48 protein-coding genes (2 of these 48 only partly in view) are annotated in these 57,671 nt (G+C 36.6%); 18 read left to right on the top strand and 30 right to left on the bottom strand.

Translation table 11 applies throughout. The features are described 5' to 3' along the window. On the bottom strand, positions 1-170 hold the 5' end (the start) of the coding sequence (locus tag QP953_RS03955; RefSeq protein WP_052594965.1) for an outer membrane beta-barrel protein. 748 nt of this gene lie to the left of the window's left edge; 170 of the gene's 918 nt are visible here — the first part of the coding sequence; the start codon lies at positions 168-170; its stop codon lies off the left edge, out of view. A gap of 300 nt (positions 171-470) precedes the next feature. On the opposite strand from QP953_RS03955, the gene QP953_RS03950 reads away from it, so the two are divergent. The 3 genes from QP953_RS03950 (at position 471) to recG (ending at position 4,310) form a co-directional block, all read left to right on the top strand. Next, positions 471-1,421 (top strand): SIS domain-containing protein, encoded by a 951-nt coding sequence (locus QP953_RS03950; RefSeq protein ID WP_052594967.1) that lies wholly within the window; start codon positions 471-473, stop codon positions 1,419-1,421. Positions 1,422-1,447: 26 nt separating this feature from the next. Next, positions 1,448-1,906, top strand: coding sequence for a hypothetical protein (locus QP953_RS03945; protein WP_052594969.1), 459 nt, complete (start codon positions 1,448-1,450; stop codon positions 1,904-1,906). A gap of 295 nt (positions 1,907-2,201) precedes the next feature. Beyond that, positions 2,202-4,310: an ATP-dependent DNA helicase RecG gene (gene recG / locus QP953_RS03940; protein WP_052594971.1), complete on the top strand. Its 2,109-nt coding sequence runs from the start codon at positions 2,202-2,204 to the stop codon at positions 4,308-4,310. 47 nt (positions 4,311-4,357) lie between these two features. Here the strand turns inward: recG and QP953_RS03935 are convergent, their stop codons facing one another. The 4 genes from QP953_RS03935 to asnB all read right to left on the bottom strand — a co-directional run bounded on the left by QP953_RS03935 (position 4,358) and on the right by asnB (position 9,147). Then, positions 4,358-4,915, bottom strand: a complete 558-nt coding sequence (locus tag QP953_RS03935) for a chromophore lyase CpcT/CpeT (protein WP_197043799.1) — start codon at positions 4,913-4,915, stop codon at positions 4,358-4,360. Between the two features lie 547 nt (positions 4,916-5,462). Further along, complete coding sequence (locus QP953_RS03930) at positions 5,463-5,861, bottom strand: PepSY-like domain-containing protein (protein ID WP_052594975.1); 399 nt, start codon at positions 5,859-5,861, stop codon at positions 5,463-5,465. Between the two features lie 78 nt (positions 5,862-5,939). Further along, positions 5,940-6,935: an SDR family oxidoreductase gene (locus QP953_RS03925; RefSeq protein ID WP_309554039.1), complete on the bottom strand. Its 996-nt coding sequence runs from the start codon at positions 6,933-6,935 to the stop codon at positions 5,940-5,942. A gap of 283 nt (positions 6,936-7,218) precedes the next feature. Next, a complete protein-coding gene (gene asnB / locus QP953_RS03920; protein WP_309554038.1) occupies positions 7,219-9,147 on the bottom strand; it encodes an asparagine synthase (glutamine-hydrolyzing) in 1,929 nt (642 codons plus the stop codon). 267 nt (positions 9,148-9,414) lie between these two features. On the opposite strand from asnB, the gene odhB reads away from it, so the two are divergent. Then, complete coding sequence (gene odhB / locus QP953_RS03915; RefSeq protein ID WP_309554037.1) at positions 9,415-10,665, top strand: 2-oxoglutarate dehydrogenase complex dihydrolipoyllysine-residue succinyltransferase; 1,251 nt, start codon at positions 9,415-9,417, stop codon at positions 10,663-10,665. A 228-nt stretch (positions 10,666-10,893) separates the two neighbouring features. Here the strand turns inward: odhB and QP953_RS03910 are convergent, their stop codons facing one another. Both QP953_RS03910 and QP953_RS03905 read right to left on the bottom strand, forming a co-directional pair. Then, the gene (locus tag QP953_RS03910; protein ID WP_052594984.1) at positions 10,894-11,391 is read right to left on the bottom strand and encodes a DUF2147 domain-containing protein; all 498 of its coding nucleotides are present in this window, start codon (positions 11,389-11,391) and stop codon (positions 10,894-10,896) included. A 357-nt stretch (positions 11,392-11,748) separates the two neighbouring features. Beyond that, the gene (locus QP953_RS03905) at positions 11,749-12,726 is read right to left on the bottom strand and encodes a UDP-3-O-(3-hydroxymyristoyl)glucosamine N-acyltransferase (protein WP_309554035.1); all 978 of its coding nucleotides are present in this window, start codon (positions 12,724-12,726) and stop codon (positions 11,749-11,751) included. A 395-nt stretch (positions 12,727-13,121) separates the two neighbouring features. Here QP953_RS03905 and fabG point away from each other — a divergent pair, with 395 nt between their 5' ends. Beyond that, positions 13,122-13,862, top strand: a complete 741-nt coding sequence (gene fabG / locus QP953_RS03900; protein WP_052594988.1) for a 3-oxoacyl-[acyl-carrier-protein] reductase — start codon at positions 13,122-13,124, stop codon at positions 13,860-13,862. Between the two features lie 82 nt (positions 13,863-13,944). Here the strand turns inward: fabG and QP953_RS03895 are convergent, their stop codons facing one another. The 5 genes from QP953_RS03895 to QP953_RS03875 form a co-directional block, all read right to left on the bottom strand. Further along, a complete protein-coding gene (locus QP953_RS03895; RefSeq protein WP_052594990.1) occupies positions 13,945-14,406 on the bottom strand; it encodes a low molecular weight protein-tyrosine-phosphatase in 462 nt (153 codons plus the stop codon). Positions 14,407-14,507: 101 nt separating this feature from the next. Further along, on the bottom strand, positions 14,508-15,035 hold the full coding sequence (locus QP953_RS03890; protein WP_309554033.1) for a hypothetical protein: 528 nt from the start codon (positions 15,033-15,035) through the stop codon (positions 14,508-14,510). A 2-nt stretch (positions 15,036-15,037) separates the two neighbouring features. Next, positions 15,038-15,802 (bottom strand): alpha/beta hydrolase, encoded by a 765-nt coding sequence (locus QP953_RS03885; protein ID WP_309554032.1) that lies wholly within the window; start codon positions 15,800-15,802, stop codon positions 15,038-15,040. A gap of 84 nt (positions 15,803-15,886) precedes the next feature. Next, complete coding sequence (locus QP953_RS03880; RefSeq protein ID WP_309554031.1) at positions 15,887-16,609, bottom strand: DUF2306 domain-containing protein; 723 nt, start codon at positions 16,607-16,609, stop codon at positions 15,887-15,889. Positions 16,610-16,742: 133 nt separating this feature from the next. Continuing rightward, positions 16,743-17,927, bottom strand: coding sequence for an endonuclease (locus QP953_RS03875; RefSeq protein WP_309554030.1), 1,185 nt, complete (start codon positions 17,925-17,927; stop codon positions 16,743-16,745). 263 nt (positions 17,928-18,190) lie between these two features. Between QP953_RS03875 and recJ the strand changes: the two genes are divergently transcribed. Further along, entirely contained in the window at positions 18,191-19,894 is a 1,704-nt protein-coding gene (gene recJ, locus QP953_RS03870; protein ID WP_309554028.1) for a single-stranded-DNA-specific exonuclease RecJ, read from the top strand. A gap of 77 nt (positions 19,895-19,971) precedes the next feature. On the opposite strand, the gene QP953_RS03865 is transcribed toward recJ, so the two are convergent. Together QP953_RS03865 and QP953_RS03860 are read right to left on the bottom strand one after the other, a co-directional pair. Then, a complete protein-coding gene (locus QP953_RS03865; RefSeq protein WP_063833048.1) occupies positions 19,972-20,859 on the bottom strand; it encodes an ABC transporter ATP-binding protein in 888 nt (295 codons plus the stop codon). An 87-nt stretch (positions 20,860-20,946) separates the two neighbouring features. Beyond that, positions 20,947-22,611 carry a leucine-rich repeat domain-containing protein gene (locus QP953_RS03860; protein WP_309554027.1) on the bottom strand — a complete coding sequence of 555 codons (1,665 nt, stop codon included), beginning with the start codon at positions 22,609-22,611 and terminating at the stop codon, positions 20,947-20,949. Positions 22,612-22,752: 141 nt separating this feature from the next. Here QP953_RS03860 and QP953_RS03855 point away from each other — a divergent pair, with 141 nt between their 5' ends. Both QP953_RS03855 and QP953_RS03850 read left to right on the top strand, forming a co-directional pair. Next, a complete protein-coding gene (locus QP953_RS03855) occupies positions 22,753-23,568 on the top strand; it encodes a universal stress protein (protein WP_052595005.1) in 816 nt (271 codons plus the stop codon). Between the two features lie 709 nt (positions 23,569-24,277). Next, positions 24,278-24,562: a YiaA/YiaB family inner membrane protein gene (locus QP953_RS03850; protein WP_052595007.1), complete on the top strand. Its 285-nt coding sequence runs from the start codon at positions 24,278-24,280 to the stop codon at positions 24,560-24,562. A 47-nt stretch (positions 24,563-24,609) separates the two neighbouring features. Here the strand turns inward: QP953_RS03850 and QP953_RS03845 are convergent, their stop codons facing one another. The 3 genes from QP953_RS03845 to QP953_RS03835 form a co-directional block, all read right to left on the bottom strand. Next, positions 24,610-25,530 carry a pseudouridine-5'-phosphate glycosidase gene (locus QP953_RS03845; RefSeq protein ID WP_309554026.1) on the bottom strand — a complete coding sequence of 307 codons (921 nt, stop codon included), beginning with the start codon at positions 25,528-25,530 and terminating at the stop codon, positions 24,610-24,612. A gap of 132 nt (positions 25,531-25,662) precedes the next feature. Beyond that, complete coding sequence (locus tag QP953_RS03840) at positions 25,663-26,568, bottom strand: aminotransferase class IV (protein ID WP_309554025.1); 906 nt, start codon at positions 26,566-26,568, stop codon at positions 25,663-25,665. Positions 26,569-26,628: 60 nt separating this feature from the next. After that, positions 26,629-27,357: a hypothetical protein gene (locus QP953_RS03835; protein ID WP_052595013.1), complete on the bottom strand. Its 729-nt coding sequence runs from the start codon at positions 27,355-27,357 to the stop codon at positions 26,629-26,631. 287 nt (positions 27,358-27,644) lie between these two features. Here QP953_RS03835 and QP953_RS03830 point away from each other — a divergent pair, with 287 nt between their 5' ends. The 3 genes from QP953_RS03830 (at position 27,645) to QP953_RS03820 (ending at position 31,021) form a co-directional block, all read left to right on the top strand. Then, positions 27,645-28,313, top strand: a complete 669-nt coding sequence (locus QP953_RS03830) for a hypothetical protein (RefSeq protein WP_309554024.1) — start codon at positions 27,645-27,647, stop codon at positions 28,311-28,313. Positions 28,314-28,588: 275 nt separating this feature from the next. After that, positions 28,589-29,626, top strand: coding sequence for a fatty acid desaturase (locus QP953_RS03825; RefSeq protein ID WP_063833049.1), 1,038 nt, complete (start codon positions 28,589-28,591; stop codon positions 29,624-29,626). Positions 29,627-29,971: 345 nt separating this feature from the next. After that, positions 29,972-31,021: a fatty acid desaturase gene (locus QP953_RS03820; RefSeq protein ID WP_063833050.1), complete on the top strand. Its 1,050-nt coding sequence runs from the start codon at positions 29,972-29,974 to the stop codon at positions 31,019-31,021. Between the two features lie 80 nt (positions 31,022-31,101). On the opposite strand, the gene QP953_RS03815 is transcribed toward QP953_RS03820, so the two are convergent. From QP953_RS03815 to QP953_RS03785, 7 genes are all read right to left on the bottom strand, one after another. Beyond that, positions 31,102-31,761: a hypothetical protein gene (locus tag QP953_RS03815; RefSeq protein WP_309554023.1), complete on the bottom strand. Its 660-nt coding sequence runs from the start codon at positions 31,759-31,761 to the stop codon at positions 31,102-31,104. Between the two features lie 24 nt (positions 31,762-31,785). Further along, complete coding sequence (gene recN / locus QP953_RS03810) at positions 31,786-33,444, bottom strand: DNA repair protein RecN (RefSeq protein ID WP_052595019.1); 1,659 nt, start codon at positions 33,442-33,444, stop codon at positions 31,786-31,788. A gap of 167 nt (positions 33,445-33,611) precedes the next feature. Next, complete coding sequence (locus QP953_RS03805) at positions 33,612-35,180, bottom strand: T9SS type A sorting domain-containing protein (protein WP_309554021.1); 1,569 nt, start codon at positions 35,178-35,180, stop codon at positions 33,612-33,614. Positions 35,181-35,237: 57 nt separating this feature from the next. After that, positions 35,238-35,453, bottom strand: coding sequence for a T9SS type A sorting domain-containing protein (locus QP953_RS03800; RefSeq protein ID WP_309554020.1), 216 nt, complete (start codon positions 35,451-35,453; stop codon positions 35,238-35,240). A 2-nt stretch (positions 35,454-35,455) separates the two neighbouring features. Beyond that, the gene (locus tag QP953_RS03795) at positions 35,456-37,012 is read right to left on the bottom strand and encodes a T9SS type A sorting domain-containing protein (protein ID WP_309554018.1); all 1,557 of its coding nucleotides are present in this window, start codon (positions 37,010-37,012) and stop codon (positions 35,456-35,458) included. A gap of 57 nt (positions 37,013-37,069) precedes the next feature. After that, the gene (locus QP953_RS03790; protein WP_309554017.1) at positions 37,070-42,064 is read right to left on the bottom strand and encodes a hypothetical protein; all 4,995 of its coding nucleotides are present in this window, start codon (positions 42,062-42,064) and stop codon (positions 37,070-37,072) included. Positions 42,065-42,336: 272 nt separating this feature from the next. Beyond that, positions 42,337-43,734 carry a phosphoglucomutase/phosphomannomutase family protein gene (locus QP953_RS03785; protein ID WP_052593456.1) on the bottom strand — a complete coding sequence of 466 codons (1,398 nt, stop codon included), beginning with the start codon at positions 43,732-43,734 and terminating at the stop codon, positions 42,337-42,339. A gap of 513 nt (positions 43,735-44,247) precedes the next feature. Between QP953_RS03785 and QP953_RS03780 the strand changes: the two genes are divergently transcribed. From QP953_RS03780 to QP953_RS03770, 3 genes are all read left to right on the top strand, one after another. Continuing rightward, the gene (locus QP953_RS03780; RefSeq protein ID WP_309554016.1) at positions 44,248-44,901 is read left to right on the top strand and encodes a protein-L-isoaspartate(D-aspartate) O-methyltransferase; all 654 of its coding nucleotides are present in this window, start codon (positions 44,248-44,250) and stop codon (positions 44,899-44,901) included. Positions 44,902-45,453: 552 nt separating this feature from the next. Next, positions 45,454-46,653: a hypothetical protein gene (locus QP953_RS03775; protein WP_309554015.1), complete on the top strand. Its 1,200-nt coding sequence runs from the start codon at positions 45,454-45,456 to the stop codon at positions 46,651-46,653. After that, positions 46,650-46,988 (top strand): nucleotide pyrophosphohydrolase, encoded by a 339-nt coding sequence (locus QP953_RS03770; RefSeq protein ID WP_052593451.1) that lies wholly within the window; start codon positions 46,650-46,652, stop codon positions 46,986-46,988. The genes QP953_RS03775 and QP953_RS03770 overlap by 4 nt, the downstream gene beginning before the upstream one ends. A gap of 3 nt (positions 46,989-46,991) precedes the next feature. Here the strand turns inward: QP953_RS03770 and QP953_RS03765 are convergent, their stop codons facing one another. The 6 genes from QP953_RS03765 to QP953_RS03740 form a co-directional block, all read right to left on the bottom strand. Then, a complete protein-coding gene (locus QP953_RS03765) occupies positions 46,992-47,579 on the bottom strand; it encodes a hypothetical protein (RefSeq protein ID WP_309554013.1) in 588 nt (195 codons plus the stop codon). Positions 47,580-47,609: 30 nt separating this feature from the next. Then, positions 47,610-48,536, bottom strand: a complete 927-nt coding sequence (locus tag QP953_RS03760) for a YHYH protein (RefSeq protein WP_052593446.1) — start codon at positions 48,534-48,536, stop codon at positions 47,610-47,612. Between the two features lie 246 nt (positions 48,537-48,782). After that, positions 48,783-49,913, bottom strand: coding sequence for a DegT/DnrJ/EryC1/StrS family aminotransferase (locus tag QP953_RS03755; RefSeq protein WP_309554012.1), 1,131 nt, complete (start codon positions 49,911-49,913; stop codon positions 48,783-48,785). A 117-nt stretch (positions 49,914-50,030) separates the two neighbouring features. Further along, a complete protein-coding gene (locus tag QP953_RS03750) occupies positions 50,031-50,558 on the bottom strand; it encodes a hypothetical protein (RefSeq protein ID WP_052593442.1) in 528 nt (175 codons plus the stop codon). A gap of 475 nt (positions 50,559-51,033) precedes the next feature. After that, the gene (locus tag QP953_RS03745) at positions 51,034-51,573 is read right to left on the bottom strand and encodes a hypothetical protein (protein ID WP_052593440.1); all 540 of its coding nucleotides are present in this window, start codon (positions 51,571-51,573) and stop codon (positions 51,034-51,036) included. 116 nt (positions 51,574-51,689) lie between these two features. Continuing rightward, on the bottom strand, positions 51,690-52,244 hold the full coding sequence (locus tag QP953_RS03740) for a hypothetical protein (RefSeq protein WP_052593438.1): 555 nt from the start codon (positions 52,242-52,244) through the stop codon (positions 51,690-51,692). A 954-nt stretch (positions 52,245-53,198) separates the two neighbouring features. Between QP953_RS03740 and QP953_RS03735 the strand changes: the two genes are divergently transcribed. The 4 genes from QP953_RS03735 to QP953_RS03720 all read left to right on the top strand — a co-directional run. Continuing rightward, positions 53,199-54,338, top strand: a complete 1,140-nt coding sequence (locus QP953_RS03735; RefSeq protein WP_052593435.1) for a DUF1015 family protein — start codon at positions 53,199-53,201, stop codon at positions 54,336-54,338. Positions 54,339-54,466: 128 nt separating this feature from the next. Beyond that, positions 54,467-55,606, top strand: a complete 1,140-nt coding sequence (locus tag QP953_RS03730; protein WP_309554011.1) for a cystathionine gamma-synthase — start codon at positions 54,467-54,469, stop codon at positions 55,604-55,606. Positions 55,607-55,768: 162 nt separating this feature from the next. Continuing rightward, complete coding sequence (locus QP953_RS03725; protein ID WP_052593431.1) at positions 55,769-56,395, top strand: hypothetical protein; 627 nt, start codon at positions 55,769-55,771, stop codon at positions 56,393-56,395. 11 nt (positions 56,396-56,406) lie between these two features. Beyond that, positions 56,407-57,671 carry the 5' portion of a TIM44-like domain-containing protein gene (locus tag QP953_RS03720; RefSeq protein WP_309554010.1) on the top strand. It continues 286 nt past the right edge of the window, so only the first 1,265 of its 1,551 coding nucleotides appear in the window; the start codon lies at positions 56,407-56,409; its stop codon lies beyond the right edge, outside the window.

The raw sequence follows: 57,671 nt of genomic DNA, 5'->3' as shown, positions 1-57,671 counted from the left end.
GCGGTCACGACATTATTAGAATCTCGTGTTAAGGCAGGTATTGCAAAAGCATCTTGCCCAACATTAAATCCAGCTCCTGCGCCTGCTCGAATATAACCTTGAGCTTGAGTAGAAACAGATGTAAACATTAGAACCAATAAAGCGGTAACAACAAAGAATAATTTTCTCATATTAAGAATTGTTTTTTGGTTGAAAATAAATAGGTAGGCTCTATCTCTGTCTGTCTCTAAATTCTCTTACATACGAATAAAGCCACTAGACAAAATATACAAAATGTTTCTAAAATAGAAGAAAATAGAATCTTGGGAACACAAAAAAGCTCCAACGCCCCCTTCCTATTATTATAATTTAAATACTTAAGCTATTTTGTCAGCCGATACCTCAACAAACACACCTACATTAATTAATATTTTTTTCTTAAAAAACTACTTGTATATTGGAATTCATTAGAAGGATGGTATTTTTAGCCTATGAATGAAATAAGAAAAATAGCTGCCCAAGTTTTTCACATCGAATCCGATTCTGTCAAAAGATTAACAGCGCTGCTCAATCAAGATTTTGACAAAGCAGTTGACATACTTTTTAATTGCAAAGGACGGATTGTAGTTTGTGGAATTGGCAAATCGGGATTGGTAGGCAAGAAAATTGCAGCAACACTAGCGAGCACTGGTTCTCCCAGTTTTTTTTTACACCCATCAGAAGCAATTCATGGAGATTTGGGTATGTTGATGCCCCAAGATTGCTTTCTCAGTATCTCAAATTCTGGTGAGACAGATGAAATTCTACAAATTGTACCTTACGTTAAACAATTAGGGCTTCCACACATTACTTTAGTAGGAAATGTTCATTCAACGTTGGCACAAAATGCCGATGCGGTCTTAAACATTCAAGTACAGCAAGAAGCCTCTCCTATTTCTGTCGTTCCAATGGCATCGACAACAGCAACAATGGCGATGGGAGATGCCATTGCTACCGTTTTAATTCATTTGAGATCATTTGATGAGACCGACTTTGCAAAATTCCACCCTGGTGGTTCTTTAGGACACAAACTGGTTACCAAAGTGGGAACTGAAATGCATCGACACAACTTGCCAACAGCATTATTAGATACTACTGTTAAAGAGGTAATCATGAGTATGTCTAAAGGTATTTTTGGGATGATTGTCATTTTAGATGATACTCAAAAAATTGCGGGTGTCATTACTGATGGCGACTTACGTAGGAGTTTAAATAAATTCCCTAGCAGTTCTTTTTTTGATCTAAAAGCTAAGGAAATGATGACACCAACACCTAAAACAATTCAAGAAGACTGTCCTTTGTGGGAGGCAGATCAATTGATGCTTGCTCATAAAATAACCGCATTACCAGTAGAAAAAGAAGGTCGATTAATTGGCATTCTTGCCAAACATCAGATCAAGTAAGTAGATAAGTAGATAAGTAGAATACTATGGAATTAGAAGAATTATTACAAAAAGAAGACCCCGCTCATTGGGAAGTTGCTTTTAGAGATTATGTTCAGAGTGGAAAAGTAGCTATAGATAATTTTTTATGGCAATGGCTTTGGGAACGTGTGGCATGGTCGGAGGAAGCTTACAGCTTGTTTTACAACAACGCACCATTAGTAAAGGCAAACATCTTTGGAATCACAGTAACTATTACAGTAGGAGACCAAAACAAAAGGCGCTTTGTCAATGTAAGTCTGTTTGAGAGCAACCCATATCATCCCGACTTTGAAGAATTTGTCATTGTCGATGATAAAGAATGGCGCTTTTCATCCATTGGTAATCCTTATATTGATGAACCCAATTATAAATTTTGGGAGAAAGCACTCTTTTGCAAACTCGTCAATGTCGCTTTTGAAGAACGAAAGGGATTAGATTTTTTAATTGAGCGATCTAGACGCTAAAATTCTGGTAGCACCCCATAACTAATTTGCTAATTTTTCTTTTATGAATCGCTAAAATGTTGTTATTTTTAGCCCTTTATTATTTTATAGTAGTTCGTTGATTAGCTCCCTGCGGTCGTGAGATCGCTATCGCTTAGTTGTTTACTTTTTTACCAAAAAGATAAAAAATCACATTTATATTAGCTTGATAATCAAATCTTTAACACAAACGCAACAAATTTACAACTTATTGATTATCAAACTAATAAAGTTTTTCAACGAACTATTGATTTTATTGACGTTTAGTGCATCATTTATGTTAAATACCTCTATCGAATATTTAAAAGGTGTTGGCTCTGCCAAAGCAGATCTACTCAAAAAAGAGTTGGGTATTTTTTCTTATATACAACTCTTACAACACTACCCTTTTCGTTATGTAGACAAAACAAAATTTCATAAAATCAAAGATGTCAAAGAGGAAGGGGACTATGTTCAAATAAAAGGAATACTTAGGCGTATTGATAGTATTGGTGATGGTCGAAAACGTCGTATGAAAGGCGTTTTCAGAGATGAAACGGGGATGCTTGAGCTAACTTGGTTTAAAGGTCTTAATTGGGTTCAAAATTTACAAATAGGCATGGAATATATTGTCTATGGTAAGCCTAGTATTTTTAAAGGAAAGGTTAGTATTGTACACCCCGATATAGTGCTGTTTACAGAAGCAAAAAAAGCAAATCCGTCCACCTTAGAGCCGGTCTACCCGACTACAGACAAATTGCGTAACAAACGTCTTGATAGCAAAGGAATGCTAGTTATCATGAAAAACTTATTCATGAAAATTCATCCCCAACGCCATCTTATTCCAGAATCATTGCCAGATTACTTGCTCGAAAAATTGCGATTTCCTAGTCGTTACGCAACATGGATGGGCATTCATTTTCCTAGAGACAAAGCACAGCGAGACTTGGCTCAAAAGCGCATCAAATTTGAAGAGTTTTTCTTCCTTCAATTGCGAATGCTGCGAACCAAACATCAAAAGAAAGTTGGTATCCGTGGCTTTATTTTTAGCAAGATAGGACATTATTTTAATACCTTTTATCAAAATAACCTAAAGTTCGAGCTTACCAATGCTCAAAAACGAGTCATTAAAGAAATTCGTGCTGATATAGCCACAGGACACCAAATGAACCGCTTGTTACAAGGGGATGTAGGAAGTGGAAAAACAATCGTAGGCTTTATGTGCTTACTCATTGCTATTGATAATGGCTTTCAAACAGCCTTAATGGCGCCTACCGAAATTTTAGCGCAGCAGCATTATCAATCCATTCTAGAAATGGCTGAAGGCTTGAATCTCAATATTGGAATTTTAACGGGTACTGTTAAAGGAAAACGTCGAAAAGCTGTTTTGGAACAACTGGAAGCAGGAGAAATTGATCTGCTGATTGGTACTCATGCTTTAATCGAAGCCCCTGTCAAATTTAAAAATTTGGGTTTTGTTATTGTTGATGAGCAGCATCGCTTTGGTGTTGTTCAACGCTCTAAAATGTGGCGTAAAAACCCAACCAATCCTCCACATATTTTGGTCATGACGGCAACTCCAATTCCTAGAACTTTAGCTATGACGGCCTATGGGGATTTGGATGTATCGGTCATTGATGAAATGCCTCCTGGTCGTAAACCTATTAACACATTCCACAAATTTGAAAGTCAACGATTGTGGACATTTGGGCAAATGAAGCGTGAAATTGCGAAAGGGCATCAAGTATATATTGTTTATCCCTTGATCGAAGAATCTGAATATGAAGGTTTGAGCGAAGTAAAAGACTTAATGGAAGGATACGCTACCATCGAACGAGAGTTCCCTAAACCTCATTACCAAATTTCTATTGTTCATGGTCGCCAAAAACCAGCTGACAAAGAAGCTGAAATGCAACGCTTTGCACGAGGAGAAACTCAAATTTTAATGGCAACAACCGTTATCGAAGTAGGGGTTAATGTTCCGAATGCTAGTATGATGATTATTGAAAATGCAGAGCGCTTTGGACTAGCTCAATTGCACCAATTAAGAGGGCGTGTAGGCCGTGGAGGTGGTGATGCCTATTGTATTTTAATGACAGGATTTAAATTGTCTGCTGACGGTCGTTTTAGAATGCAAACGATGGTTGAAACCACAGATGGGTTTAAGATTTCAGAAGCAGATCTCAAACTCCGAGGTCCTGGTAATATTGAAGGAACGCAACAATCAGGCGTACTCAATTTAAAACTAGCCAATATTGCGCAAGATGGTGCTATTTTAAGAGCAGCTAGAAGTATTGCACAAGAAATTTTGGAAGAAGACCCCTTATTAAAAGATCCTAAAAATGCCCCTTTGCTGCGTCAACTGAAATTATCACAAAGAAAACAAGGCTTTGGGCAAATTAGTTAAGTCGTCTTTCTTGTGAGTATACAAAATTTTGGAAACAGTACTTTTTCTTATTCTTCTATTTCTAAATATTTTGGAAAAATTTTGGGTTGTCGTACAAATTGCAATCCTTTTTTATAAGAAAAAAGGGCTTCTTTATTCTTATCTAACATCTTATTGTACAAAGAAATAGAATCAGGCGTAATTACACCATGCACTTCTACATATTTGATAATATCTGACAAATTTCGACGGCAAGCACCTCCTGTAATTGTAAATTTATTTTGGTTGTTTCTTGTAATTATAGCTGTACATCCTTCGTTATAAATCAAATCATCTACATCCAAATTTGCTAAAGGCTCTTTTTTTCTCCAATCACTAACATATCGATCTTTATTGGGTAGATCATACATTACGATTTCCATTGTCTCACGGTCTTTTTTCTTGAAATTCCAAACCTCTTGTGAGAGCAAATCATCTGGTCGGTCTTCTTGTAGCCAACAAACATACAACCAATATTCATCTCCTCTTTTAGGCCAGATTGGGACAGAAATAATTTCTTGACTTCTATAGAGAGGAGAGCTTTCGCGTCTCGATTGTTTTTTATTAGAAAAAAGTCCCAAGTACATGTTAAAAACTTTTTCCAATCTGTTTTCCGTTTCTCTTATTTCCGTACTATTTTTTGTTCTATCTAAGTAATTATACTGTTCTTTATTACACGAGTCAAACAGTACAACACAACTTAAAATTATTGCTGATACAAAAAATGTAAAATATACTTTCATGAATCTTTTTTAGATAATTAGCTACTATTCATTCCAATGACTTCACTACCCCTCTTTAAAACTCCTAACAAACTAGCTAACAATAAGTTAAACCAAACGGTTGTATTGGAATTTTTTCTATAAAATGATATATACTAAAATTTGGTAGAGGGACAAGGATAAAGATATTATTTTTTGGTAGATAATCTATGATAGTAGTCCGCTGATTTTTTAGTTTTTTACAACGAAGCAAACACCTCTACAAGCCAAGGAAGCCAATCAACACAAAAAATCTACAACTATAAAGCAGCAACATAACTAAGTATTAGTCAGATAGTAGGCATAAAATAAAAGAACGAAGTAATTAGACCAACCTAACTACTTCGCTCTATTCTTAATTCATATCAATGAATTACAAATCGTACCCCTTTGCCAAGAAGGCACCATCCTCTCTAAAATGAGCTTCAAATTCTTCTCCTGTATCAGCAGATTTTAACTCTAATTCGTAAGAAACATCACCATTGCTATACTGCACCATACTCGCTTCCTCTATACTATGGTCTTCAAAAGTAGCATTCGCAGCAGCAATAATTGCTTCAGGAACATCTTCTAAGTCCATAGAGATTTCTGTCAAAAGCAAATGTCCCGTTACTGTAATTTCTACTTCAAATTCCACTTCACCATTATCAAATGAAGCTTCATAAATTTTAGCTGGAACCTCCCATCCCCACTCTACATCACTTAAGCTTACATCAGGATAGTAATCTTTAAATACGCGTAAAATTTCACTAGGTACAAAAAACTCGTCCATTGTTTTATAGTTTATTATTTTATAATCTTATTCGTTTCAAACACATGATCCCCTCAATACAAGGAAGATAGTGCCTTTTTATTGAGTAGCCAACTCTCTAAAATAGTCTACTGTAATAGCCAATCCTTTTTCAAAATCAAACTGAGGGTCGTAATCTAATAATTTTTGAGCCTTCGATATATCTGCCTGAGAATCTCGGATATCTCCTGCCCTAGGGGCACGATGAGTTGGCATTTTTTCAGGAACTCCAGCAGCTTTCCGAACCCCTTTGAACAAATCCAATACCGTGTAACGCCCCCCACAACCAACATTATACACTTGATTTAAAGCCTCTGTATTGGTCGTTAACATAGCCTTGATATTGATTTGCACAACATTTTCAATAAATGTAAAATCCCGTGTTTGTCCTCCATCTCCATTGATAAATACTTCTTTATCATGCATACAAGCATCGGCAAACAAAGGGATAACCGCAGCATACGCCCCTTTAGGACTTTGTCTCGGTCCAAAAACATTAAAATATCGAAAACCAATAAACTCCATATCATACAAGCGCCCAAAGTTCTCTGCAAACAGTTCATTGGATAACTTTGTAATAGCATAAGGGGATAGAGGTTTGCCTATTCGATCCTCTACTTTAGGTAAATTAGGCTCATCGCCATATACGGAAGATGAAGAAGCATACACAAAACGCTTAATCCCTTGCTCGTATGCCGCAAAAGCCATGTTGACAAAGCCATCGACATTATGTGCAGTGGTAGCATAAGGCTCTTGAATAGATCGAGGCACAGATCCCATTGCTGCTTGATGACAAACGATATCCACTCCTTCACAAGCTTTTTTGCAAACCTCCAAATCACGAATATCTCCTTCTATAAATTGATAATTTGGATGTGTCAAAAATGGCTCAACATTCGACTTAAACCCTGTTAAAAAGTTATCTAAAACAATTACCTTTTTTACCTTATATTTTAACAAATACTCAACAAGATTGGATCCAATAAAGCCAGCTGCTCCTGTAATTAAAATGGTTTTATCTTCTAATGATGTTGTATGATAAGGTATCTCGTACATGTTTGATGTTAATAGCTCGAATTATATTCGATGGTTTGATAATTGGTAACGAAAATACAAAGTTCTTATAATTAATTGGCAGCCGATCCCAATAAGTTGCCTATTTTTTTATTGCATACAACCTAAAGCGATTAGAGATACTTTATGGACTCTCTACTTATGTATTTTGTTAAGCAGTGTGAAAACCATTTTTGAATTTTCTCTGCATCAAATACCAAACCCAATAAAAAGGACTGGCTAGCCTCTCCTCTCTCCTAACTTTACTTACTTGACATTAACAGTTTTAAACCTTTTCATTTTTTATCCAACGCAAATACCATTGATGTAGGGTGTATAAAAACCATATAAAATGGGGATTGATATATGTTTTCTGTTGGATAAAGTTATCAATAATCCGCTGTATTTCATTTTTGTTTAATTGAAAAGTAGTCAAAAATGCTTGATCGGATTTAATACTTAACAAAGGCTCCTTTAAAGAACTCAACAGCCATTTTTGGATAGGAATGGAAAATCCTTGTTTAGGACGTTCAATCAACTCCTGAGGCACATGCTTGTATAATATTTTTCGCAATAAATATTTAGTATCCTTTCCTTTAATCTTTAGATTATCAGGCAGCTGCATGGCAAATTCAATGATTTTATGATCCAAAAAAGGGTCTCGCCCCTCCAATGCAACAGCCATGGTTGCACGATCTACTTTGGTCATAATATCGCCTTCTAAGTAGGTATCTATATCTACCATTCCCAAATAGGAAATCAATCGTTGTGCTTCTATTTCCAAGTTGGTTGCATAGCGATTTTGATAAGCACCATGAAGGCGTATCAAATCTTTCTGAGCAATGTACGTCGATGAAATGTTAAAAAAGTCTAAGGTATCTTTGGCTCCCAATGCATTCACTAGTTTGGGAAATTTATTACTTACATTTTTATAATTCTTTAGAATAGGAATTTTCGAACTATTTTGCTCTAGCCAAAGTGGATTAACCCCTGCACTTACCCCTTTTAAGGTCGAACGCAGTAAACTTGGCAAGCGCTGAATTTTGGGGTAGAAATTTTGTGTAATCTCGTACTTTGTATATCCACCAAATATTTCATCTCCTCCATCAGACGATAAGCTGACAGTGACCTGTTCTCTGGCCATTTTTGATACCAAATAGGTTGGAATACTTGAACTATCGCCAAAAGGTTCATCATACATTTCGGGCAATAATGGAATGACTTGTTCAAAGTCTTTTTCGGTACAGTATAGTTCATGATGTTCTGTCCCTAAATGCGTTGCTACTGCTTTTGCATGCTGTGCTTCGTTGTATTCTTTGTCATGAAAACCAATTGTAAAAGTTTTCAATTGCCGCCCTTGTTTCTTTTGAAGTAACGCCGTTACTGTTGAAGAATCAATACCTCCGCTCAAAAAAGCACCAACAGGAACATCTGCGACCATTCTCAACTCAAAGCTTTCTGTTAATAAATGCTCTAATTCCTCTTCGAGTTCAGCTTCTGACGCAGTACTAATCGACGTATTGGCGTAGACTTCCTGTACATTCCAGTATTTTTCTATTTTTATTTGTTGCTGCGTATCTAACTCCAAATAAGCTCCTGCGGGTAGTTTGTGAGCATACTCAAATATACAATGTGGGTAGGGAATGTATCCTTGTTGCAAATATAACGATACTGCTTTTTGATCAATTGTTTTATCAAATTTAGGATGCTGATGAAATGCTTTTAACTCGGAGGCAAACAAAAACAAGCCATCTTTCCAATACCAGAACAAGGGTTTGACTCCAACTCGATCTCTACAAACAGTTAATTGATTTGTTTTCTGATTAAAAAGGGCAAAAGCAAAGAATCCTCTAAATTCATGAACCATTTTTTTTCCCCATGCTTTAAAAGCTTTTAGGATAACTTCTGTATCTGTCCCCGTTTCAAATTGGAAGCCTTCTAACTCCAACTTTTTACGGATTTCCATAAAATTATAGATTTCTCCATTGAATACGATCACCCATTCTTCCCAAAACATGGGCTGTTGACCTGCTGGACTCAAATCTAAAATAGACAGTCGACGGTGTCCAAATCCCAAACCTATATCACCATTAATATACGCTCCTGCACTATCAGGTCCTCCATGTTGCAAGCTATCTCGCATCGAAATTAGGGTATCTTGAAGTGGGTAAGTATGGTCATAATTCAAATCCCAAAAACCTGTTATTCTACACATTTGTCTTTTGTTTGGTGTTTAAAAGCTGGCACACAAAGTTGTTTTATCATCCAAAAATCTTCGTTGAATGCTTCCAAATGAAAAAAGCTTAACACAAAAGTAAAATAATGCCTTGATTCTATTTCTTTTTCTAACTTTTTTTGACAATTTTTGTAGTATAGAGTAATTACAATTACTTTTTGTATTCAAAATATACTTTTTAATAAAATTATTAAATTCATCACCCAAAGGGATTGGGTTTGATAATTACAATTATCATTATACAGCATGAGTATCATAGAACTCGTAGTTCCAGTTATTGGTGAGTCCATCACAGAAGTAACACTTTCTTCTTGGGTCAAAGAAGACGGTGCTTACGTAGAATTAGACGAAATTATTTGTGAATTCGAATCGGATAAAGCAACCGTAGAAGTTCCTGCCGAAAAAGCAGGAAAATTAATTTGGGTTGCTCAAGAAGGTGACGATATCGCTATCGGAGATGTATTTGCAAAGATTGATACCAGTGCTGCTGGTCAAGATACCTCTTCTAACAAAACGGAAGCTCCTGTTGAAACTCCTAAAGAAGAAGCTCCTGCCAAGGAAGAACCTGCCAAAGAGGAATCTACTAATTCTTATGCTAGTGGGCATCCTTCTCCTACTGCTCAAAAACTAATGAATGAGCACAACTTAAAAGCAGCAGATATTACGGCAACAGGCAAAGATGGACGCATTACTCAAGACGACGTTCAAAAGGCAATTAACAATAAGTCGAATGCTCCTGCTAAGAAAGAAGAAAAGGCAGCAACAACACCTACACAAAATGCAGCGTTTAGCCGTGCACAGCGTACCGAAAAAATGAGTCGTATGCGCCGTACAATCGCCAAACGTTTGGTGTCTGCCAAAAACAATACAGCGATGCTAACAACCTTTAACGAGGTTGATCTAACTGAAATCATGGCACTGCGCAAAAAATATCAAGACAAATTTGTAGAACGCTATGGTATCAAATTAGGTTTTATGTCTTTGTTTGCCAAAGCTTGTGCTAAGGTTTTGATGGAAATGCCTGACGTTAATGCTCAAATTGATGCAGATGGTAAATCTATTATTTATCATGACTTTGTTGATATTTCTATTGCTATCTCTACACCAACAGGTTTGGTCGTTCCTCCTGTTAAAAATGTAGAGTCGTTGAATTTTGCAGAAATTGAGGGCGCAATCAAAGGATTGGCTAAAAAAGCTCGTGAAGGTAATTTAACCCTTCAAGAAATGCAAGGTGGTACCTTTACCATTACCAATGGTGGCGTATTTGGTTCCATGATGAGTACACCAATTATCAATGAACCTCAGTCTGCTATTTTGGGTATGCATACTATCCAACAACGTCCAATGGCTATTGATGGGGAGGTAAAAATTCGCCCTATGATGTATTTAGCCTTGTCTTACGATCATAGAATTATTGATGGCAGTACTTCTGTTACGTTCTTAGTAAAAGTAAAACAACTGTTAGAAGATCCAATTACGTTGTTCTTGGATTTATAATCGTTTAGAAAAAATAAAAGATACTTATTTTTTAAAAGCTGCTTGTTGTTTCGTTCTACAAGCAGCTTTTTTTATTTGTCAAAATGGTTCTTAACGTACTCTTAGTTGGTCTCTTTCAAGTTGGCTAGGTTAGCAATAAAAGTAAATAACAATAGGTCTCTTATTTAAACTAAAAATGGAGTCCTACAAAAGTAGAACTCCATCCTTATTCTTTCAATCTGATTGAATTTATTTTACACGATGCCAAGTTTGCGTGCGGTAGAAAAAGCCAACCCAACCACGTACAGATAATTTGTCTCCAGAACTATCTGAATCATCCATCCACATCGTACAGGTATATACTTTTCCTTTTTTAGGATCCATGATGCTTCCTCCTTTCCACTTATCGGATGCTTCTTCCATGTCCCAAATAATTTCCAAACCATACAAAGGTTTTCCTTGACCACGATCAGCAGGACATTTGGTACATTTGATATCTTCAAAGCTTTTTTCCCCACTATCCTTGAGAGTTTGCTCATCCAATAATTTAACTATTTTGGCGTAATATTTACTTCCTTTTTTATAGATTTCTACATGAGATTTCGTTCTCCCTGTTTCATCATCTATTGTTTTCCAAGTACCGATACAATTTTTGCCATTGATAGAGGTTTGAGCCGAAATAGACGTAGACATAAACATTAAACAGCCAACAGCCACTATACTAAAAAGGTGCGCAATACGTTTCATTTAAATTGATTTTTTTAGTAATTAATTAATCGAAGGATTCAAGAATAAATAGGATAATTCAAAATCTTTGCCAGTTTTTATATAGTTCGTATTACCATATACCAAAAATTGAGGGCAAAGAACCTCCCTATACCTTATAAAGTTATAAATTATTCTCCATATAGAGAATAACATTTGTCAGACAATTCCAATATAAGAAAGTTTGTCCCTATTGAATAACACTTCGAGTCTATTTCCATTAAATAAGAACCCTATCAGCTCTGTAAAGTAATTATCTAATGATTTTTAAGTGAGCCTTTTATCTGTTTTGTTTATTTTCTTCTCGTTCTGATAACGCTGCTACTGCGTAATTTACTCTTACTCCTTTTTCTTATTTTTAAATAACGCTTCGTATATTTCATTCACCTTCTTAGCTATTTCAGGCAACTGACGCAAAGCAATTATTTCTCTAAATTTGGTGCGAGACTCTCCTGCGGGAATACCAATATACTCTTTGTTGCTTCCACCTGGAATAGATTTTGACACTCCTGTTTTGGCTAGGATCGTTGCTCCTTCACCAACTACTAAGGACTTAGAAATACCCACTTGACCATAAATAGTAACATGATCTTGGATAATAGTTTTGCCTGCAATTCCAACTTGGGCAGCTAGCAAGCAATGCTTACCAATACGGACACCATGTCCTACATGTACTAAATTGTCAATTTTTGTTCCTTCTCCAATCACTGTATCTCCAGAAACACCTTTGTCAATCGTACACCCTGCACCAATTTCAACATTATCTTCGATAATAACTCGACCAATGGAATGCCAGCGATTATAAGATTTGTCCTTTTGTCTATTCATGTAGAAGGCATCGTTTCCAATAGATGCGTTGGCATGTACAATTACATTATTACCGATCTTAGTATTGTCTAAAAGTACTGTGTTGGCTCGAATTAAGCAATTGTCTCCAATCGTCACATGGTTTCCGACAACAACACCAGGCTCCAAAATAGTATTTTCTCCTATAATAGCCGTTGGGCTAATAAATTGGGAAACAGGCACAAAAGGACTAAAGTGTAGGGCGAGTTGATTATAAGCTTCAAATGGCTTTTCAACAATCAACAAGGCTTTGCCTTCTGGGCACTCTAATTCTTTGTCTATAATAATAGCTGTTGCAGCAGAGTAAATTGCTTGATTATAATACTTCTCATTATCTACAAACATCAAGCTTCCTTTCTCTACCTTATGAATTTCACTCAAAAAAGTAACTTTGATCTTAGGATCTCCGATAACTTTAGCATCTATCAATTCTGCTATATCCGAAATAGATATTGGCATTTTAAATTTCATAACTTCTGATTTTGTGTAAAGATAACAAAACTAGTGGTTCTCTAAGCAATCGTTCGTCTAAATATTTGGCAAATTAGAAGACATTCTCCCCCCATTTTGAGCTTTTATATGATTAGCAAGACCTTAGAAATATGAGCAAATTGATTCAAACCTTTTAAGCATTTGTTAAGAGAGTTCAGCTTTTTTAACTAATATTGCGCTTGTAAAACAATCTACAAGGTAAAGTTGAGATTTTTTTTATATGCGTATGAGGGTTTCAGCCTAAATTAGAATCATACATATAGAAAACCTATGCATCGTACAATTTTGATGCATCCATACCAATACATATTAACACCTTTGTAGGCATCTATTTCTGTCCTACATTTTTTTTAAAATCAATCTTTTTCAAGTTTATGAAACTTTTGGAAAACAAAATAGCCCTCATCACTGGTGGCTCAAGAGGAATTGGCGCAACAATGGTCAAAAAATTTGCAGAACAAGGCGCACACGTAGCTTTTACGTACCGTTCCTCTTCTGAACAAGCCAATCAATTAGTTGAAGAAGCTTCCACATATGGTACGACTATCAAAGCTTTTGCTTCAGATGCTAGTTCTTTTGAGCAAACACAAGGATTGATTGCTGATGTGATAAAAGAATTTGGGACTATTGATATCCTAGTCAATAACGCTGGTGTCACTCGTGACAATTTATTAATGCGTATGACAGAGGATAACTGGGATGACGTTATGAACAACAATCTAAAGTCTATTTATAATTTCACGAAGTGTATCATGCGTCCTATGCTAAAAGCTCGTGGTGGCTCTATCATTAACATATCTTCTATTGTAGGACTAAAGGGGAATGCTGGACAAGCTAACTATGCTGCTTCAAAGGCTGGTATGATAGGTTTTACTAAATCGATTGCCCAAGAAGTAGGCTCTAGAAATATACGATGCAATGCCATTGCTCCTGGGTTTATCGCAACTGATATGACAGATGAGCTAGATGAGAAAGTAAAGGATCATATGATTCAAACAACATCTCTCAAACGTCTTGGAACAACAGAGGAAATTGCCAATGTAGCGATCTTCCTCGCTTCTGATATGTCTAGTTATATTACAGGAGAAACAATTAATACTAGTGGTGGGATGTAACATCGCCTCAGCTATATTTTATGTTGCCAATTGGGAAGACAGCACTTATTAAGTTTAATCTTCCCAATTGGCATTTTTATATTTAGGCTTCTTTTTGGTAACGTTTGACAACTTCAGAACAGGCTTCTTCCAACATTAGGTAAACCTTTTTGAAGCCACTGTCCTCCCAATATGGATCAGGAACGGCTACGTTTCTCTCTGGTAACACCATATTCATAATCAAACTTACTTTTGATTTTTGAATGGTTGTTTGACATAGGTTCATCACATCGTTGTAATTACTACTATCCATGACATAAATTATATCAAAATTCTCCAAGTCTTGAACTGTCAACTTCCTTGATCTTTGATCGGAAATATCCAAACCATGTTCTGCTGCAATTGCAATAGAACGAGCATCGGGCAATTCTCCATTATGATACCCACTTGTTCCTGCCGAGTCTACTTCCCAGTTCAATCCTTCTGCTTCAATCTTCTGCTTTAAAATCCCCTCGGCTAATGGAGAACGGCATATATTTCCTAAGCATACCATTAAAAATTTCATCTATTCTTGTTTTTCTTGTTAAAGAAATAATCTACAAGGCACTTTCAGTGAGATTCGTAGAAGTTTATATTCTAAGCGGCGTACACTATATTACGATCGTATCAACGAGTTGTGTTATTACACAAATAAAACCCCAAACCTATTTTAATGGGCAAATCAACGGTCTGCGTAATCTGTCCATAGTTTTGATAAGTAGGACAATTGGTGTATCGAATTCCCAAGGCTACTGTAGCAAAAAAAGCTTTCTTTGAATGCCATTCTATTTCAGGAATGCATTCTACCCCAAAAACTAGTAGACTTTTTTGATAAAACAATGCCCAGCCAATTTGAGCTTGAATACTTGTCGAAGCTCGCCACGCCCCTTTAGTCCAAAAAGGCAGATTATAGCCTAAATTAAGCCCTATTTGATTTCCCCAATTAATCATTCTATACTCAAGCCCAGTTAAGACTCTCCCCTTCCATACATTATGTTGATAAGCCAATTCTAGACCACCTCCATTATAATAATATTCTCCTCCAACATTGCTTGCAATTCCCAAAAAAGAAAGGGATTTTAAGGACAGCTGTTGAGCTTTGGAGGTAGGGTGCCATAGAAAAAAAAACAGTCCTACTATAACTATATATCGCATGATTACCAATTATTTGCATTTAAAAAAGCTCTTATATACTCTAAGACTTCTTCTTGCTGTTCTTTAGAGCTTATTCTTGCTATCCCGTCTTTATCTTGTTTTCCATAACTTCCAAATTGAGCATGATTACCGCCATCTATTTGATGGTAAATCGTTTGCCCTCTAGTTGAATTTAAAGGCATATCTACCAAACGTTCTATTATATTCCCCGATGGCAATAAATATTCATTCTCTTGAATTGTCTTAGGAGTTGCCAAACCATCGTGTTCTCCAAAAAGTGACAAGACAGCCCCATTCCAATCTGACAAGCTCGCACTTTTGCTAGGATAGGACGCCATTAATACCAGTCCAACATATTCTGAAGGATTATTATTAATATCTATACAAGCAACGGCACCTCCTAGAGAATGTCCGCTCAAAATCCATTGTTCTACGCTAGGAAATACGTTTTTGCAAGCTGCTGCCTTATTTCCATTTAGAATAGCCAAATTTGCAGATGTTTTAACAATAATAATTGGATAACCATCTAGCACCAAATCTTGAAACGTGTTTCTGTAAGCATGAGGATCTACCAATCCTCCTGGATAAAAGAGCACTCCTGTCTTAGATAGAGTTGCATTGGTAGGATATAAACTAATATAATTTGGCGTTTCCTTAATCTGAACACCATCGATTGACACTACTGCTTCAGGCAAATAACTACAAGCTGTTATACTTAGTATTAACAGCACCATCAAACAGTATAAACTAGAACTAGGCTTTTTCATTATTTTATTAATAAGCTACTAAGTAGTCCTTCAGAAAAATTCTATCAATACAACTATGTTGCTATATAACAAGGAAAAACCAGACTAGTTGCGAGAAGCTCTAAAATAATATTTTACAAGCCCTATCCAAATCAAAAATTCTGCGATAACTAGATTCACGACCCAACTTAGCCACGCTACGAGGATATAAAAATCAGGATAACAGAGTAAACTATATGTACTATTTGGGCAAATAATGCCATTCCTCAATTTCCAGTCTGAAACCAAATAAGTTGCAGCTCTTAATGAGATGGCTGAAAGTGTCATCGCATAACTCCGAATCATATATCGTCCGTGAGCTTCTAAGGCTCCTCTTCGTATTGTTTGATAAGCTCTAAAAGTAAGCCACCACCATATGATCGCTTGTAGCACAAATGCGCAACGTGCCCAAAAACCACCATTACCATAAAAAGCCATTACAAAGCCAGATGGTCCAGCAACAAACAATATCAAAAATACGTAGAGTTTTCCTATCAACCGATGCCATTTCGGATATTGAAACATTAATTTTTTTGAAAACTGGGTTAGCCCTGCTGCAATAACCAAAACGGCACTGGTAATATGAATATAAAATGCCGCTAACCAATGCCATTCGTCTACAACCCATTGCTTGGAAGCCAAAAAATCAATGTCTGTTGGAAAAGGTGGTACAATATAAGGAAATGCAATCGAAGCCATCTTGTAAGTCGATAGCCCTATAATTATTAGAAAGACAACTCCCAGAAGAAAGTTTATCCAGTAATTAGCAGGTGTATTTTTATTTATCATGGTTAGGGCGATTGGTCATTAATATACATAGTTATTTGCTCCCTCTCGTTGTGAGCAGTTTCTTTGAGCTACCAATACAAGCTTACTTAACGATCAGTTAGTCGCTACACTGCTACTGCATGGCTGTTGACAATTACTCCTCTACATCCTCTTCTTCTACTGCCTCATCTTCTTCTAATCCAGTTGTATACATTAAATCTATATAGATTGGCAAATGGTCGCTAAAACCACCTATAAAACGAGGACCAGCGTATGTTCTAAAAGGCTGCAAACCTAAATATTTAATATCTTCTTCTAACAAGAACCGAGCAGCAAAAATATGAGCACCACCATCTGATGCCCTCAAAAATCCTCTTCTTTTTTCGTTCAACAAAGGTTCAGACACGATGATGTGGTCCAATGTTCCCCAATGTCCTTGGTATTTGTGAGAGCCCAATTGCCAGTTTTTGCCCAAGCCCTCCATATAATTGAACAAATCGCCCTTTTGAACGGCTTCTTTATCCCCTTTTGCTTTTAAAACTTCTATCAAGCTTTTATTATTCGCATGGTCATTCATATCCCCCATTACCACAACCTTGACATTAGGGTTTGTTTCGTACAAAGCATCTATTTTTTGACGAACCAAAGACGCTACATAAACCCTTTTAGGCTCGCTTTTGGCTTGTCCTCCCCATCTCGATGGCCAGTGATTGACAAACACACTCAAGGTATCTCTGCCTAAGACTTGTCCACGCACGTGCAATACATCCCTTGTTTTTAGATTTTTATCAAAAGGAAAATCGACTCGAATAGCCTCATGATCAAGGTACTTAAATTTGCTTGGGCGGTAAATAAAACCAACATCAATGCCTCTTCGGTCTGGCGATTCTTCGTGAACAATTTCGTAGCCAAACTTTTTGAGAGGCGTTTTATTAATCAAATCCTCTAATACCTTTTTGTGTTCTAATTCACAAAATCCCACCACTGCTGGTGGTTCCCAACCTCCAACTGCCATCATCACCTTATAAATATTATTCAATTTTTGTTGATAGCGATTGTAAGTCCACCTTTTAAGACCACCTTTGGTAAAGTCATCGTCTCTTTTGGTACTATCGTCTTCTGGAAAAAATAAATTCTCTGCATTATAGAAAACGACTCGAATCCCATTGTTATTTCGAGGAGCGCCATCATGATCTTTCAAACCTAGTGTCAAGTTTGCTTCTGCATTTTCCAATCGTTTTTGGCGTTGTTCAGGGCTTGCTTGAACTGCTGCTGTGTCTTCTTGCCCCCAAACATTATTCCCTAGCAAAAGAATAAAAATAAATACTATGATGCGCATTGAGTTATTTTTTATGGTTCTTTATTGTAAATTTGAAGTTACACTTCATGCCACCAACTAAGGACTTTCTCTCAAATATTTTAGTTCCTTTTGGCAACAATCTTATCATGAGATCCGTAAGCTATCAACGGTTAGTCTTTTTTGTCGATTGGCTTTTTTATTTTTTCAATACAAAATAATCGATTCTTAGGACTTCAACTACTTTCTAAGGATTAAATTCTAGTTAACAATCTCCTAATTATACCAAGAACACCTCAAGAACTATGCAAAAACGCTGGGAATTTACAGAATATGATGTTACCGAAGCTACAGAACTACACCAGCAATTAAAAATTCACCCTATCTTTTGTCAATTACTAGTCCAAAGAGGCATCAACAATTTTGATGCCGCCAAGAAATTCTTTCGCCCTCAATTGAGTCATTTACACGATCCTTTTTTAATGAAGGGAATGGAAGACGCAATCCAACGAATAGGACAAGCCATTATCAAAAAAGAACCCATTCTAATTTATGGCGACTACGATGTAGATGGAACTAGTTCCGTTGCTCTGCTGTATCGTTTTTTTTCTAAATATCACCCACACCTACACCGATACCTACCAGACCGTTACAAAGAAGGCTACGGCATTTCTATCAAAGGGATCGAATACGCTGCCACACATCAATGTACCTTGATTATCGCTTTAGATTGTGGTATCAAAGCCCATGAAGCCATTCAGTTTGCCAATCAAAAACAAATTGATGTGATTGTTTGTGATCATCATTTGCCTAGCGAAGAATTGCCTCAGGCCTATGCCATTCTCAATCCCAAACAAAAGGACTGCCCGTATCCGTACAAAGAATTGAGTGGTTGTGCCATTGGCTTCAAATTAATTGAAGGGTTTGCACAGCTTTACAATATATCATTTGAGCAAGAAGTAAAGCCTATTCTTGACTTGGTAGCGATCAGCCTAGCCTGTGATTTTGTACCATTAACAGGAGAAAATAGAGTATTAAGTTTTTATGGATTGCAGCAGCTAAACGAAAATCCTAGATTGGGTTTAAAAACATTAATGGATTTATTAGGTAAAACCAATACTTATTCTGTTAGAGATGTTGTTTTTGGATTGGGTCCTTTACTCAATGCAGCAGGTCGGTTAGTGCATGCTAGCAAAGCTGTCGATTTATTGATTGCACAAGAGGAAGAATCAGCAAAAAAACTAGCTAAAGAATTGCTAGCGATCAACCAAGAACGTAGGGATATTGAATGGAATATGGTGGTAGAAGCCAAGCAAACTGTACAAGATGACATTATTTTTGCAGAGAAAAAAGCAATTGTTTTATTCAAAGAAAACTGGCACAAAGGCGTTGTTGGGATTGTTGCTTCCAAAATGGTAGATCAGTTTCACAAACCAACGATTGTTTTCACCGCCTCCAACGGTCGCATTGTTGGTTCTGCCCGTTCTATACAAGGATTTGACATTTATCAAGCTATTGCTCAATGCGAAGATTTATTGGTCAACTATGGTGGTCATCAATATGCTGCGGGACTTAGTTTAAAACCCTCTAACTTAGAAGAGTTCACGCAACGTTTTCAACGGATTGTTGCTCAAAATATCCATCCCTTACAAGAACAAGCTACTCAATACATTGATGCTACCTTGTCCTTCTCTGCTATTAATGATAAATTTTGGCAACTACTGCAACAATTTGCTCCTTTTGGTCCGCAAAATATGCGTCCTGTATTTTCTTCGAAACATCTCAAAGATACAGGTTATTCCAAATTATTAAAAAACCGTCATCTCAAATTAGTTGTTCAAGAAGAAAAAGGAACAACAATGGAAGGAATTGCCTTTGGTTTGGGAGAATATATTCACGACCTTCAAGCCAAAAAACCATTTGAAATGTGTTATGTTATTGAGGAAAATAGCTTTAAAGGGAAATCCAAATTGCAACTGAATGTCAAAGATTTGCGTTTTAGATCCTAATATAATGTATTTATTGCCCTTTAATCAGCTAGCCATCAAAAACTATAAAGAGTTAACACAATGCTCCTAATGTAACGTTAAGAAGTACGTTCCAAAAACTCTGCTTCTAAGCTTTTTTTGCGTACATGTAGATGACTTAACACAACTCCTTTGTTAAACAGAGCCGTATTGAGATCTGTTGCTGTTGTCTCTGAAGACATTTTCAACGCTAAGATAGGACCGTCTTCTTTTATATCTGTTACAAAGTTAAACTCTGACAGCGTGTTTTTTAGTTGTTCCAAATCAGGGGCACTTACTTCAATAATCGGTTCGCCTCCCAAAATCTCTGACACACTCCCCGCAGCGATAAGGTCGCCATATTTTAGGATAGCAACATGATTACAAACTTTTTCTACTTCATCAATAATATGACTTGCCAATAAAATGGTCTTGCCCCTTGTTCCTATTTCAATCAACAAGTTACGTACTTCGACAATTCCTTGTGGATCTAAGCCATTCGTTGGCTCATCAAAAATTAAGACCTCTGGATCGCCAATTAGTGCCCCAGCAATGGCCAAACGCTGTTTCATTCCCAAAGAATAAGCCGTAAATGGAGAATCGACACGTCCTTGTAGTCCCACCAATTCTATTAAAGCAGGAATTTGCTTTGGATCAGCATGTTTGATGTGCGCTACAATTTCTAAATTTTTCTGCGCATTCATATAAGGATAAAAATTAGGCGTTTCTAATATAGCGCCTATCCGCTGACGAGTTTTGGCAGAAGGTGCTTCATCAAACCAAGTATATTGACCGTTTGTAGGATGAATAATTCCTAGCACCATTCCCAATGTTGTTGTTTTTCCACTACCATTAGGACCTAAAATTCCATAAATGTTGCCTTTTTCTATGGTAAGGTTTAAGTTATCAACAGCACGTAGGGTTTTGTTGTAAATTTTAGTCAGTCCGTTGGTTTGTAAAACACTCATTATTTCTAATTTTTACTGTTTTTTATCTGTAGTAGTTAGAGCATCATTATAATAATCCATACCACGCAATAGTGCTACTTTGTATGTTTATTTTGACAGAAATATTCTATAATCTGATATTAATTCGAATAAATCTCTTGGCACAAAGGAAATTGGATTGTCACGCAAGTCTATTTCCTCTAAGTTAGGCAATTGCAACAATAAATCAACGTCAGGAAATTGCCGAAAGTTGCAAGATCGTAAATTAAGTCGACGAATGGTCTTAAAATAACGAATAGATTTAGGCAGTCGATTTAATTTCGGCAAGATACTCAATGTAATCGTATCTTCTTTTAAAAATTGCTCCAACCATTTTTTTTCATCTTCTTCGTTACTATATTCTAAAATATAAGTATAAGCCACTCCATACTGCTGAAACAAACGATGCGCTATCTTCAAACCATCCCACGCCTCTGTTTGATTGGTAATATTTTTGATCCCTTGAAAAATAACATGCTCTGTTTTACTGGGTGTATAAAACTGAAATGAAGCACTAGGCAGCGTCAGCTGTTCAAAATTAGGAATTCTACGATAAAAAGCCTCTTTAATAGCATTTCTGAGGCGACTATTGCCCGCATCAACAGCAGTATAAGCCATTAATAAATCGGTCAGCATATTGTCTAACAAAGCGTTGTCTTTAGATAATTGGAGTGCCAAAGCAATATTCTCATTTTGATTGCTCTGCAATAATTCCAGTAATTTTTGACGATGTTCTGCCAACCAATCGGCAGGCTGCTTCGGAGATAAAAAGGCTAATGCTTCTTTTTCTGATACAAAAAATAAATCGTCGTGCAAGAGTTCTAAGAGTTGTTTGGTGATCGTCCTTCCTAAGACCACATGTGTTGTCGTAGGTGCTATTTGATTGAACAAGATGTTTGGATTATCTAAACTCTCTATATCCATCCATTCTGTTGTTCCTAAAATGCTAATGTTACTTTCTTCTTTTAATGGTTTGGAATACGTTGTAGTGATGTATGTTCTTACGACTTGAGAAAAGGTAACGTAATTGACTAATAATAGAGGGAGTACATCTGCCCGACTTTGCAAACAAGTTTCTGTAAACAATATTTCAAAAGCAGCTTTTTTAGTTTTCAAGGTTGCTTTTTGCTTCGTTAGATGCCTCAATACTTTAAAAAATAAATCTAAGCGACGGGTGGGTAGTTTTAAGCGGAACTCCAAATCCAATTGCTTCACTTTTTGTAGTTGTTCCATTTCTAACAATACTTCGGGGAAAGTCTCAAAACGATTATTGGTACAACTCAAATTTTTTAGTTTTTTGAGCTTAGCGAATGTAGAGGGCAGTTTTTCTAAAGGATTGAAGCCCAACTCTAACTGTTCTAAGTTTTGTAATTGCTCTATTTCTATTGGCAATGTTTGTAAGCCATTGCCTTTTAAATTAAGTGTTTTAAGTTGGGGCAACTGAGTCAAAACGATTGGAAATGAGTTGAGTTGATTATTGGCAAGATTGAGTGTTTCTAAATTTTGTAATGCTTTAAAGTTGGAAGGCAACTGTTGTAACTTGTTGTGCGATAGATCTAAATGCCGCAATTTGTTAAATTGAGTGATACACTCGCCTAAATCTTCTATCTTGTTATAACTTAAATCCAAGTTACAAACCCAAGCTGCGTTTTCCTGGATATAGTCAGGAATTTTATCTACATTTTGATTAGAATGAACAAATAAAATGTCTTTGTTAGAATACTCGTCTGCCATAATGTGTACAAGATTGGAAATAGCGGATGCTGATGATTAAAAATACCTATTTTTATGAGAATAATCATTTTTATTCGTCTACATTTATTTTATATTTGCTTAAACAACTTCCACATATCCAATCTTTAAAAATTCTATTTTATGAAAAAAATTCTTGTCCCCACTGACTTTTCTGAAAATGCAGACAAAGCATTAGACTTTGCCTTGGCTCTAGCAAACAAATTCAATGCAAAATTGCGTCTGGTACATACTTACAACACAAGTGCCCCTGCTGGTCATTTGGGCAGCATTAATCGTGTCGTCAAGGAGGACAGAGAAAAAGAAATGGCAGCTTTTGTTAAAGCAACCCAAGAAAGTATTTCTTTTGATTTGGATATAAAAGGACGTTGTAAAAAAGGGTATCCAGTAGAAATGATTGAAAGCGAAGCGGAAAGAATTGATGCCGACTTAATTATTATGGGTACCTTAGGTGCATCAAACCTTAGCAAACAGGTCATGGGAAGTACAGCGAGTAAGCTAATCAAACATACCCAATTCCCTGTTTTGGCAATTCCTAGAGATACGCACTATTCTGATATTAAGAATATTGTTGTTGCTGTTGATGCCTTGACTATGTCTGTCCTAAATACGTTGAATCCAATGATTGACATTGCTCAAAAATCTAACCTCAATATAGAGTTGGTGCATGTGTCTAATCAACAAATTCATACTGACATTGATCCAACCATCAAAGAATATTTAAATGGCTTGGCTGTTCCTTTTAATTACACAAAAATTCAATCTGACCAAATTTTGGAAAGTATTCTCACATTTGCACATGAAAAAGGAAATAGTGTCCTGTGCTTAGTCTCTAGACAGCGTGGCTGGTTTGAGAACTTGTTCCATAGTAGCGTCAGTCAACAAGTTGCTTTGAAGTCTGATTTGCCTTTGTTGATTTTGCAAGATCAGAATGCTTAGATAGCAATTTTCAACTCTAATAATAACTCTACAAATGGTGATTTTCGTCTATGAAAATCGCCATTTTTTTATAGTAACGTCATTAGCTTAAATTATATTTTGTACTAGATTTGACAGTTATTCTCGGTTTGTAAAAAGTTTAATATGATAGCTAAAAATGCTGTTTTTTTGTTCTTTTACTGCGTGAGCCTTCGGGTTTTCTATTTTTTATAATGCCAGAGGTCCTTCGGGTTGCTTCCCTTCGGTCGCAACTATAAAAAATCACGAAAACTTAGCCATATGTCATAACAACGGCAAAGCCCTCATGCAATAATTTTCCATAACACCCAACAAGCAAATAAATTGTAAACAAATGATAGTTAGCCTATTATTAATTTCATCACAAAAAACATATTAAAAAATAAACAAACCGAGAATTGCTGTAGATTTGATGAATCTAAATTCAAAAGATTGACAAAATGCTGAGTAATAGTGCGGAATTCTTACTTAACACTTTGATTGTTTATATGTTAAGAAATGCTAAAGTTTTGACACCTAGGAACAAATTGGGCTCTTTCTGTAGTTTGTATAGTGGTTTAGAAAACGAGCATAGGCTCTAATCTTGACTCTATGGTTAAATACAAATTTATATTGTTCATTTACAATAACTAACACCCCACACACTAGAGTCGTGTATCACAAACGTTGGTTATACAAAACAACTCAAATTATGTCAACCAAGTATCAAAATTCAAATACACAAGCATTCTCAACCTTAGCCTGGATTTCTTTTGGCGTTTCTTTCATTGGAATGGTCATTGGGCTAATTTATCTACAAATGGATATCTATCAAAAAGCCTTTATTGGAATGACCTATCTATTCAGTATTTCATCTTGTTTTGTATTGGCAAAAGTGGTTAGAGACAAGCAAGAGAGTGAAGATTATGTCAAAAAAATAGAAAATGCTAAGACCGAGCAGATGCTCAGCAAATACATTGGCACAGAAGAAAGTTAAATCAAAATATCATTTTCAGACGCTCCTAAACTTTGCTCTTAGGGGCGTCATTTTTTTTTATGACATAAAGCCACAGCTATCTGAGCTGCCAACTGAGCATTGTTATAAACCAACTCTATATTCGACGCTAAACTTCTCCCTTCGGTCAATGCTTTCACCTTTGCTAGTAGAAATGGGGTATTCTCTTTTCCTTTAATTCCCAACTGCTTGGCTTCTTCTATTGCTAATTCAATATTTTGCATCATATAATCGTAGTCTAGCTCTTTTTCTTTGGGAATAGGATTGGCAATAACGACACCTCCATCTAGCCCCATGCGCCACTTTGTTTCTAAAAAATCAGCTATAGTAGTCGGGTGATCCAGTTGATAGTCCACAGCAAAGCCACTTTTTTGAGTATAAAAAGCAGGCAATTCTTGGGTTCGATACCCCACAACAGGCACTCCATGCGTCTCCAAATATTCTAACGTCAATCCTAAATCCAAAATAGCCTTGATTCCAGCGCAAACTACTGCTACATTTGTTTTTGCTAGTTCTTGCAAATCAGCAGAAACATCAAAAGAAGTGGCGGCACCACGATGCACACCTCCTATACCACCAGTGGCAAAAACCTCAATACCAGCCATTTTTGCCGCTATCATCGTCGACGCAACTGTTGTTGCTCCATCTATTCCTTGAGAGATCAAATAAGGAATATCTCTTCGACTAGCCTTAACAACAGCTTGCCCTTTTTGTCCCAAATATTCAATTTCGGATTTTGTCAACCCTACTTTGAACATGCCATCCATAATGGCAACGGTAGCAGGAACAGCTCCATTCTTTCGAACCAAACGCTCTACTTCCATAGCCGTTTCTAGGTTCTGAGGAAAAGGCATTCCATGCGAAATAATGGTAGACTCTAATGCTACTACAGGTTGATTTTTTTGAATAGCATTGCTTACTTCTTCATTAATTTCTAAATACGGTTTCATTGATAAGAAATTGTAAAAAATTCTATAGAATAAACTGTCGTAACAATCAAATAGTAGTTTTTCGTGAGCGCTGCGCTTTTAGTTAGTTTTGTTACTCCCTGCGAACCGAGCTATTGATCCAATAGTTATATACTAAAAAGGGAGTTTTTCACTATACACAGGTATTTTTGCTTCAAATAGCCTTTTCAATTTTTCTAAAATCTGATTGTCGCTTTTATTTTCAATTACTCTCCCATCAATCACCACAATCGGAGTCAACTCTCCCATAGTTCCAGTACAAAAAACTTCATCAGCACCATAAAATTCTGTCAGAGAAAGATTTTTCTCTACAATTGGTATCCCCGCTTCATGCGCAATTTCAATAATTAGTCCTCTTGTTATTCCATGCAAACAGGCATCTGCGTGAGGCGTATAAAGACATCCATTTTTAACCATAAAAATATTGGTACCATTTAATTCTGCCACAAATCCATAAGCATCTAACATTAGAGCGGCATCTGCTCCAGCTACATTCGCTTGTATTTTTGCTAGGATATTGTTCAATAAATTGGCATGATGAATTTTAGAGTCCAAATGACGTGGAGAGTTACGTTGTATGTGTGCTGTGATAATTTTAATTCCATTCTTATTATCATAAACCAGTGGCTTCCATTCAGCTAATACAATCAAACAAGAACCATATTGATTCAATCGAGGATCCATTCCAGAAGTAATTTTTTCCCCTCTTGTCAAAGTTAAACGAATATGCACATCATCCTTCATTCCATTGGCTTCTAAGGTATCAAAGATGGCTTTCTTAATAACAGCTTTGGACGGAATATCTACAAATGCCAATGTTTTGGCAGAAGTATGCAACCGATCTAAATGCCGATCCAAACAAAAAATCCCCCCTTGATAAACTCTCAAACCTTCCCAGACCGCATCTCCTCCTTGTACAGAGCTATCAAAAACAGAAACTTTAGCATCTGCTCTAGGATACAAGCCATCTTTTACATAAACTTGAATGTCTTTATTTTTGGGATTGAGTTTTTGTAACATATATTTCTTGTTTTAGAAGTGAATAGAATACTCTTTTAGGAACTATTTACAAGGTTATTATCACTCTACACGAATAGCATGTGCATACATTTTGTCGTAGTAAGGTTTTAATTCTTCGTATAAGGGAATTAGATGAGGAGGCAATACTCGGTCGCTTGTTTTTTGCTTTTTAAATCCTGTTGTTTGATGTACGTTAGCATACCAATATTTTGCCCAGACACCATCTTCGGGAATCGGTCCCGCATCCCAAGTTAACATCTCTTCATAAAAAGGAATTTCACAAGCAGTACAAAGCTTCTGCAATGCCAGTCTAGGATTCACCAATAAAGCACTAGAATCTAGTACAATAGGTTGTTTCCCTTTTGATCTGAGTTGCTCAAAAAGCTCATATTGTCGAATGGTTGCTATTTCTGATGCTTGTGGCATTTCAACTACCTGTGCATAAGAAGCTATAATTTGCTTAGGATTTCGAATGTAAATTATATTCCACAGTTGCTCTAAAAATCCTTCGTCCATCTCCTTAATATGACTTGTCATATTTTTTATAAACAAAATGGGTTCTACATAATTTCCAAAAATAATTTTTTGAACAACTTCTTGAGAGTTTTGACTTTGGCTACTTAATACAGCTGCTCGACCAGGATGGTCAATGTCCGTACAAGAAAGATAATAGGCATATAATGGCTCATCAACAACTTTGGTATCTGCTCGTTGTGCAAAAGAATACATGAGTGCTGTTGATAAGTTTCGAGGACTTGATATCAAATTAATTCTCTTTGTGGTAGCCATAAACCAGTATTTTTATTTCATGAAATGGAATTGCCTCAACACATTTACTTATGGTTACCTCGTAGTTGTTCCTTCGTTTCTACAATTTTTACGCTCCTTTGAGAACATCCAAACAACTCCAACATAGTTTCTTTTCATATTTCATCTCCAAACAGAACTATAAGAACTACAAATCAAAACACTACACTTACCAAAAATAAATCTATGAATTAAAAATAAACTTTTTTGGGGGATATTTTCCACAACTTCGACTTCAAAATAAAAACAAAATACAAATACAAACGATCATGGGTTTCAACAGCTTGCTTTTCTTGTCATTATTTTTGCCTCAATTTATGATCATCTTCTTTTTTAATAAAAAGAACATTCAAAATACTGGCAAAAACAAAGGTTCTTATAATACAGCCAATGCCATTCAAGGACTTATTTTTGCGCTCCTAACAACAATCGTTAGTCCTCTTATATTAACTTCCGAGTACAGTTTGGGAGGCAATAATACTGTTGCTACTGATATTATGATACACATTGCTTTGAGCTTTTTTACTTGCCATATTATCTTTATTATTTTGGCAAAAAACATCACTTCAGAGATTACTCATCACGTAATTTGTATGGGGGCTTTATTGTATTCTTTAGTTACTCAAACCTTTGGACAAGATTTAATTTTGACCATTTTTTTGGGAGAAATAACATTTACTCATTATGCTAAAATAGTTGCCAAAAACATGAATTGGAATACTTTAGAGCATCAATTAAATGAAATTTTCTTCTTTTCATTCTCTTTCATTAGATTGTTTATCTTTCCTGTTTATTTATACACGTTTATTACCTATGCTTCTGCGCCAATTTTACTTAAATTATTTGCCGTCGCTTTTGTTGGATTAGGAATTTATTATAATAACATTATTGCCAAGAACAGAGCATCGTCTCAAAAGAAAAAAATGTCTTTAAACTAGTTTTTTACCAAAACAAATGTTCTTAAAAAATTGCCAATGATACTCAAAAACAGAATTCCTTTTATGATAAGTTATAGATTTGCTTTTGTTGTATAAATACTAGCTATTCTGATTTTTTAGTTTTATTTTTGTTGCCTAGATTAAGCACACTAGTATTGTTTGCTAGCTAGTTATTAACAATCATAGTCCGCTAATAGCTCCCTTATGTTACTTGCTACACTGCGTGAGCTTAGTTTTTTAGCGAACTAATGTAACAAACAAAAATCAATTATGTTATGAGTAGTTCATCTATTTTGCGTTACAAGGCAGACTACCGAACTTTAGTATTTGTTGCCCTTTATTATATAATCGCTTATGCAGGTTTTTGGGTTTACTGGCAATATCCTGAATTTCGTACATGGGGTGTTGTAGTACCTTGGGTAATCCTTACAGCTTTCCTGTCTTTTACCTGTGCCGTTATTGTCCACAATACCATCCATGCTCCTATTTTTCATAAGAAATCGCATAACAAACTCTTTCAGTTTGTATTGAGTTTAGCGTATGGATATTCTGTAAGTGCCTATGTTCCTGGCCACAACTTTAGTCATCACAAAGAAACACAAACTGCCAAAGATAATATGCGAACGTCCAAAGCACGTTTCAAATGGCATTTTCTTAATCAATTATTCTTCTTTTTCATAGTAACGCCTGACTTGCTAAAAGCGGAGAAAAAGTTTGTAGCAAAAATGAAAAATGACAAAAGAGAGTGGTACAATCAGTGGTTGGCAGAAATGATTATAGTAAATGTTGTTCGTATTGGGTTATTGTTCGTCAATTTCCCTGCAGCGGTAATCTTCATTTGGGGACCACATATTTATGCTGCTTGGGGTATTGTAGGAACGAATTTATGGCAACACGATGGCTGTGATATGGATGATAAATATAACCATTCCCGCTCTTTTCATGGTGGGTTGCTAAACTTCTTTTTGTTTAACAATGGTTACCACGGCGCTCATCACGACCGTCCATCGTTGCATTGGAGCTTGTTGCCAGCATACCACGAAAAAAATATTGCTCCATATGTACATCCGAACTTGAATCAAAAAAGTATGATTAAATATTTGGTCAAGGCTTATGTTTATCCTGGTAAGCGAGTGAATTACGATGGCAGTGCTTATGTGCTGGAAGAAAAAGTAGAAGATATAGACTGGGTTGCAGAACTTGGTGTCAACGATCAAGCACACAAATATGATTTTGGCGCAGAGGCTAGCTCTATTGATGATATTTTGAGTACAACAGATACAAAAGAGAAAGAGCCCAGCAAAGTGCTCTAAACTAAAGAGTAGTAAAATGACACAGGGAGTATAATCTTTAATTAGAATTATGCTCCTTTTTTATATCCTTTATCAGACTTGGCAAACAGACTGATGAAAAAATGTTAAAGTCTCTTAGATTTTATTTTTTGGTCTTGAGTTTGTTAATTTTCCCTTCTATTAGAATACGTATTTGCTAATTTTTTTAGCGAATATTATTATTAATAAGGCATAGAGAATTTGGATAAAAAATTTCATTCTTATTTTTTATCTTTATTTTATAACATAATTTCTAAAATTCCCCTTCGATTGCTATTCAACCACCAATAGTAATTAGAAGTGGTCTTTAAAAGTTAAACTATAAATATGAGTACATCTATCTTACGCTATAAAGCCGATACTCGCACACTATTATTTATCTTAGCCTACTACTTGGTAGCTTATGGCGGATTTTTTTCTTTTAACTACTTCTATGAATTTGCTTTCTATAGTGTACTATTACCTTTGTGTATAACAGCCTGTGTACTTTGCTTCTGTACAGCTGTTATTATCCACAATACTGTTCACGCTCCTATATTTGTAAAAAAATCACATAACAAAATCATGCAATATGTCTTGAGTTTTTGTTATGGTTATTCTGTCAGCGCATTCGTACCAGGACACAACTTTAGCCACCACAAGGAATTAGAAACCCCCAAAGATGCTATGCGAACCTCCAAGGCTCGTTTCAAGTGGCATTTATTAAATCAACTTTTTTTCTTTTTTCTAATTACAGGGGGTGCGCTCAAATATGAATTGAAATGGGCTGCCAAAATGAAGAAAGAAAAGCCTCAATGGTACCGACAATGGTTGTTGGAATCCGTTTTGGTTAATGTCCTTAAAATTGCTACCCTATTTATAAACCTACCTGCTGCAATTATGTTCATTTGGATTCCCCATTTTTATGCATTATGGGCCTTAATGGGAGTTAATTTATGGCAACATGATGGCTGTGATCCCAATCACAAGTACAATCACTCTCGCACTTTTACAGGAAAAGTAATGAATTGGTTTTGTTTTAACAACGGCTACCACGGTGCGCACCACGATCGCCCATCGTTACATTGGAGTTTATTACCAGAATATCACAACAGAATGATTGAACCCCATATTCATCCTAACTTGAGTGTTAAAAATATGCCTTTGTACTTTTGGAAGACCTATATTTACCCAGGCAAGCGATTAAACTATGATGGAACGCCTCATGTTCTTGCTCCCAAAGTACCTGATGAAGATTGGACCAAAGATATTTTTGTTAATGATCGCTCCTACAAATACGACTTTGGAGCAGAATCAGCTTCTGTTGATGCCATGCTTGATATAACAGATGGTGCAGAAGAAAAAGAAACAAAAAAAGAATTTGAAAGTATTGCATAAATGCGATAAGCAAAAATTGATTAAAAATGTTGGGCTGTTCGTACAGTTTCAACATTTTTTTTATTTCTAATGCCCTACGCTCAAACATATTGTTCTCGCTGCACAAAATAATGTTCTTTCGCATTATAAAACAAGTACAAGTATTGATCTTCACCTATAAAGTCTAAAACACGTACTTGCCCTACAAATAGCAAGGCATTTCCATCGGCATCTTTAGGTGTTGCGTCTTCTTGAATCCACATGGGGATTTTTCCAAAGCACTTAATCAAAAAATTAATCGGCTGTGCTTTCGGTAATAAATTTTCTAATTGATTCTTTTGATAATCTTGAACAAAATATTGATACTTCGCAGCTGCTTTTTCTTGGTATTTTTGATAAGAGTCTGAAAGCTCTAATAAGTTCATTTTAGATTGTAATGTATACTTATTATCAATAACATCAAAGCCCAAAGAATAGTCGTCGCAGTAAGCGGTATGGAACCTAACAAGACGTATATTTTCTTCTACCTCTCTATAAACATAAATAAAGTGTCCATAAAAATTCCAGTCTGGATTGAGCAAACTCATTTTGATTGAGCAAAGAGGATAAAATACTTGTCGGTGAAGTAAACTTACTTCATGAAAAACGTCTTCTAGTTTTGGGAAAAAAATTACTTGATCAGTATCAATAGCAATCCCATCGTACCGGAACAAGAAACCAGTCTCTTCATTAGGTTTTTTTTTTCTTCTAAACCATTTCATTATACTAGAATGAGATTCTAAAACTTATGAACAACCCAATAATTCTTTTGCATTTTCTTTAGCTACTTCTGAAGGTGGATTTCCGCTCAGCATTTTTGCAATTTCCAAAATACGCTCTTGCTGATTAAGTTCACTAACAAAAGTAGTTGTTTTATTTCCTGATACTTTCTTGCGAACAAAATAGTGTGTATTTGCTTTCGCTGCAATTTGAGGAGAATGTGTGATAGAAATCACCTGATGTTCAGCCGACAGAGCTTGTAAAATAATCCCCATTTGTAAAGCAACTTCACCAGAAACGCCTGAATCTATTTCATCAAAGATGAGCGTTGGCAATGGAATTGCACTAGCTACCAAAGATTTGATACAAAGTGCCAATCGAGACAACTCACCACCTGAAGCAACGCCTTTAATTTCTTCTAAACGGCTACCTTTATTGGCTGCAAATAAGAAACGTAAGCGATCAATCCCCGATGGCATGTATTCTTTGGTTTGAACAATTTCTACCTCCAAGCGAGCATATTGCATGGATAATTGTGCCAAGCGTTTTTGAACAGACTTCTCAAACTTTCCTTTTACTTTTTGACGTTTTTCAGAAAGTTTTTTACCAATTTCAAGTAATTGTTGCTCGTGCTGTCGCACCTTTGCGTTTAGGTTTTCTATGCGATCTGAAATATCCTCAAAGCCTCCTAATTTCTCCGTCAATTCATCTCTAAACGCAATTAACTCTTCGTCGTCTTGTACATGGTATTTGTTAATCAAATTAAACAAAACAGACAAACGCTCATTGACCTCCACCAAGCGTTCCCCATCATGTTCGGTTTCTTCTGCAATGATGTGAAATTGATTCCCTAATTCTTCTATTTCTAACAACACAGAATCAAACTGCTCCAACAATTTCGGTAAATTAGGATGAAACTCTACCAAACTAGAAGCGGCATTAGACAAATCCGTTAATTGGCTACAAATTGAGTTTTCATCTTCATTAATATGCATCGCCGCCCCCCCTAAAATGCGTTGAATATCTTCTGCATTATTCAAACGACGCTGTTCCATTTCCAAAGCCTCCATCTCCCCTGCTTGCAATGCTGCTTCTGTAAGTTCGTTTAATTGATATTTAAGGAAGTCTGTTTCTTTATTAGCATCTTGGCTCTGTTGGATTAATTTAGCTAAGGTACGTTTGGTTTGCTCATAAGCTCCAAATTCCTTTTGATACTTTGCTAACAATTTTTTATTATCAGCAATAGCATCAATTACTTTGACCTGAAAAACAGGGTCATGAATATCTAAGGTATCAAACTGTTGGTGTAAATCAATCAACTTATTGCTCAATTCTTTTAATATCCCCAAACGTACAGGAGTATCGTTGACAAACGCCCTTGATTTTCCAGAAGGTGTAATTTCTCGACGCAAAGAGGTTTCTGCTTCATAATCTAAATCATGTTCTTCAAAAAAACTTTCTAAACCATAAGGAGAAACATCAAATATCCCTTCTACAATACATTTACTATCTTGTTTATAAAGTACTTTTGTATCAGCACGCTTCCCCATAATAAGCCCCAAGCCACCCAACATAATGGATTTTCCTGCGCCCGTTTCTCCTGTAATAATAGTTAGGTTATTTGAGAAATTAATGACCAATTCCTCGATAATAGCATAGTTCTGTATGGTTAATGTCTGTATCATTTCTTTTGAGTGTTTGTACGAAACAATGACTGTAAAACAAAAATACAAAAATGTGCTACAAATGACACAAATTGTTTTAAAATATTTTTCTATAGCAGCTTATTTTCTGTCGGCTATTCTAATTTTTTAGAATTTCGAGAGCACCTCCTTACATCCTTCAAAATACATCACTGCTTCACAAACTGCTCATGACCAATCAATTCTCCCTCTTGTCGAACTTCCAATACATACACCCCCGCCACCAAACCCGACACGGGAACAATATAGGTCTTATCCGACTGATCGTAGGTTGTATAACGCTGCAACACACGCCCTTGCAAATCCACCACACAAAAGGTCAATTCCTCCTTTGTTGTTTTATTATAATAATGTACATTCAAATAATCTGTGGTAGGATTGGGATACAACAACAAAGAAATTGCACCTCCTTGCTCTAGCGGCAGCACGCCTGTTATGGTATGGCAACCTGGCACCAAGCAGCCCTGTTCGTCCAATTTTATCAACCAACCTTGCTGAAAAATAATCGGATTGCTAGGAATCGTATCTACTCCATTTGCTTCTCCACATACTAAAAAACCTCCATCAGGCGTTCGCTCGGCATCATAAACCGTGTGCCGTGCATTCGCTGTGCTTAGATACTCGTAATCTCTGCTCCAAATGCTGTCTCCTTGAGGCGATAGTTTCACAATTCGCCCGTGTATAATATAATGTGTTGGATTGGATGGAGGATATAAACGGACTACCATTCCAATCGCCACTAAACTACTATCTTCTAGTTCTATTATTTTTTGAAAATTAGCCGTCGTCAAAGCATCTGAATGAAATTTAGTTCCCCATAAAAAGTTCTGAGCACTATCTAGTTTATAGGCATAGGCTTCTTGGATAGGAACAGCATATGTTCCCGTTGGATTTAGCCGTTCACTTCCCCATGCACTAGCGACCACCAAGCCGCCATCTTTGGACAGAATCAAGTCATTCACACCATGTATTTGTTGGTTATTGGGGCTTTGGTAAGTCCAAATCGTATTGCCTAGGCTGTCTATTTTTTCTAATTTGCTTCGTACCGTGTAGTTCATTTGTACGCCACTTAGGTTGTCTTGTTGGTAGCCAATTATATAGTGATTGTCGTTCGTGGCGTAAACGCAGGGAGTGTGCTCTACATAATGGGGTACGCCTCTTGTTACATGCCATTCTTTTTGTCCTTGTTGATCTAGTTTTAGAATACTTACATCACTTATCCCAAATGTATCACTAGCTGAATTTACAATTATATATCCACTATCATTGGTTATTTCCATATCGTCTGTGCGAGTAAGAATACCTGACACATATGGGTTATGATAAAATTTACCATCAATAAAATTGCCATTTGTTGTGTATTTTAGAACTCCCCCTGTATATCCTAATGAATCACTATGATGACAAGCAACAACTAGCGTTCCGTCAACATAAGTTTTTAAGGATGGATTCCAAGTTCTATAAGGATTTAAACTGTCGTAAAGAATTTTATACAAAAGTAAATTTCCTATTGTATCATATTTAACAAAGAGAGCTCCTAGACCGCAATTTATACTATCTCTAGCAATTCCTGTGGCATAATAACAAGAGTCGGTCACTTCCAAACTTGTTAAGATAGTATTTCCACAACCCAATGTCATCCGTTTATTAAAGGTAGTTATTTGAGCTATGCTATTATAATATAAAAAACCACATAATACAAGATAAATAATTCGCATAAGAAAAAGATAAAAGCCTATTTCTACACAAGGCAGAAATAGGCTATCAATGATACATTATTTTTGAATAACAATTTTAAAGACTTTAGCTTCTTGCCCCTCACAGAATAGTGTCGTAAAATAAATTCCCGACACCCATTCTTTCGTATTTAACGTAAGCTGACCTACATTGTTGCGCAAGGCTACTTGAGTCATCCTTGCCCCCGTGGTAGACGTAACCACCAATTGCCCCTTTTCAAGCCCTTCTGGAAATTCATAAGACAAGTCCATCATCACTATCGCTTCACAAACTGCTCACGACCAATCAATTCCCCCTCTTGTCGAACTTCCAATACATACACCCCCGCCACCAAACCCGACACGGGAACAATATAGGTCTTATCCGACTGATCGTAGGTTGTATAACGATGCAACACACGCCCTTGCAAATCCACCACACAAAAGGTCAATTCCTCCTTTGTTGTTTTATTATAATAATGCACATTCAAATAATCTGTGGTAGGATTGGGATACAACAACAAAGAAATTGCTCCTCCTTGCTCTAGCGGCAGCACGCCTGTTGTCGTATGGCAACCTGGCACCAAGCAGCCCTGTTCGTCCAATTTTATCAACCAACCTTGCTGAAAAATAATCGGATTGCTAGGAATCGTATCTACTCCATTTGCTTCTCCACATACTAAAAAACCTCCGTCGGGGGTTTGCTCGGCATCATAAACCGTGTGCCGTGCATTCGCTGTGCTTAGATACTCGTAATCTCTGCTCCAAATGCTGTCTCCTTGAGGCGATAGTTTGACAATTCGCCCGTGTACTATATTATAAGTTGGATTGGATGAAGGATATAAACGGACTACCGTTCCAATCGCCACTAAACTACTATCTTCTAGTTCTATTATTTTTTGAAAATTAGCCGTCGTCAAAGCATCTGAATGAAATTTAGTTCCCCATAAAAAGTTCTGAGCACTATCTAGTTTATAGACATAGGCTTCTTGGATAGGAACAGCATATGTTCCCGTTGGATTTAGCCGTTCACTTCCCCATGCACTCGCAACTACCAAGCCGCCATCTTTGGACAAAATCAAGTCATTCACACCATGTATTTGTTGGTTATTAGGGCTTTGGTAAGTCCAAATCGTATTACCTAGGCTGTCTATTTTTTCTAATTTGCTCCGTACCGTGTAGTTCATTTGTACGCCACTTAGGTTGTCTTGTTGATAGCCAATTATGTAGTGATTGTCATTCGTGGCGTAAACGCAGGGAGTGTGCTCTACATAATGGGGTACGCCTCTTGTTACATGCCATTCTTTTTGTCTTTGTTGATCTAGTTTTAGAATTCCTACATCACTTACTCCTGTTGTATCATTAATGGAGCTTGTTATTATATAACCGCTATCATTACTTATTCGCATATCGTCTGGGCGGATGAATGTCCCCTCGATATAAGGGTTAGAAAAAGGTGTAACTGTTCCCCCTCCCATATTATCATAGATAAAAATGCCTCCATACATTCCTGTAGAGTCATAAAAATAAGGGGCTGTTACTAACTCATTTTGAAAATTTGTCCTTAGATAAGGAAACCACGTTTCAACCCCCCTAGTTATTCTATAAAATAATAAATTACCAAGAGTATCGTATTTCGTAAACACCGTACCAAAATCGCAATTATTGTTACTATCTAAAGCCCCCCCTGTAACATAGTAGCAAGAATCCGTCACTTCCAAACCTGTAAGTATCGTATTTCCACAACCCAATGTCATCCGTTTATTAAAGGTAGTTATTTGAGCTATATTATTATAATATAAAAAACAACATAATACAAGATAAATAATTCGCATAAGAAAAAGATAAAAGCCTATTTCTACACAAGGCAGAAGTAGGCTATCAATGATACATTATTTTTGAATAACAATTTTAAAGACTTTAGCTTCTTGCCCTTCACAGAATAGTGTCGCAAAATAAATTCCCGACACCCATTCTTTCGTATTTAACGTAAGCTGACCTACATTGTTGCGCAAGGCTACTTGAGTCATCGTTGCTCCCGTGGTAGACGTAACCACCAACTGCCCCTTTTCAAGCCCTTCTGGCAATTCATAAGACCAATCTACCCAATTAATAGCAGGGTTCGGCGTGCCCGCCAAGGTAGGTTCTTTAGCAAATGACGCAAGACGACTCCCTTGGGCAGGAACAAACTTACCTTCTATGGGGTTTAGGTTCGGCAAACTCGGCGCATACAAAGTACCTTTGCGATAAAAGAACTTTAAAATATCCGACGCTTGTACCGCTGCAAAACCCCATTGGGCATTGGCAATCGCTTCCAACACCTCTACTTCTGATTTCTCCAAATTTGCTTCCATGCGCCCATTGACATAAGCCGCTTGCAACAATTCTTTCAAATCTTTGTAATGACTGTGGTTTTTTGATACTCTAAAGTCCATGCTAAACGTAGCAGCAATGTAATCTATTTGATCCAAGGCATCGGCATAACGCCCTTGTCTCCAATAATGCTCTACCAATTCGTATTGTGCGACTATGCCAGGTTTCTTTTTAATCCAAGTTTCTAAGCTATCGTTTTGAGGAATGCTGTCGTTGGCATAGTGCTGAATCACTTGATTTACCCCAAAGAATAGCTTTTGATAGGCACCCGCTAGTTCACTTTCTTTGTTAGAACGAGCCACGCTGTCTTCTGCTGGTAGTTCGTCGTATTCTAATTTTAATTGTTGATAGTTGTCCCAATCAGTGGCGTAGCCTTCTTTTAGGGCTTCTAAGGAAATTATTTCCCCTTCTCCATTGCTTACTTTAAAGGTTCCTGTACCAGTATAGTTTGCTGCGCAGAAACTCAATATACCTTGTGATGCAACCTGTCTATTGGTATTAAAAAGTAATGCTGCATCTGGTATTTCATTTGTATTATTAGAAGTATAATAATACTGAACAGGTGCCCCTAACTGTGCCGAAGCAGCATCGTAATTGTAATTGTAAAAATGCGCTTGAGTGGGCAAGCTCTGTACAGCAGCCGAAAAGGTATTGCGACTGGCTTGCGTGATACTACCTTGTTGACCACTAATGCTGGCTGTTGTATTATCGGTTGCGATATTGGCAAAGACCATAAAGTCGTAATCATTTCCTGTATTTTGGTTACAGTGATATTGTAAGCCATCATCTGGTAAAGCTCCATCATTCCGTCCATGTGCCAAATTCCCACTCGTCAAATTATGATAGTGGTTGTTTTTGAGCGCATTTCCTGCCGCTCCCGTTGCTTCTACCCAAGAACCAACCGTAGCGCTAGCATTATTGGTCGTACTGGCAAAATAGTTCTGTTCTGCATTAAAAGCAGTCGTATGAATCAGCCCTAGACCATAGTGATCCACAATATAGCTGTTGGGCGAGGTACTTGCAAAGTTGCCTATTTCAAAACTATCCCGAATCACTACCGCCTGATTGTGCGCTCGGATAATAACGGCTTGCTCGTTATCCACGAAGGTACATTCGTCAATAGCGGTGGTATAGTTGGTGCCTCTTGGACCGCCCATCTCAACAGCACGCTCCAAGCCCTCAAAGCGGTTGCGTTTGGAAGGGAACAACAGGCGAGAGACTTTGGGGCTGGCTCCCAAGCCTCCCAAACCAAAGCTACCACCAGTAACTGGGTCTCCTATTTTGTTGCTGCGTTCGTCCTTAAACGTACATCCCTGTATTTCGGTTCCACCAACCGACCACATGGATACGTGTCCCAAAAAGTTAGGAAGGCTATCGCCGTCAAAAGGACGATAATCGTCGTTGACCGTAAAGGTACAATTGTGTAAGGTACTCCCTTCTTTACCTCCTGTTGGAGATATATAACGCATAAAATCAATGGAACGCCAATTGTTAATAAATTGACTATTCATCGCCGTAATAATTCCGCCTGTTCCACCTGTATTGTTGGTTGGATTGGGGAAATTGCCTACTTCCCATGGACTAATGGCATTTTTGGCATATTCCAAGGTAGCAGCACTCAAAATAATTTGTCCCTGATTGGTCGGGACTTGAGACAGGTGAGAATTTCCCCATACTTGGATGCCTTGCCATGTCTGACCACATTGATTGGTGATTGTAGAAGAATCAACCACCAATAAGCCACCTGGTTCTACCACAATCAAACCATCTTTGGGCATATTCAGCGTCATGCTATTTAAAATTAAGGTAGCACCTGCTTTGACCTTGATGTCTCGAACCATATTTTTGCTCGTAGTCCATGTTTCCGTTCCTGTAATTGTTCGGAAACTACGGTAATCAATGGACGTCTCTGGCGGTAGCAAGTCGGCTTCCCATACGCCTCGTCCAAAAGTTGCTGCTCGTAGCTTGCCCGAACAGTAGTTGATTTTGAGTTCTGTTGTTCGCACATTGGGAAATTCATCTCCATAGCGCAACCAATTTCCATTGCCTTCTCGAACATAAATACCGACATCTGTAGCAATATACAGCCGATCGTTGGTACCTCGCTGGTAGACGATGTTGTTGATGGGCATATTTAGGTTGGCTAAGGTTCCAATATTATCATCGTAACTTGTCCAAGAATTACCTCTATCATCAGAGTAAAGTACTTTTATATTGGGATCAAATCCTGTGGTACTAATCCAGACCCTTTCACCATTGGAGGGCGCTATTGCTATTCCTGTTATCGGATTAGGATCTACATTCGTTGCGGGAGGATTGGTGGTGATTGGCAATGAATCTGTTTTCTTTACAAAACAGGGCGCTGGATTACAGATTAAATTTGTATTATCATCAGAAACATAAAAATCACTACGTCTTGGAGATCCCCATGGATACAAATCATTTAAGGTTGAAACATACGTAATATTAGTTTGTTCATCTTCACTCATTGCAATATCCATGATTCGTCTATTCCAATCATCATGGTGATAATGAGTCAAATCTGAAACTCGTTGCCAGACACTTGTGCTCGAATCCGTAGTATTGGGATCGAGTATCAATCTTTTATGCAGCCCATTTACACCAAAATACATTTCATCTGTTTTCGGATGATTGATCATAGCAAAAGCATTATGCACTCGTTCCCCACAAGGAGCGCAAGAATTAGGGTGGTTTTGGGGTAGAAAACAACAAGGTCCCCATACTGTATCCGTTGGCGGTAGATATAAGTTTTCTTGAACCATTGCACCAGATAGTTTTATTCGCCAAAAATCTTCATCACTATTGCCTTTAATAAAAGCCCATCCGCTTTGATCATCTATTCTAGCACCATAACCATCTCCACCTAATACACGATTCCATGTCTGCCCTCTATCATTAGACACAAGAGACCCTACACATTGGTGAGCAGAAACAATTCTATTATCGTCTCCTTCCCAATCATCAAAAGCCCAAATATTTCCAACACCTAAACCATTGTACAACCTAGTCCATCCTCCACTATTGTTGCTTGTTGTTTCCTTTACACTTACCCCTCCATGTGTAACAGCAAATAAAGAATCTTTAGAATTGGGAGGGAATTCAACATCATGCACATCTGCATGAAACGTAGCGTTCAGATAAACAGATTGATATTTCCAGCCTCCACCAGTTATAGCTGTTCTAGACCCCCATACTTTTGTATTAGTCGTATAGACATAATTAGAGTCTATTGGTGATACTGCGATGCCCGTCCATGAAGGTTGATAAGTTTCGTAACCATTACTTGTATTGTTTTTATTTAATAACTTCCAAGTTAAAGTTTGGCGATTGTAAAGCATTACTGTTCCACTTCTTGCATTACCACTAGAATTTTTTCCCACACAGTAAACATATAATAAGTGTGCAGCAGCAGGTGTTACTGCCACATTCGTTCGTTCTATATCTATACTAGGAAATGGTAAAGGTAGGTTATTAGCATCAGCTAATATTGTCCAAGAACTGCCTCCATTTATGGATTCAAAAACACTCCTGCCACTAGCATAAACTATGTTGGGGTCAGTTGGGTGAAACTCTAAACCTCTCCAATCAGTTGCATGGGGAAAACTAAGAACTTGTTTCCAAGTATTTCCACCATCCATGGTTCTAAAAATTCCCAAACTTGTTGCAATAAAGAGAATATTATCATTTGTTGGGTGTACTATAATATTTCTCATTGTTCCTCCTTCAGCAAAGACATCTCTTAAATCATCTTTTTGTCCACCCCCTATCATTGTTACAGCATTAGCGCCATTTCCATTAATAGAAACCCACTTTAAAGGTTGAGTAGGGTCATATTTATAAACCCCTTGTGTATGTATAGGATTTGCATTGTTGATTGTTCCAGGACCTAAAGTAGAGTAATTGGCATTATAACCAAATTGACTATAGCCTTGATCTCCATTTCCTGTACAGACAAATAAATTATTGTTAGAAACTGCTATACCAGAGACAGAAGTGATGGGTAGTCCTCTATCAGTGTACCAGTTCACCCAATTTTGACCACCATCATCCGTACGAAAAAGACCTCCGTAATGAGATCCTGCATAAATAATTCGGTTGGTCGTACCATTGTATTGAGGATGAAACGCAATCCGATGTATTTGCCCAATACCAACAGAAATGTTTGTTGGACCTAGTTCTGTCCATTTTGTATTGGCTGCTACGGAAGGAGTTATTAAAGCATTAGTGGGGAGTGGTGTGCTATATATTTTGGCATAATTGGTCATAGCCGTAGCTGCTGGACCTATTTTACCCGTTGGCGATAACCGAGTCCCCCACACTCCTTTATCTCTACGCACTTGATTATAAATTCCTCCTTCGGCACTATCCTCTTGATAATAAGTATAAAAGGAATCTAAGAAGGTATAAAAAGAAGAATCGGGATGAATTTGGAATTGTCCAAATCCTTGGGAATAGCAACAGAGCAGTGCTGTTACTAGAAAGAATTGTTTCATAAAATTGGGTTTATTTTAAATGTAAAAAATATAGTATATTAAAATACATTAAAAATCTAGACAGATAGACTTCATCAGTATTCCTTCATTTTTTTAACATTCACTTTTCAGGGCAATACAAATATATGTTAAAAGACTCAACATTGCAAGTCAAATAAATCTTTATTAAATAATTTTGCAGTTCATTATCTGTATCTTACACCCCAAAACAACAAAAGAGCCAACTCAATGAGCCAGCTCTTTTTCCCTAAATTTTATGGTTCTTATAGCCTCTATCCTAAGGTCGCGTGTGTAGCGCTTAAGATGTTTCTTACTTCCTCATGAGTAGGTCCCTGTGCATAAACTCTCAACACAGGTTCCGTTCCTGAAGGGCGAATCATCACCCATTTATCATCTGACAAGTAGAACTTATACCCATCAATTGTTTCAACACGTTGTACCGTATAATCTCCAAAACTCGTGTACTCGTTGTTTTTACATTTCTCAATAATTGCCCATTTTTTGTCGTTGGCGATGTGCAAATCATCTCTATCAAAAGCAAAGTGTCCTACCAAAGCATATACTTCTTCCATCAATTCTTTGATAGACTTGCCTGTTTTAGCCATAAATTCCAAGACCAATAAGCCAATCCAAGCGCCATCACGTTCTGGAATATGACCAGCTGCTGCAATACCGCCCGACTCTTCTCCACCAACCAAAACATCTTCTGTAATCATAATTTCGGCAATGTGCTTGAATCCAATTTTAACCACTTGATATTCCAAGTTATACAATTCACATAGCTTTTTTAGTTTATCCGTTACCGAAAAAGAAACCACTACTTTGCCTCTCATACCTTTGTACTTGTACAAGTAATGCACGATCAACAATAGAATTTGATGAGAATTAACAAACGTCCCATCTTCATCATACATTCCAATACGGTCGGCATCGCCATCGTTTGCCAATCCACAAGTAATGTTTTTATTGTCTTTAATTAATTGCGACAACTCTTGCAAATTTTTGTCAATAGGCTCTGGCGCCTGTCCATTAAAACTTGGATTAATTTCGCAATGCAATGGTACCGCATTCGGCAAGATTCTACGCACAATATTTTGTCCAGCACCATACATAGCATCGTAAGCACAAATAACACCAGATTCACGAATCGTTTTTAAATCAAATTTAGACTCAACTTCTGCCATGTACAAATCCTCTAAATTGATATATTCTAACAATCCATCCTTTTCCATTTGTTCAATAGATGGCAATTCGTCCGTACTATTTTCGGCAGGAATCAATGCTTCTACGGCATCTATATCTTTAGGTATAGAAGGTCCTCCTAATTCTGATTTCAATTTAAAACCATTATAAGTTGGAGGATTATGACTCGCCGTGATAACAACCCCCATTTTTGCTTGCTTCTTGACGACACCTAAAGAAACCATAGGAGTTGTTGAAATATTTTTATCAAAATAAGTCTTAATTCCATGATGTGCCATAACTTGAGCCGTTGTTTGAGCAAACATCAATCCTCCAAAACGACAATCATACCCTAATACCAAACTATTTCCTCCGTTTTGCTTAATCCACAAAGCTGTTCCTGTAGCAATCCGCTTTACATTCTCAACGGTATATTCCTTTGCTATAATAGCTCTCCATCCGTCTGTTCCAAATTTAATTTTTGTCATAGCTTCTTAATCCATTTTGAGCACCTTTGTGCTACTTTTCTTTTTATTATTAATATAATAGTAAGTAATCGTTCAAAAAAATAACAAGTACCACGCAGTAGCAGCGTAGCTAAAACAGCCTTTTTTTGCACTACTCTTCATCAGAAAAACTTGTCTTAGCTCGCTAAGCCTTCCTTTTTCTTCTTTAATTAGCAAAAAAATAATCCCATTCTTTGTTCTTATTTTTTCTGACCTCTTACTTATTTTTATTTATTGAGTACACACTATTTGATGGGTTTGCTTGCCTCAAAATTAGGAGACCTCAAAAGTTAAAGCAACTTAAAATAGTTAGTCTATTGTACACGTACCTTTTGTTAAGTCAAAGCAAAACAACCTTTATAAAGTGTATTTAGGGTTTATTCTTTCAAATTTTTCAGCAAATTAGGAAAAAAATAGTATCTATTCTAGTCATTTGTTAGTTAAGCGTCTATGAAATTTGTGTTATTTTGTATTTTAGCGACTTAAATTCAACAAATGGAAGACAGCAATAGACATAAGGGCATGCGCAAACGTTTGGCTGAAAAGCTTTATCAAAAAGGTATTCGAGATGAAAACGTCTTGAGCGCCATTCAAGCCATTCCTAGACATTTCTTTTTGGATAAAGCATTCGAAGAACACGCCTACGAAGATAAAGCATTCCCTATCGACGAGCATCAAACGATTTCTCAACCTTATACCGTTGCTTATCAGACAGAATTGCTACAAGTCAAAAAGCGAGAAAAAATTCTTGAAATTGGTACAGGTTCGGGATATCAATCTGCTGTTTTAGCCCTATTAGGTGCTCGTTTATATACCATCGAACGACACGAGTTATTATATTCCAAAGCTAAGAAAATGTTTGAGACACTTGGCTTACTAGGCATTAGAAGTTACTTTAGAGATGGCTACAAAGGTCTAGGCGAATTTGCACCTTTTGACAAAATACTAGTAACAGCGGGAGCTACAGAAGTACCACCTGCCTTAAAAAAACAGCTAAAGATTGGTGGTATTCTAGTCATTCCTGTTGGTAATCAAGCACATCAAAAAATGCTAAAAATAACTCGTCTAGGTAAGTTTGATTATCAAGAAGAAACTTTGAGCAACTTTAAATTTGTACCTTTACTAAAAGGGAAAAATCCACAAAAGTAAATATAAGAAAGCCCATTTTCATCGTTATACTATTCATGCTTGTTCTTTTAAAATCAACCTATCTCAACAATCTTTTTGAGATATTAATTTGTTTTGAGTTGATAACTTCGTATTTTGCAGCCTTAATTATTCCATTTTTTTCACTATATAATAAGCCTATACGTTAAAACTTTACACAAATTTTACCACTTTTTTTTAATATCTTGCGATTTAACCAAAGGAGCATTGAACACTATAGTATAAACTTATACTTATTTTTATTATTTCTTAAAAATAAGTATTAATTTAAAAATAGAGTTCACAAAAATAAGTTATGTCTGTTTTTCACCATAAACATTTAATCAATTGTCCCTGTTTAATACCAATTCACTTATCCAATAAATCGCAGTTGATATTAGTCTATTAACCCCAATGGTAAATATGAGTTATTTGTTGCTTGTTATTTATATCGTGGCTTTCAGTTGGTGGATAAAATCTACAAAGACCCTCAACACACCTGGCCTATCACGCAATTTTGTATGCTTTATTTTTCTTTCAAAAATAATAGTAGGGTTGCTCTATGGTATCATCCACTATACCTATTTTAAGGGAGGAGACACATTTATTTATCTGAGCGAAAGTACATTATTAGGGCGGACATTTTTGTCGCATCCCAATTATTATATTGGATCTATATTAGGTTGGGACGTATCTGTGCCCAATGCCATTGTTTTCACTTACCCTGATGCTACCATTTTTTGGAAAGATTTGGGAACCTATATGTTGGTACATTTCCATGCTCTACTATATCCATTTACGTTAGGTCATTACCATTTGCACATTTTTTTCATTGCTACCATTGGCTTGTTTGCCAGTTTGAATTTTTACAATATATTCCGACAAATTTTAGAATTACCCAAGTTTACCTTAATTGTTTGCTGTTTTTTCTTGCCATCTCTGACTTTTTGGACAGCTGGTTTACACAAAGATGTCTATATTTATTTTGGTCTAAGTTTATTTCTATTAAGTCTCTTAGAGTTTCAACAAAAAACACGATTATCCAAAGCTATTGCAAAACTTTGTGTATCTATTTTTATTATAGGCATGATCCGTCATTATTTGCTAGTTCTATTACTTCCTGCTACAATAGCCTATATCTGTACATTATATGCTCCTAAGCGAATTTGGCGTACTTACCTAATTGTTTATAGCATCTTTATTGGAGGAACTCTTGGTCTTGCTAAGTTTATCTTTGGCATTGAACTATTAGAAATTCTAGCCAATCAACAAACCGCCTTTTTAGCTGAAGTTGGAGGTTCGTCTATAAAAGATGTTGCTCCACTAAGTCCAACACTTGGCAGTATTTTCAGTACCATTCCCATTGCATTTGTCAATGTGCTAGGAAGACCATTTTTATGGGAATGCAAAGATTTTTTACAGCTAATAGCTAGTTTAGAAATTCTATCTTTCCTAGTATTGTTTGCCGTTTCCTTGGCACTAAGAAAACAGTCTATAAAGTCCCCTAACCCCCTAATACACTTCATTGTTGCTTATGCGATCACTAACCTTCTCTTAGTCGGTTTATTGGTCTCTAATATCGGTACTATTGCTCGATATAGAGCGATTGCATTGGGGATTTTATCTGCATTATTGACACATATTCTTGATTTTTATCACATTTACCCCAAGAAATCAAACCAAAAGAATACTTCCATTTCCAATATAGATCCAACCTCTTTTTCAAAAAAAAACAAAGCTAAATTATTACAATGACATTACAAGAAGCACAAGCAAAAGTAGACCACTGGGTCAAGACCATTGGCGTTCGTTACTACGGAGAACTAACTAATACAGCCATTCTGATGGAAGAAGTTGGCGAAGTAGCTCGCCTAATGGCTCGAATTTATGGCGAACAATCTTTTAAAACAAAAGAACAAGAAGCCTCTGCCAAAGATGATCTAGCCGAAGAAATGGGAGATGTTTTATTCGTCTTGCTTTGTCTGGCAAATCAAGCAGAAGTGGATTTAGGTGCTTCGTTGCAGAAAATAATGGACAAACGAACCATTAGAGACAAAGATCGTCATGCCAATAACCCAAAGTTAAAATAACCATTAAATACGGATGACTTTGCTTCTTCTTGTCAGTATTAGTAGTAATAAAGCACCAACTGTTCCTATCGAAATCATCAAAAAATTACGATTAGCAGCCTTCGGCTTAGGGATGGTATATATAGATTGTTGAGAATGTGTTACAAACTTTAATGTATCCATATTCCTTAGCTTAATACTGTGATAATTCACTTGATTAGTATATGCTTCAAACATACAGGTATTGTTAACAGAACGAACTCCTTCATTCTTTCCCAATCTTAGTATATAAACACTGCCATGACCATGGCCATTTACAACAGGAGCCACTTGAATGGTTTGCATTTTGACAATTTGATTTTTTTCATTTTTAATAGACAAACGTTCTTGGATGTAGGCTAATAATCCTGCTTCCATTTGTGTGGTTGTTTGTGCTATTTTTAGCTCTGGTTTAGCTGTCAATAAAACTTCTCTAATTGTCCATGGAAACTCAGCTTTTAGCAAAAGTTGGTCATCCGATTCAAAAATTTCAAAGAAAGCTTCATTCGGAGCATGAGCTATACAATAGTTCTGCACCAAACAGAAGCTAACCCAAAACAATAAATACTTCATCTCAAGTAGGAGGTTGTTATTAAGAAATGTTTATCGCAGTTTAAAGTCATTAGAGGGTATTCCCATCAAACACCTAGGAACAGAAGGAAATTCGTCTGTTATAACATAGTAATATGTTCCTCCAGGAAATTCTGGTGTTACCCCTGTTCGACCATTACACTCATCGAGCATTCCTAGGCTAGGAATATATTCATAATCATTAGAATAAATGCCATTGTACGCCCCACAAGGTCCATCTGAACCATTCCCTGGTCGTTCTCCTGTTTTAAGTTGGTAGCTAGCAGTCAAGGCAACAACAGCAGAAGTGTTATCTAGCGGATCTGAATAACCATACTTATAATAAATAGGAAAACCATCTGCCGCCCACCCTATTTGAGTCATTGTTGTGGTATTGATGTTCAATGATTGAAGATATAGAGTTGGCGAAGCATGATAATGATACTTGCCTGTTGGCTGCACGTGAGCATTGTTACAATCTAACCCCAATTGTACATTCGTAGCTTCCAAATTCCACGTCCAATTCACATTTGCTGCCATCATTCCTTGATGGGGCCAAGGTTCTGCAGCAATAGGATCCAATTCCACTCCATTCATTAAAATGCCAAAAGCACCAACAGGTCCTACACTACTTAGTAGCTCTGTTTTCGAAGCCGCTTTAGTAGGAGTTGTTGTAATTCGATAAACTGCATTTTGCGGGCTAATAGCATTCGGATTTAAAGAACCTTGACCTCCGCCAAATAAACCAACTTTATGTTCTGGTATATTATTAGCCGTAATAACTCTTGTATGACCATTAATAGATTCAGAGTAAGCAGACGAAGGAGTTAAGTTTTGGTTGCAGGCTCCTCTAGAAGTATTTAGAGGCACGGTAGGAGTGCAATCTACCATTGGTTGTTCACGGCAAGCAAACAATAATAAACTTGTCAAAATAAATAAAATAGGAACTACGCATTTCATAACAAAAGATTTATTCTTAGATATTCTCTCAAGAATAAGTCGTTACACATTTAATACTCCCCTATTTTTTACTCTAGTAGTTCGTTGTTTTTTTACCTTTTCATAAAAGAGCAAAAAAAAACATTTATATCAACCTAATAATCAAATATTAACACAAAAACAACAAACACACAACTTTTTGATTATCAACTACGCAACACTCAAGAAGTAAACTTTTTTGATATTTTTGAGCGTTGCTAACTATTGTTATTCAAAAAATGCGCAAAAAATATTGGTAATAAATGCCAATTGCTCATCGTCCATTTCTGTATGGATCGGTAATGATAAAACTTCCTTGCAAAGCTGTTCTGTCACAGGAAAGCTATTTTCTGAAGCCGATACAATATGTTTAAAAGCCTCCTGTTCATTCAAAGGAACTGGATAGTATATCATAGATGGAATACCATTCTCTTTTAAATGCGCTTGCAAAGCAGCTCGTTTATCTGTTGGAACTTTTAACGTGTATTGATGAAATACATGAGAAGAGTTATGTTGACGCACAGGTATTTGAACACCTTCTATTGCCCCAAATGCCTTATCGTAAGCAGCCGCAACAGCTTGTCTAGCGGTCGCATAGGCATCCAATTGAGCTAATTTAATATCCAGCACGGCTGCTTGAATAGAATCCAAACGAGAATTAACACCAATACATTGATGATAATAACGTTTGTTTTGTCCATGGCTAGCAATCATTTGTAAATGCTTTCCTAAAGCTTCATTTTGAGTAAAAATTGCGCCCCCATCACCATAAGCACCTAAATTTTTGGAAGGATAAAAAGACGTGCAACCAATATCTCCTAAGGTACCTGTTTTTTGAACACGACCATCCGAAAAGGTATAATCTGCCCCGATCGCCTGTGCATTATCCTCTACAACATAAAGCTGGTATTTTTTTGCTAATGCTAAAATAGGCTCCATATCAGCACTTTGCCCAAACAAATGAACAGGTACAATGGCTTTGGTTCTTTCTGTTATCAATGGTTCTATCAAGTCTGCTGTAACATTAAACGTATTGGGATCTACATCAACCATTACAGGTGTTAGTTGCAACAAACCAATCACTTCTGCCGTAGCTACGTAAGTAAAAGTAGGAACAATTACCTCATCTCCTGGCTTGAGTCCCAAGCCCATCAACGCTATCTGCAACGCATCAGTACCATTTGCACAAGGTATGACCGTATTGACTGCAAGGTATTTTTCTAGATGTGCTTTGAAAGATTTGACTTGTGGACCATTGATAAAAGCACCAGATTCTATACAATTCAAAATAGCTGTGTCAACAGCATTTTTAATACCTTGGTATTGTGCTTTCAAATCTACCATTTGAATGGGTCGCATATCGTTATTTTTTGAACCAATGAGAAAGCATATTTTGTGTTAAGTGGATACAAAATTTCTCTCTAAATACATTTTCATTAATTGACGATGAAGGTACATATTTCGTTGGAAAATTACTTAGTCCAAGCGCTCAATTTTTATCAAATCAAAATTATGAGGGTGCAGCAAAAGTTCAAACAATCCTTTTTCGGCTCGAACGACAGGTTCTAAACTCGTTGTTCTTACTCTTAAATCCACATTGAGTCGAATTTTAAAATTCGTATCTTCTGCTATTTGTACAGAATCATAAGCCGTTCCTTCGATGGTATAAATACAACCATCTATTTCATCCAAAAATGCACTGATATATGATATTAGTATCGCTAAAAGGGATTTTTTTTTGTTAACGTCCAAAGCAGCAAAATTTTGCTCAATCGCCTTTTTGCTTGTTTTAAAAAAACAATACTTGTCTAATTTCTCCTGATCCGCTTTTGCCCAATAAACAAAAGTTTCATCAACCCATAGAATTGTCCATTCGCTCAATCGTTTAAAAGTGCTTTTATCGAAAAACGCACCACAATCTGTTTTTTGAGCCTTATCCAAATGCTTTCCTTCTCTAATTTCCTTTGTCAAGTAGGTATTCCAATTCCCAAAAAGTCGAAACATAATGTGTATTTTTTAATTGTCCTTTCGTCGCTCATTCTCTTTAGAGCAACATAGAATTGATTATCAGTAAAATATGCACTAAACAATCAAACTTACTCTCTATCCAGTGAGCACCATACTTATAACGTAAATTAACAACACGGTTCTCTATTTGAGCCTAAAAATAGCTATTTTTTTTGCGGTTTTTAGAATTAATACTCTGTTGATTTTTTAGTTTATTGCATGAGTACTTCGCTGTTGATTATTAGCTTTTTCAATTCAAAGCAAACAAAAACATATACCACTAATAATCAATCTAATAAATTTCCCTAAATAGAGTAAATATAGAATAGGAGTCTGCTGATTTTGTAGTTTTTAATAAAAAGTGAATGCAAACACCTTGCATTGGACCAATGCTGAGCCTATTTTGCAATTAACAACAAACTATTTGACAACGTCCTGCTAAAAAATCACCTATATCATTTACCTTGTTGTTTTAAACCAACCTTTCTATGGAGAGCAAATCTAATGTCGTATGATTTAAAACGATCTTGTATTGTGCTTTTACCTCTGTTGTTGCTCCATCTTGTTTAGGATAAATTAAGCAACAAGAAACCTTTATATGAAACTGTTGCTCTTCTATAAAACCGCTCAAAGCCTTGTCTTTCCGCAATGCAGAAATCCCATCTACTTCATTTTTTATAATGGCATACAATCGCTCCCACAAAAAATAATGATATTGTTTTTGGTAGAATGGAAATTGCTGACTTAATGCCATCCTTGAAGTTTTAAAGAACTCATCTACCGTTCTATCATCGCTGAACAGGCCTTTAAAAACAGGCTTTCCCCAATAAACAAAGCCATCATCTTGGTGCAAAATAAACCAACAACCTACAGCTGCTTTTCTAGGTCGCTTGTTTAGCCAACTGCTAAAAAACGTATCAACACTTGCTAACGTTGCCTTGTCCAACAATTCTCCTTTTTGAATTCGTCGAACAGAATAAGGTGGCGCATCATTTTTAAATAGTGAAAACATAAGGTCATAAGATGAATCAATAAAATTGAGGCTAATTGATTGTCAATAATTGAATCAAATTACAAAAACTACAGGATACGTGCAAGTAAGAAAGCAAAATTAAGAAAGGCAAATACCTACAACGGTTCCAGCTTTATCAAATCCAAAGTGTCTCGATTGAGAATGACATTGTAATTGGCTTTTTCACTATCTTCGCCTGGGATTTTTATTGTACAGGGAGTTTGAATGACTAAGGTTTCGTCTATTAATTGTACCTTGAAACCTAGTATAACCGTTACGGTAGCTTTTTGAGGGATGGATTTGGCAATAACAATTTCTAACTTTTCTCGAATACTATTTCCGTGTACGGACTCATAATTGGGAAACTTCGCTTGAATATCAGCCATTGGTGTTTTAAAAAACTCCTTGACGGTTGGATTTGCGCTGACCATACTTTCAAAAGTTGTCCACCCCCAATACAAAAATTCCTCGTTCTTGTACAAAACAATCCAAGAGCCTTCCATTGCTTTTTTTACATTACGATCCATCCAACTTTCAAAAAAGTCATCCAAAGAAGAGGCTTTTGCTTTATTTAATAATTCGCCTTGCTGTATCTTGTTAACAGGATACGTTGGCAAAGCTTCTGCTTTAAGTGAAATTGCAAATAATAATATGAAAATAAGTTTTGACATAAGCCATTTTAATAACAATAAATTTGGGACTATTATTTATTAGTTTTTATTTTTAGAAACTAAGCTTACCTAATAAGCTTGTGCGAGCAACACAAAAAACAAAGGTTGTGATCACAGAGTACTAAAAACTAATAAACCTACTATGCATTATTTAGTAGTCATAACTGGTTAAAAACAAATAGTGCGCCAAAGAATATTCTATCGAAATTGACACTAAGAACTCTTTTTTCTAGTGAAGTTCTTTATCTTGTGTGAAGGCTTTTGCAAGACTATTTTTATTTTTTTATAAAACTAAAAAAGCCATAAAGGATTAACTTCTATAAAATTTCACAAGAGTTCAAAATGCATTCAACTTGAAATTAGAAAGACAGTTATAATTGACAATAGGGATGTGAATGTATAAGTTGTTTTTATGGCAATGAAATATGTACTTTGTGTATGTCTTTTCTTTGGCTGTAAAATCATTGCATCTAATCTCCTTTATTAAGAGTGATTCGACATGATTTTATCACAAAGGATCATAAAAACCATAGACAACTTGTAAATAATTTTGTGGGGATTTCTCTATCTTGGAGTCAAGTCAGTGTGATAGAGTAAAATTTTATAGGGCATAGATACATCAATTCGTGGATAATTTGAAATAATTGCTTATTGATTTTGGAATAAAATACAAAAAAAAATAATCACATTTAATTAATTATCAACCAACAACAGTAATAATCTTTTTTAAAGCACAGAATTAAGGATGTTACAGTTTAACAATTATTTATAAAATTTGTTCGAATCTACAACCATATGGTTATTTGAACAATTCATGACGTAAGAATATCTCTTCACTATATCAAGAAACGTTGAATACTTACAATTTACCCAACAATTCGTTTTTTTTAGTGGATTCGTAAAAGATTAAACAGAAAGCATATTTATAAGACTACTTAAAATAATAACAAACCAATGGCGAAAATTTCACCATTCCGAGCAGCACTACCAGATCTGAGTGATATTATTTCCTTTGATGATTTTTTTGGTTCGGCCAAGCGCAAATTCCCACTCTATTTAAGCGATGGTATTTATACTCAAAACTCTAAAAAATCATTCTATATCTACCGTATTAAACGGCCACATCGCAGTCATACTGGATTGCTAGCTTGTACAAATGTTTTGGATTATATCAATGGCGAAATCAAGAAACACGAGAACACCTTAGCGGCCAAGGAGGCTAAAATGATGCGTCTTTTTGAAGAACGTCAAGCATTGATCAAACCAATTTTACTAACATACCCTAATGTTTTAGAGATTGATGCCCTCATTAACCGAATTACCACCTCCTCTCCTCCTTCTTTTCACATTCCATTCCAAGATGAGGAGCATATTTTTTGGCAAATAGAAGATCCACTCCGAATTGAAGCCCTAACCTCTGCCTTCGATCAACATGTTCACGAATCTTATATTTGTGATGGACACCATCGAGCCAAGACTTCAGAGTTATTATACAAAAGATACCTAGAGTCCAACGAGTTGACGACCAATAAAACGCAATTTAACTTTATGTTGGTCGCTTATTTTCCTGCTTCCGAAATAGAGATTCACAACTACAATCGAGTGATTGCTGACTTAGGTAATATTTCTCAAAAAAATTTTCTTGCTCAATTAGAAACCTACTATAGCATTCAACCCACCGAAAAGAACTACACTCCAATTGCAAGGTATGAAATGGGCATGTACCTAGACAAGCAGTGGTATAAACTGCGTCTCAAAAAATCATATTGGCCCCAACCTAGTACCCCAACAAAAGAAACATTAGATGTTTATTTTTTGAACAAATATGTTCTAGAAGGCATTTTAGGAATTGAAGACGTTCGAACAGAGCCCGATATCAAGTATGTAGAAGGTCCCAAAGGTGCGTTTAGCTTAGAACGCAGGGTGCGAGAAGGTAAAGCTAAAATTGGCTTTAATTTATATCCCGTTGCTTTAGAAGATTTGATTCGTATTTCAAACGAACAAGATACTCTTCCTCCTAAATCAACTTGGATTGAGCCTAGGATGCGCAATGGGTTTATCGCTCATTTGTACAAAGAAGTTGCAGAGGATTAGCCGATTAAATTTTTGCACTTGGCGACTAATGCAGTCTATTTACCTATACTCTGTATACCAAATGACACTCATTAATTGGTGTACAGAGTACTTAAGTGCTAAAAAATATAAAAACATCAATATCAAATATGAAATTTGGAACAAAAGTTATCCATGCAGGAATCAAACCAGATCCAGCAACGGGGGCAATTATGACGCCAATCTATCAAACCTCTACCTACGCCCAAGAATCACCAGGCAAACACAAAGGGTTTGAATATGCTCGCACCAAAAACCCCACAAGATCTGCCTTAGAAGCTAATCTAGCTGCTCTAGAAAATGGGGCAAAAGCAATTTGTTTTGGTAGTGGCTTAGCGGCAATCAATGCCATGCTACAAACCTTAAACCCTGGTGACGAAATTATTGCTACCAATGACTTGTATGGTGGCACCTATCGCTTATTTACCAAGATTTTCGGACGTTTTAACATCAAAACTCATTTTATTAGCATGGATCAGCCCAATGATATAGAGTCCTATATCAACGAGCAGACCAAGTTGATTTGGATCGAAACCCCAACCAATCCAATGCTAAACATCATTGATATTGAAGCTGTTTGTGCGATTGCTCAACAACATGGCATTCGTACTTGTGTAGACAATACATTTGCCTCTCCTTATTTGCAAACACCAATAGACTTGGGAGCAGATGTCGTCATGCATTCGGCTACCAAATACCTTGGTGGTCATTCTGATGTCGTTCATGGTGCTTTGGTTTGTAAAGATGAAACCTTCGCTCAAGAATTATTCTTCTTACAAAATGCAGCAGGTGCCGTTCCAGGACCTCAGGATTGCTTTTTATTGTTGAGAGGAATCAAAACGTTGCATTTGCGTGTGCAACGGGCTTGTGATAACGCTCGTACTATTGCTAACTTTCTAAAAGAACATCCTAAAGTAGATCAAGTATACTATCCTGGATTTGAATCTCACAAAGGACATGCCATCGCCAAACGTCAAATGCGTGATTTTGGTGGTATGGTTTCGTTCTCTTTAAAAGAGGACACATTTGAGGCTGCTGCTAGAGTCTTAGGAAGCACGCATTACTTCACCTGTGCAGAATCCTTGGGAGGTGTCGAGTCTCTAATTGGGCACCCTGCGTCTATGACCCATGCCTCTATTCCTCGTGAAGAACGGTTAAAAGTGGGCTTAACAGATTCCTTAATTCGATTGAGTATTGGAATAGAAGATATTGATGACTTAGTTACTGATTTAAAGCAGGCTCTGGGCTAGTAGTAGTTAGCTACGCTGCTACTTCGTGGTCGTTTATTAGTTCGCTTTGTTACTACCTACGGTCGTGAGCTCGCATAGCTTGGTTCGCTGCTACTGCGTGGTTTCAACGAACTATTGGGCTAGCCAATCAATCTATAATTTTTACACATATATTCACTTCGTATGAATACTTTTTTTACTCCCGAATATCAAGAAGAACTAGATGCTGCCATTCAAGCCCTAGAGTCCAAAAGTAGTGTTGAATTGGTCACGGTCATTTATCCAGAATGCGACAATTATAGAGATATTGAGCTTTGGGGCGGCATTTTTTTAGCGTTCTTGGCTTTGGTTGTCAAATTTATGATCCCTACGATCATCCACATTTATGCCATCTTGTTTGGAACACTTCTATTCTTTTCTCTAGGCATTGGGATTATCAAATGGTTCCCAAAGCTCAAACATGCTTTAATTCATAAAAAACGGATGCGTCGTCAAGCCGAAATTATGGCTAGAGCCATCTTTCAAAAAGCACACATTCATAGAACATCGCAACACACGGGTGTCCTTCTATTCATTTCTACATTCGAACGTCAAGCAGTATTGCTGTGGGATATTGGTGTTGATATTGAACTAACAATTGATGAATTGGATAAGCTCCAATTCCAATTTAATGAAGTTTTCAATGCTCCCGAGCCTCCACAAGCACTTTTGGCAAAAATTAGAGCTAGTATCCCAATCTTTGAAGAACACCTGCCAGTACAGCCTAATGACATTAATGAACTTCCTAACCACCTACACGTAGAACTTTAAACCAAGATTTCATGCGCTTTGCTAAATTTTTTTCTTTTAAATACTTGATTGCATTAACACTATTGTTTTGCATTGGTATTTTATTTTTATTTCCAGAGGTAGCCTATGCTCGACCAGGTGGCGGACATTCTTACAGTGGTGGCTCTAGTGGTGGAAATGGAGGTAATGGTGGAGGCATCATCGTATTTGAAATGCTATTTCGTCTTTTCTTTCTATTGCCTCCTTTTTTACAAATAGCATTGATTATTAGTATTATTATTGCCGTTATTTGGTATCACCTCAACCATCAAGGAGGAGACAAACAAGTAGACAACTATATACAAAGCTCTGGAATGGATGCTTATCGTTTCCAACAGAATCAAATGGCAAACCAAGCCAAACAACAAAAAATTGATGCTTTAATTCGCAAAGATCCTGCCTTTTCTGAGATTCTATTTTTAGATTTTGCTCATTCGCTTTATCATAAATTCTACAGCAGCATTAATACCAAAAATAGTCGTAGCGTACAGCCTTTTCTCTCTGAGAATATCAAATTATTCATGCGTTCGGACATGGCGAAGACAAGTCCTCGAACAGAAGTTGTTGTTGCCAATATTCAAATCTCAGATATTATCACAACAAGCGAGCAAATCAAAATTGTGGTAGATTTTCAGTCTAATTATTCTACTCTTTATAATGAAAAGAACTACCGACATATTTTAAAGGAACGTTGGGTTCTAGTCCGAAATATAGAGACAGTATCTACTAGCCCAGAAGGTTTACGAGATTTGGCTTGTCCTAATTGTGGCGCTCCTAACGACTTCAACGATGCAGGTGTTTGTGGTAATTGTAATACCTTGATAGAAGCTGGGGAAATGAATTGGATGTTAGATAAAATTGTTGTCCAAGAGCATCAACATTATAGAGCAGAGACCTTAGGTACCTATGCTCCCGAAGTTGGTAATAATGCCCCCACTATTATCGATCCATATTTAAAAGAAAAGGGGGCTCGTTTTATCGCTTTACATCATCTACAAAACCCTGCTGCTTACTGGGAATCATTTATGGAGAATGTGGTAGAAGCCACTTTCCAAACTATGTATCAAGCTTGGTCAGAGCGTGACAACTGGAAATCGGTGCGCCATTTGTTAAGCGATCGTCTTTACGAGGCAAATGCTTTTTGGATTCATCTCTATCAAGAAAAAAATTACTTCAATCGTTTAGAAAATATCACCTTAGAACATATCGAACCTGCCCGAATCACCATAGATAATAATTACGAATCTATTACCGTTCG

Source organism: Aureispira sp. CCB-E (genome assembly GCF_031326345.1).
Classification (GTDB): Bacteria; Bacteroidota; Bacteroidia; order Chitinophagales; family Saprospiraceae; genus Aureispira.
This window is presented reverse-complemented; position numbering and strand designations above follow the sequence as displayed.

Bases quoted from the DNA above. Each gene is read 5' to 3' on its own strand.
- QP953_RS03950 (WP_052594967.1), top strand. From the start codon at position 471: ATGAATGAAATAAGAAAAATAGCTGCCCAAGTTTTTCACATCGAATCC.
- QP953_RS03945 (WP_052594969.1), top strand. From the start codon at position 1,448: ATGGAATTAGAAGAATTATTACAAAAAGAAGACCCCGCTCATTGGGAA.
- recG (WP_052594971.1), top strand. From the start codon at position 2,202: ATGTTAAATACCTCTATCGAATATTTAAAAGGTGTTGGCTCTGCCAAA.
- QP953_RS03935 (WP_197043799.1), bottom strand. From the start codon at position 4,915: ATGTACTTGGGACTTTTTTCTAATAAAAAACAATCGAGACGCGAAAGC.
- QP953_RS03930 (WP_052594975.1), bottom strand. From the start codon at position 5,861: ATGGACGAGTTTTTTGTACCTAGTGAAATTTTACGCGTATTTAAAGAT.
- QP953_RS03925 (WP_309554039.1), bottom strand. From the start codon at position 6,935: ATGTACGAGATACCTTATCATACAACATCATTAGAAGATAAAACCATT.
- asnB (WP_309554038.1), bottom strand. From the start codon at position 9,147: ATGTGTAGAATAACAGGTTTTTGGGATTTGAATTATGACCATACTTAC.
- odhB (WP_309554037.1), top strand. From the start codon at position 9,415: ATGAGTATCATAGAACTCGTAGTTCCAGTTATTGGTGAGTCCATCACA.
- QP953_RS03910 (WP_052594984.1), bottom strand. From the start codon at position 11,391: ATGAAACGTATTGCGCACCTTTTTAGTATAGTGGCTGTTGGCTGTTTA.
- QP953_RS03905 (WP_309554035.1), bottom strand. From the start codon at position 12,726: ATGAAATTTAAAATGCCAATATCTATTTCGGATATAGCAGAATTGATA.
- fabG (WP_052594988.1), top strand. From the start codon at position 13,122: ATGAAACTTTTGGAAAACAAAATAGCCCTCATCACTGGTGGCTCAAGA.
- QP953_RS03895 (WP_052594990.1), bottom strand. From the start codon at position 14,406: ATGAAATTTTTAATGGTATGCTTAGGAAATATATGCCGTTCTCCATTA.
- QP953_RS03890 (WP_309554033.1), bottom strand. From the start codon at position 15,035: ATGCGATATATAGTTATAGTAGGACTGTTTTTTTTTCTATGGCACCCT.
- QP953_RS03885 (WP_309554032.1), bottom strand. From the start codon at position 15,802: ATGAAAAAGCCTAGTTCTAGTTTATACTGTTTGATGGTGCTGTTAATA.
- QP953_RS03880 (WP_309554031.1), bottom strand. From the start codon at position 16,609: ATGATAAATAAAAATACACCTGCTAATTACTGGATAAACTTTCTTCTG.
- QP953_RS03875 (WP_309554030.1), bottom strand. From the start codon at position 17,927: ATGCGCATCATAGTATTTATTTTTATTCTTTTGCTAGGGAATAATGTT.
- recJ (WP_309554028.1), top strand. From the start codon at position 18,191: ATGCAAAAACGCTGGGAATTTACAGAATATGATGTTACCGAAGCTACA.
- QP953_RS03865 (WP_063833048.1), bottom strand. From the start codon at position 20,859: ATGAGTGTTTTACAAACCAACGGACTGACTAAAATTTACAACAAAACC.
- QP953_RS03860 (WP_309554027.1), bottom strand. From the start codon at position 22,611: ATGGCAGACGAGTATTCTAACAAAGACATTTTATTTGTTCATTCTAAT.
- QP953_RS03855 (WP_052595005.1), top strand. From the start codon at position 22,753: ATGAAAAAAATTCTTGTCCCCACTGACTTTTCTGAAAATGCAGACAAA.
- QP953_RS03850 (WP_052595007.1), top strand. From the start codon at position 24,278: ATGTCAACCAAGTATCAAAATTCAAATACACAAGCATTCTCAACCTTA.
- QP953_RS03845 (WP_309554026.1), bottom strand. From the start codon at position 25,530: ATGAAACCGTATTTAGAAATTAATGAAGAAGTAAGCAATGCTATTCAA.
- QP953_RS03840 (WP_309554025.1), bottom strand. From the start codon at position 26,568: ATGTTACAAAAACTCAATCCCAAAAATAAAGACATTCAAGTTTATGTA.
- QP953_RS03835 (WP_052595013.1), bottom strand. From the start codon at position 27,357: ATGGCTACCACAAAGAGAATTAATTTGATATCAAGTCCTCGAAACTTA.
- QP953_RS03830 (WP_309554024.1), top strand. From the start codon at position 27,645: ATGGGTTTCAACAGCTTGCTTTTCTTGTCATTATTTTTGCCTCAATTT.
- QP953_RS03825 (WP_063833049.1), top strand. From the start codon at position 28,589: ATGAGTAGTTCATCTATTTTGCGTTACAAGGCAGACTACCGAACTTTA.
- QP953_RS03820 (WP_063833050.1), top strand. From the start codon at position 29,972: ATGAGTACATCTATCTTACGCTATAAAGCCGATACTCGCACACTATTA.
- QP953_RS03815 (WP_309554023.1), bottom strand. From the start codon at position 31,761: ATGAAATGGTTTAGAAGAAAAAAAAAACCTAATGAAGAGACTGGTTTC.
- recN (WP_052595019.1), bottom strand. From the start codon at position 33,444: ATGATACAGACATTAACCATACAGAACTATGCTATTATCGAGGAATTG.
- QP953_RS03805 (WP_309554021.1), bottom strand. From the start codon at position 35,180: ATGCGAATTATTTATCTTGTATTATGTGGTTTTTTATATTATAATAGC.
- QP953_RS03800 (WP_309554020.1), bottom strand. From the start codon at position 35,453: ATGATGGACTTGTCTTATGAATTTCCAGAAGGGCTTGAAAAGGGGCAA.
- QP953_RS03795 (WP_309554018.1), bottom strand. From the start codon at position 37,012: ATGCGAATTATTTATCTTGTATTATGTTGTTTTTTATATTATAATAAT.
- QP953_RS03790 (WP_309554017.1), bottom strand. From the start codon at position 42,064: ATGAAACAATTCTTTCTAGTAACAGCACTGCTCTGTTGCTATTCCCAA.
- QP953_RS03785 (WP_052593456.1), bottom strand. From the start codon at position 43,734: ATGACAAAAATTAAATTTGGAACAGACGGATGGAGAGCTATTATAGCA.
- QP953_RS03780 (WP_309554016.1), top strand. From the start codon at position 44,248: ATGGAAGACAGCAATAGACATAAGGGCATGCGCAAACGTTTGGCTGAA.
- QP953_RS03770 (WP_052593451.1), top strand. From the start codon at position 46,650: ATGACATTACAAGAAGCACAAGCAAAAGTAGACCACTGGGTCAAGACC.
- QP953_RS03765 (WP_309554013.1), bottom strand. From the start codon at position 47,579: ATGAAGTATTTATTGTTTTGGGTTAGCTTCTGTTTGGTGCAGAACTAT.
- QP953_RS03760 (WP_052593446.1), bottom strand. From the start codon at position 48,536: ATGAAATGCGTAGTTCCTATTTTATTTATTTTGACAAGTTTATTATTG.
- QP953_RS03755 (WP_309554012.1), bottom strand. From the start codon at position 49,913: ATGCGACCCATTCAAATGGTAGATTTGAAAGCACAATACCAAGGTATT.
- QP953_RS03750 (WP_052593442.1), bottom strand. From the start codon at position 50,558: ATGTTTCGACTTTTTGGGAATTGGAATACCTACTTGACAAAGGAAATT.
- QP953_RS03745 (WP_052593440.1), bottom strand. From the start codon at position 51,573: ATGTTTTCACTATTTAAAAATGATGCGCCACCTTATTCTGTTCGACGA.
- QP953_RS03740 (WP_052593438.1), bottom strand. From the start codon at position 52,244: ATGTCAAAACTTATTTTCATATTATTATTTGCAATTTCACTTAAAGCA.
- QP953_RS03735 (WP_052593435.1), top strand. From the start codon at position 53,199: ATGGCGAAAATTTCACCATTCCGAGCAGCACTACCAGATCTGAGTGAT.
- QP953_RS03730 (WP_309554011.1), top strand. From the start codon at position 54,467: ATGAAATTTGGAACAAAAGTTATCCATGCAGGAATCAAACCAGATCCA.
- QP953_RS03725 (WP_052593431.1), top strand. From the start codon at position 55,769: ATGAATACTTTTTTTACTCCCGAATATCAAGAAGAACTAGATGCTGCC.